Consider the following 55,878-nt stretch of genomic DNA (forward strand, 5'->3'; position numbering starts at 1 on the left):
CACCCATCGACCGAATCAACAACGGTCGAGGTCAGTACAACTAGGCGGCCGCGCCCGCCGCTGGGGGAGGAGTGGAGAACCGGGACCTCCTCGTGGGCGCGAACAGTCACTGCTGCATCCTCGGGTCCTCGGAGGGGTCGCCATACGTCGCAGGGCAGCCGCGCCCGATGGCCTCGGGGCGCAGCTCGTAGTGCCAGGGCTCGTTGTCGTAGATCTGGCACAGCCCGTACTCGGCGCCGTGCTCGGACAGCCACGCCGTGGCATCCAGTTCCCCGATGTCGACCGCAGCTCCCGACACGTGCGAAGACGTCGCGGCGGTGGCGACCCATCGGCCCGCCTCCTCGGGCGAGCCGTACTCGGCGATGGCCTCCTGGAACAGCTGATCCTGGTACTCGGGGGAGCGCCAACCGCCATTGACGACGAACGCGACTCCGTCGTCCGCGGCATCCGTCGCAGCTTGACGAAGGGCCTCCAGCAGAGCGGGGTCGAGGTTGGCGACCGCTGGCACCCCGTCATCGAAGACCGTGACGCCATCCGCCACCCGGCCGCTCTCGTCGAGCGCGCCGCGATGCTCGCCGGGAGGAGCCGCTGGCGGGGCATCCGATGACGACACCGACGGTGATGCCGACGACGAGCTCGCCAGCGCAGAGTAGCCGGCGGCGGTGATCGCCGCGATGATGATCACCAGGCCGACGACGAAGAGGCGACGCATCCAGTACGTCGACGTTCGTGCTGGTCGGTTTCGGTTCATGCCGCCAGTCAAGGTGGCGAGGTGTTGCCAGCGCGTATGCGGGTTTCCATATGCCGGCGATATGCGGCGGTTCGTAGCATGGCAGCATGCGGGTGCTGATCGTCGAGGACGAGCCCTACATGGCTGAGGCCATCCGCGATGGGCTGCGCCTCGAGGCGATCGCGGCCGACATCGCCGGTGACGGGCACGCCGCGCTGGAGCTGCTGGGCATCAACGCGTATGACATCGCGGTGCTCGACCGCGACATCCCGGGGCCGTCGGGTGACGAGATCGCGGAGCAGATCGTCGCGTCGGGCAGCGGGATGCCGATCCTCATGCTCACCGCTGCCGACCGCCTCGACGACAAGGTCTCGGGGTTCGAGCTCGGAGCCGACGACTACCTCACCAAGCCGTTCGAACTGCGCGAGCTCGTGCTCAGGCTGCGGGCGCTCGACCGCCGGCGTGCGCACAGTCGGCCGCCGGTGCGCGAGCTGGCCGGTCTGCGGCTGGATCCGTTTCGCCGCGAGGTCTACCGAGACGGCCGCTACGTCGCGCTGACCCGGAAGCAGTTCGCCGTGCTCGAAGTGCTCGTCGCCGCCGAAGGCGGGGTCATCGGCGCGGAAGAGCTGCTGGAACGGGCGTGGGATGAGAACGCCGACCCGTTCACGAACGCCGTACGCATCACGGTGTCGGCGCTGCGCAAGCGGCTCGGCGAACCCTGGGTGATCGCCACGGTGCCCGGGGTGGGCTACCGCATCGACGGGGGACCTCGGGCCGGCGACGGCGCTGGCGCGGCCGCTGGCGGCGAGCATGCATAGGATGCCCGGACTGAGCGTTCGGCTCAGGCTCACCCTCAGCTACGCGGGGTTCCTCATGGTCGCGGGCGTGCTGCTGCTCGCGGTCGTGTGGCTGTTCCTCCTGCGCTACGTGCCCGATGAGCAGATCACCCGGCCAGGTCCGGCCGTGCCCAACCGTGGGGACCTCGTGCGCGCCTTCGTGCCGCCGGCGATGTGGGCGTTGTTCTTCCTGCTGCTGTTCGGCCTGCTCGGCGGGTGGATCCTCGCCGGCCGCATGCTCGCTCCACTGACTCGAATCACGGATGCCACCCGCCGGGCTGCGAACGGATCGCTCTCGTATCGCATCGAACTGGAGGGCCGCAACGACGAGTTCCGCGAGCTGGCCGACAGCTTCGACGCGATGCTGGCCCGGCTCGAAGCGATGGTCGCCGAACAGCAGCGATTCGCGGCCAACGCGTCGCATGAACTCCGCACTCCGCTGGCGATCACGCAGACCCTGCTCGAGGTCGCTCGCAATGACCCGAACAGCGTCACCCCCGAGCTCATCGAACGCCTCCACGCCGTCAACGCGCGGGCGATCGGCCTCACCGAGGCGCTGCTGCTCCTCAGTCGCGCCGATCAACGGTCGTTCACCCGGGAACCCGTCGATCTGTCGCTGCTCGCGGACGAAGCCACCGAGACGCTCCTGCTCATCGCCGAGCAGCGCGGCGTGACCCTCGAGAACGCGGGCGACGTCACGCCGACCATCGGCTCGCGCGCGCTCCTGCTGCAGCTGACCACGAACCTCGTGCACAACGCGATCGTGCACAATCTGACTGAACGCGGCAGCGTGTGGATCAACACCGGCGTGCGCGACGGGAGGGCGGTGCTCACCGTCGAGAACACCGGGGAGAAGCTCACCTCTGGGCTGGTCGCGACCCTCACCGAGCCGTTCCAGCGCGGCACCGAGCGCATCCACACCGACGGCGCGGGCGTCGGCCTCGGCCTGGCGATCGTGAAGAGCATCGCGGATGCGCACGACGGAACACTGGCGCTCGAGCCACGCGCTGATGGAGGCATCCGAGTCACCGTGGAACTGCCCAGCGTGGCTTGAGGCACGTCCTCTTCGGAGCCTGGCGGAATCTGGCGCGCTCGGACAGCCCCATATATAAGATTCGACGCCCGTTCTCGATATAAGTTATGCTGCGAATATCCCGATTAACTTATAGTAGAGGGGATTCAATGGAGCGAGTCACCGCTGACCGGGGCATCGACCTGCTCCTTGCATCAGGACTCCAAGTCGAAGTTCAGGGCGCGTCCCGGATCGACCTCCGCGGGCACCGACGCCCACCGGTCGAAATGAAGGTCCGCCAAGCACCCGCAACACCGTCACAGATCGCCCGCGACCTCCGTCAAACGGGTGGTGGCGATCATCTGCTCTACGTGGTCCCTCGCCTGACGCCTACGTTGAGACGCGTCGCTGCAGAGGTGGGTTTCGTCGTCGTCGCTGTCGACGACGGAGTCGTGCTGATCGACGGTCAGGAGTTCCGGCCGTTGGCGGCAGCCGCGACCACACCGACGCTCCCGAGGTCGTCTCGCCGTGTCCCGTGGGGGAGGTTCGCGCTCCTGCGGGCCCTGTGCCGCACTCGTGAACCGCGGACGCAGGCGCAGCTGGCAGATGAAGTCGGCATCACCCAGGCCGCCGTGTCCCAGTCCTTGTCGAAGCTGAACGGCCTCGTGACAAGAGAACCATCCGGATGGTCGGCTGCAGATGTGCAGACGCTCGCCGAGAGCTTCTTGGCTGAGTATCCCGGCGCGGGTGGCATCGGCGTCAACTGGTTCGCCTTGGACCCGGTGGCCGTGCAGGCGGACAAGGCGCTGAATGCGGGCCTCGAGGTGAACGCGATGCTCTCGGGTGATGTCGGTGCCGACCGGATCGCGCCGTGGCGTGTTCCGACGAAAGCGATCGTCTACGCTGCCGCTGGGCTCGACCTGGCCGACGCGGGCTTCGCGCAGGCGACAGTCGAACGGTCGACACTCGAACTGCGGGTGCCAGTTGATCCAACGTTATGGCGGACGGCGAACGCGTATGCCGGCGGGCAGCGCGCGTCGATCGCCGACCCGCTGATAGTGGCGCACGATGTTCTGCGCACCGGTGGCGCCGACGCCGAAGACGCCGTGGAGCACGTGCTGGAGCAGCTGACTCACGATTGGAGTGCCCAGTGATCCGTCGTGCCGCCATTACTGTTTCGACGTCGCGAGCCGACGATGCCGCGTACCGTGCGCTCAACGACGTGGCGACAGCGACAAAGCACGTCGACGACGCGCGAATCGTGGGCGGGCAGATGGTCGGCCTGCTGGTCACCGCATTCCCGACGGCCGCCCAGATCATCCGCAGGACTGCGGACGCTGACGCCGCGGTCTCCACTGAAGTTGCCGCGTCCGGTGCGCTCCACTTCGCATTCACTCGCGCTGGATACGAGCCGAGAAGCGGAAACCGCTACGAGCGCGACGACGGTCGTGCGATCGACGTCCTCGTGCCGACCGAGAGCCGGTTCCGTCACGTCGAGCTCGGAGGGCGCGGATTCGACGCGGTGCCCGGCCTCGGCCTGATCTTGGCAGCTGATCCGATCGTCCTCGATGTTGACGTGACGCTCACGGATGACAGCCGATTGCGGTTCGCCGTCAAGGTGCCGACCGTCGAACACGCCCTGGTCCTGAAAGCGCTGACGGTGCGATCGCGCAACGCTCCGAAAGACCTCGTGGACATCCACAACCTGCTGCAGATCGCGTACCTGAACGAAGCAGACGACATCGGTGGGTGGAGAATCGACGAGCCCGAACGGTCGGGCACGCGAGGCGACGCCCAGTACGTGCTGCATGAGCTCGCGGGCACGGCGCACCGGAGTCCGATGGTGGACAGGTCAGGCGTACGACCGGAGGTGCTGGTCGCGTTGATTCGAGCGAAGGTCGGGCAGCCGCGCAAGCGGCCAGCGCGGCCGACTTGAGGCCGAAGCTCGCAGTGCAGTTCTGGACCGGATGCGCCGAATCGTCCTCGACCTTCGGGTTCAGTCCGCGGCGGCTTCTCGCGGCGGGTTGTACATGAACTCGAAACGGATGCCGTTGTCGTCCTCGACGAAGGACGCGTAGTAGCGGTCGTTGAACCGCGGGAACAGCTTCGGCTCGCGCACGGCCGTCCAGCCGGCATCCATCGCGATCGCGTGCAGGCGATCGACCTCCGCACGCGAATCGACGGGGAAGGCGAGGTGCTGCCAACCGACCCGACCGTGTCGGTGCGGTCCGCTGCCCGGTTCGCGGGTGGGGAAGAGGATCAGCTCCTCCTCGCCCAAGGACCACGACACTGAGTCGTCGGCATCCTGCCGCGTGCAACCGAGCGCCTGCATCACCGGACCGAACTGTGCGATCGAGCGAGGCAGGTCTTCGACGGAGATTCCGAGGTGGTCGAACAGTGGCACCGGGACATCCTATTCAGAAGCGGATGCACCGGCGTCGGCGATCCCCAGCCGCGACAGTCATACCGCGGTACGGCGTCGGATGGGACCGTGGAGGGATGCCCCGGTGCGGGCCTCGTTCATAGCGTCGAGCGCATGGAGTTTCTCACCGACGTCATCCTCTCGCTCGTGCAGTCGCCGTGGGTCTACGTGGCCATCTTCGCCGTGTGCGTCATCGACGGGTTCTTCCCGCCCGTGCCCAGCGAGACGGTCGTCATCGCGGCGGCCGCCGCGGGGGCTGCGACCGGGGAGTGGTGGATGCTCGTCGGGGCGATCATCGCGGCGGCCGCCGGAGCGATTGCGGGCGACAACATCGCGTTCGCGATCGGCCGCAGGGTGGGTCTCGAACGGTGGCGGTGGATGCGGCGCGATTCCGCCCAGCGGGCCATCCGATGGGCACGCGAGGGGCTGCATCGACGGGCCACCGTGCTGATCCTCACCGCTCGCTACATCCCGGTGGGTCGGGTCGCCGTCAACGTCACCGCCGGGGCCACCGGACTCGCTCGTCGGCGCTTCTTCGGGCTCTCCGCCCTCGCGGGGCTGAGCTGGGCCGTGTACTCAGTGGGCATCGGCCTGTTCGCGGGACGCTGGTTGTCGGGCAATCCGTTGCTCGCGGCGCTGCTCGGCATCGCCATCGCCCTGACGATCGGCGTCGTGATCGACCGGGTCACGTCATCGCTTGCCACTCGCCGGGCTCGTCGTCAGGTCGATGTCGACGTCGACGAGACGCAGCACCCCGAGGGTGACGTGACCGATCCGGCGTACGCGGCGAACTGATCGAGTCGTTGATCATTTCGCCGCACCCGACTGACGTGAGCGCAGGTGCCTGACGAAGAACCGGTTCGCGTCCTCTGCCGCGTGTTGCGGGACCCCGGTGTGCCCGCCCAAGTTGGCGTTCAGGGTCTTTTCCAGGGAACCAAGGGCGTCGAACAACTCCAGAGCCATTTGCCGGTCGTTTCCCTCGTCGTCCCACTGCAATAGGACATGCAGCGGGATGGTGACACGGCGAGCGTCCTCCAGAATGGCTCGGGGTACGAAGCTGCCGGCGAACAGCCCCGCGGCGACGATGCGCGGTTCCGCCACGGCGAGCCGGAGGCCGATTGAGATGTTTCCTCCCGAGTACGCGACTGGGCCGCCGATCACGGGCAGCGCGAGGAGGGCGTCCAGGGTGGCCCGCCATTCCGGGACTGCCAACTCGACGAGCGGCAGAACGAGCCGGTCGATGATGTCCGCCTCAACTGGCTCGCCGGCCTCCAAGGCTCGGATCATGTCGGCGCGGGCATCCTCTGCGACGGCGAGCCTCGGTCGGCCAGGGCCTCCGGGGAGTTCGATGGTCGCCGTTGCGAAGCCGTCCGCTGCGGCATGTCGGGCTCGGGCGGCGAGCCGGGGGTACATCTGTCGAACTCCGCCGGGATGGCCCAGCAGGATCAGAGGGGCAGGGGTTGAGGCAGATCTGGGCACCCACAGGATGCCCGGGATCTCACCGACAGAGAAGTCGCGCTCAATGACGCTATCGCGAAGACGCGGTTCAGAAGTGAAGAGCATGGTCGTGCCTTTCGAGGATGCGCTGTGAATGGCGCTCCCGGACGACCTATCGCCCGACCGTGACCCCAAGGAGGAGCACCCACGTCGATTCGTTCACGGGTACCACCTCCTCGATCAATCAGTCGCACGGACTCGGGAAGAGTAGCAGGAGGCGCCGCGGCTCACCAGTGTGGCGATGGACGCGTCGCGTGGCTACCTCGAATAGAGGTAGTATGAGCGTATGCGGAAGCGTGCAGCAGAGGTCGGGCTCGGCGCCGTCGCAACCCTGGGCCTCGGCGCCCCGTTCGTGCTCATCTCGATCGCGCAGCAGGCCATGCCGACGACGATGATGGCCGCCGTGCGTGTCGCGCTCGCCGCCGCCGTGCTCGTCGCCGTGCTCATGGTCGCGCGGTCGCCCCGTGGGCCAGTCGGCGAGCTCAGCGGCCTTCTGCGCCGGCATCCGGCCGCACTGACGTTCGTGGCGGTCGGCTCCGCGATCGCACCGAACCTGTTCATCGGCGCGGCCGAGCACCACGTGTCGACGGGCACGATCGCCGTCATCCTCGCGACGACGCCGATCTGGGTCGCGCTCGGCTCGATCGCGCTCGGCTCGGCGGCGCGAGGCTCGGCGGCGGGCGGCGCCGGCGAACGCCTCCGCGCGCGGCAGTGGGTCGCGCTGCCGCTCGCGATCCTCGGCGTCGCACTCGCCGCCGGCGCCGGTGCACCGGCCGGATCCTGGCCGTGGTCCGCACTTGCGCTCGCCGCGTCGCTCAGTTACGCGGCGTCAGCGCTGGTGCTGCGACGGTGGTTGAACAGCGAGTCGGCGTTGACCGTGGTGGCGGCCGAGATGGTCATCGCGGCGGGCGTCCTCCTGCCGGTCGCCGCAGCGGCGGGCGGTGAGGTGCGGTGGGACCCCGCTGCGTGGGTGGCGGTCGCGGTCGCCGGCATCGGGTGCACGGGCGCAGGTTGGCTCGCGAACACCGCACTCATCCAGCGAGTCGGAGCCGCGGCATCCTCGGTCGTCTCGTACACGTCGGTCGTCGTCTCGATCGCGCTCGGCGTGCTCGTGCTCGCCGAACCGCTCACGCCGCGAGTCATCGCCGGAACGACGGTGCTCGTGGCATCCATCGCACTCTTCCTCACGCCGCGTCCGCGTCGGGCGCGCCCCACCCTGAAGGAGCCTGTCGTGCTCGAACTCTCCATCCTCGGCTTCCTCGCCGAGTCGCCGATGCACGCCTACGAGTTGCGGCGTCGGATCTCCGCGCTCACCGGGCATGTGCGACCCGTGAGCGACGGCGCGCTCACGCCCGCCCTGCGGCGGCTCGAGCGGCGCGGACTGCTCTCGCGGTCGGAGTCCGCCGAATCCGGCGGTCCGCCGAGGATCGTCTTCGGGCTCACGCCGGCCGGGAGAGGCGAGTTGCTGCGCCGCCTGCGAGATGCCGACGGCCCTGACATCTCCGACCGCAACCGCTGGTTCACCGTGCTCGCGTTCCTGCATCACCTCGACGATGCGGCCGAGCAGCGCGCGGTGCTCGAGCGTCGGCTCGCATTCCTGGAGGAGCCGTCGCGCGGCTTCTTCGCCGAGGGCACGCCCGGTGCGGATGCCTCGCCGTTCCGCCGGGGCATGAACGCGATGGCGGGCGACATCTGGCGGAGCGAGCACCGCTGGCTCTCCGGCGAGATCGCGGAGCTCGCGACCTGACGCGGCGGAGAGCACCGCGATGCGGGATGCCCCTACTCGACGAGCTTGCCGACCACCGAGACCTCGCGCATGAGTGCCGCGATCTCCTCGGGAATCGGCGGGATCTCCTCGCGGGTGACCCCGGTCGACGGCGACCACACGAGGTTCACCTGCAGAGCAGCATCCGTCTCGGGATAATCGCTGCGGTTATGGCATCCGCGGGTCTCGCGTCGTTCGAGCGCAGCCTCGAGGGTCGCGCGAGCGGCCAAGGCGGCCGACTTGAGGTCGAAGGCGTGCGCGAGGTCCTGGTAGCCGGCGATGTCGGGGTGCACGCCGATGTCGGCCATGCGAGCCTCGATCGCGTCGAGCTCGGCGAGCCCGGCGAGGAGGCCGGCTTCGTCGCGCACCACGCCGGCGTGCTCGGTCATGGTGTTGCGGATGTCGCGCTGCAGGGCGCGAACGTTCTCGAATCCATCCGACGCGAGCAGCGAGGCGATCTCGTCGCGCGCAGCCCGTACCGCGGCCGCCGACCGCTTCTGCGCCGGCAGCGACGCCGAGTACGCGGCTGCGGCCTGCCCAACGATGCGTCCGAAGACGAGCAACTCGATGAGCGAGTTACCGCCCAGGCGGTTGGCGCCGTGCAGGCCGGAGGATGCCTCGCCGATGGCGTAGAGGCCCGGGACATCCGTGCCGTGGTCGTCGGGTCGCACCCACACGCCGCCCATCGAGTAGTGCGCGGTGGGCGCGATCTCGATCGGCGACTTCGTGATGTCGAGCATCTGCAGCTCGAGCATGGTCTGGTAGACGCGGGGGAGACGCTGCATGATCGTCTCGCGGGGCAGGTGCGAGACATCCAGCCAGACACCGCCATTGGGGGTGCCGCGCCCCTCCTTGATCTCGGTGTACGCCGCGAGGGCGACGCGGTCGCGCGTCGACAGCTCCATGCGCTCGGGGTCGTACTTCGCCATGAAGCGCTCGCCGAGCCCGTTGGTGAGGATGCCGCCCTCGCCACGCGCCGCTTCGCTGATGAGCGTGCCGGCCGCGTTCTCGGGCTCGATGATGCCCGACGGGTGGAACTGCACGAGTTCGGGATCGCGCACCCGCCCGCCCGCCTCGACGGCGAGGCGCCACGAGTCGCCCGTGTTCTCGTCGCGGCGCGACGAGGTGCGCCGCCAGATGCGGTTGTGGCCGCCGGCGGCCAGGATGACGGCGTCGGCGTGGATGAGGTAGCGCGTGCCGTCCTCGAGGTCGAAGCCGTAGGCACCGAAGACCGCACCGTCATCGTTGACGAGGATGCGCGTGACGTACACCGTGTCGAGGATCGGCACGTTCAGCTGCGCGGCCCGGTTCACCAGCGTGCGCTGGATCTCGAGGCCGGTGTAGTCACCGGCGAACGCGGTGCGACGGTACGTGTGGGCGCCGAAGAAGCGCTGCGAGATGCGGCCGTCGTGCTCGCGGGCGAACGGCATGCCGTAGCGCTCGAGGTCGTCGATGCCGCGTGCCGCGTTCTTGGTGACGAGCTCGACGGTGCGCGGATCGGCGAGGAGGTAACTCTCCTTGAGGGTGTCGGCGGCGTGCTGCTGCCAGGAGTCGTCGGGATCCATCGTGGCGAGGGCCGCGTTGATGCCGCCCGCCGCGAGCGACGTGTGGGCATCGGACTTCGGCCGCTTGCCGAGCGCGAGCACGTCGACGCCCGCCTCGGCGAGCTCGATGGCGGCGCGCAGGCCTGATCCGCCCGTGCCGATCACGAGGACGGTCGTGGAGATCTGCCGCTCGGAAGCGGTGCTGCCTGAAGCACTCATGGAACCGACGCTACGTTGGGTGGTTACATGAGTCCAATGCATCTTCAGCTTGACGACGATGCGCGTACGCTATTGATGTGAACCTCGAGCAACTGCGCAGCTTCGTGGAGGTGGCCCGGTTCGGCAACTTCACCCGCGCCGCTGAAGAGCTCTACCTCGCCCAGCCGTCGTTGAGCCGCCAGATCGCGGCGCTCGAGCAGAGCCTCGGCGCCGAGCTGTTCCACCGCGCCCGCGGCGGCTCGACGCTCACGGCCGCCGGCGAGTCGCTGCTGCCGCTCGCCCGCCGCATGCTCGCCGACGCCGAGTCGGTGCGCCGCGAGCTCGCCGAGCTCGCCGGCCTCGAGCGCGGCCGGGTGCGGCTCGGCGCCACGCCCACGCTCTGCATCAGCCTGGTCGCCGAGGTGCTCAGCATGTTCCACGCGGAGCATCCGGCCATCGAGCTGCACCTCTCGGAACAGGGGTCGCGACGCCTCCTCGACGAGCTCGCCGGCGGTGAGCTCGACCTCGCGCTGATCACGACGTCGGATGCCACGACCGCCGAGCGATTCTTGGTGACACCACTGCTCGTCGAAGAGCTCGTCGTCGTGTCATCCGCCGCCGGACCGCCCGTCACGGATCGCGACACCATGAGCCTCGCGGATGTCGCGGGCCTGCCGCAGATCGTCTTCAGCTCGACGTACGACCTGCGCAGTGCGACGGATGCCGCATTCCGGGCTGCGGACCTCGAGCCCGACGTCGTGCTCGAGGGTGCGGAGATGGATGCAGTGCTGCGGTTCGTCGAGCGCGGCCTTGGAGTCGCGATCGTACCGGCGATGGTGCTGATCGATCGCCCCGGGCTGCGGTCGGTGCGGATCGAGGCGCCGACGCTCACCCGCATGATCAGCCTCGCTCGCCCCGCGGATGTCGCGCCGACCGCGGCGGTCGAGGTCATGCGGCACACGATCACCGCCAGCGCCACGGCGTTCGCGGCCAGGGCGGGGGAGACGATGCAGCTCGCCCAGGGGATCGAGTAAAGTGCTACATTGTAGAACATGGGCGAAGTCGGAATCAGGGCGCTGAAGCAGAACGCGTCGGAGGTGGTCGCGGCGGCGGCGGCCGGCGAGTCGGTGACCATCACCGACCGCGGGCGCCCGGTTGCCAGGCTCGTTCCGCTGCGCGGCGGGCGATTGTCGGAGCTCGTCGAGTCGGGCCGCGCTCGTGCACCGCGACGTGGCATCGGCGACCTCCCGCCGCGACGACTCGCCGAGGTCGATGTCAGCGCAGAGCTACGGCGAGCCCGAGCCGACGAGCGGTACTGATCTCCGTGGCTCACTACCTCGACACCTCCGCCCTGGTGAAGCTCGTCATCGAGGAGGCCGAGTCGGTTGCGTTGGCCGACTGGCTCGCCGCGGCCGAACGCGGGCCCGTGACATCCGATCTCGCACGAACCGAGCTGTTGCGCTCGGTTCGCCGCTGGGCGCCCGAGCAAGCCGTCGCGGCCACGCAGTTGCTCGAAGCGATGACCGTCCTCACCCTCGCCACGTCGACGTTCGAGACCGCCGCGCGACTCGACCCCGCCGAGCTGCGCTCGCTGGATGCGCTGCATATCGCCGAGGCGCTCGAACTCGGGGACGAGCTCGACGGTTTCGTCACCTATGACGACCGGCAGGCCGATGCCGTGCGGGCGTACGGGATCGAGGTCGTCGCTCCCGCGTAGCGGGCGTGGCTCGGTGCGCCAGGTGCACACTTCCTCCTCACCTCCAAGCGCGTACCTCCTCACCTCCAAGTGCGTACCTCCTCACCTGGAAGTGCGTACTTCCGAACGCGACTCGGCTGTCGTACGGTGACTCGGTTACTGAAAGCGACGAAGAGGAGCACTTCCGACATGGCACGCATCACGGTTCTGGGCGGCACTGGCTACGCGGGCGCGGCGATCGTCACCGAGGCGCAGAAGCGCGGGCACGAGGTCACCGCGGTCAGCCGCACGGCGCACACCGAGCCCGTGCCAGGAGTGCAGTACGTCACCGGCTCAGTGCTCGACGCGAGCGTGCTCGACGAGGTCACCGACGGACGGGATGCGGTCATCGTCGCCCTGTCGCCGCGCGGCGACATGGCCGGGAAGGTGGAGGGCGTCGTCGAGGACCTCATCGCTCGGCTCGCCGACACCTCGACGCGGCTCGGCTACATCGGCGGGGCGTCGTCGCTGCAGGCCGAGGCGGGTGGGCCCACCCTGTGGGAACTCACGCACGAGCAGTTGCCGGCCGACGTGAAGCCCGAGATCGAGACCGGTCTCACGGCGTTCGAGCTGCTCAAGGCGAGCCCCGAATCGCTCGACTGGTTCTTCGTCAGCCCGCCGCAGGAATTCGGATCATGGCTCGGCACGACCCCGAAGGGGAGCTACGTCCTCGGCGGCGACGTGCTGCTCAAGGACGACGAAGGGAAATCGACGATCGCCGCTGCCGACCTCGCGCTCGCGATCGTCGACGAGCTCGAAGCGCCGACCCACCACCGTCGCCGATTCACCGCCAGGCATTGACGCCCCGTCGTCGCCGACCGGACGTCAATGCGAGACTGCCGGGGTGACCGACATCGAGTTGGCCCGCATCGGCGGCGGCACCGTCCGCCTGCACGACGCGCGGCGCAAGGTGCGGTGGAGCGTCGAGCTCGAGCCGTTCGAGATCGGGGTGTACCCGGTGACGCAGGCACAGCTCGGCGAGTTGCTGGGTGAGACGGCGTCGCATCCGCGCCGGCCGGCGACCGACGTGAGCTGGCTGCGGGCCATCCGGTTCTGCAACGCGGCCTCGGAATGGGAGGGGCTCGACCCGGCGTACACGTTCGACGGTGAGGATGTCACGTGGCACGTCGACGCTGACGGGTACCGCCTGCCGACCGAGGCGGAGTGGGAGTTCGCGTGCCGCGCCGGGTCGACCGGACCTAACTACGGTCCGCTCGCCGAGATCGCCTGGACGAGCGCCGACGGCGTGACGGCGCCGCAGCCGGTCGGCGGGAAGCATCCGAACCTCAACGGCCTCTTCGACACGCTCGGCAACGTGTGGGAGTGGTGCTGGGACCTGCTCGACCCTGCCCGCTACGACGACTACCGCGTGTTCCGCGGCGGCGGGTTCGCGGATGACGCGTGGAGCGTGCGAGCGTCGACGCGGCGTGGGGGAGCGCCGCGCATGCACCACGAGGACGTCGGGTTCCGGGTCGCGCGGGGCGGGTTCGAGGCGACGGATGCCGCGCAGGGATGGTCGGCTCAGGCCGACGTCGAGCGGGCCGCCGTGAACGGGCCGCTGCCGCCCGGCTGGACCCCGCGGCGCTGAGTCAGGATGAGATCGACTGGGCGGGGATGCCTCGAAGCCGCGGCCACCAGCACCGCACCGCTTCCCGATAGCGCCGATACGGTTCGCCGAACCGCGCCTCGAGGTCGGCCTCCTCGAGCGGTCGCACGACGAAGTTCCACACCAGAGATCCGGCGATCGCGTAGACGATCACGAGCCACGACGACAGCATCAGCCCCACGCCGACGCCCTGGAAGATCCCGGCGATCGCCATCGGATTGCGGACGACGCGATACGGGCCGGCGACGACGAGCCGATTCGGCATCGCCGCCGGCAGCGGGGTGCCGCCGCCCCTCGCCGACATCGCGGCAGCCGACCAGAGCCCGAGCGCGCTCGCGAGGAGGAGCACCGCAAGACCCGCGGCCCAGGTCAGCGGAGGAAGCGGCATCCTCAGTCCCCAGCGCTGCTCGATCGCGGCCAGCGCGAGCGGGATGACGGCGAGGAAGAGCCCCCAGAAGACCACGATCTCGAGCCCGGTGGCCGCCACATGCGTTGCGGTCGTCGCCCGCGCCGCCGGGCGGAACGCGAACGGGCCGCGGGAGACGAGCCACTCGGTCGGGATCCGCCCGAGCAGCACGAGGCAGAGCGCGACCACCGATCCGCCCGCGGCCGCCGTCATGAGCAGCACGCCCCAGCCCGCCTCGGTGGTCACCGTCGCGTACGCCGCCAGGCCGATGGTGACCAAGATCGTCCAGCCGGTGGCGATGATGGCCGGGACCCTTCCGCCGACGGCCGCCGCCGCCGCCGACGCGACGACGAACAGGGGGATGTCGAACACGGCCACGATCACCGGATCGAGGCTTCCAAGGGTGGCCTCACGTACGACGGGCGATGCGAACACCGCGACCCACCAGGCGCCACCGGCGATCGCCTGCACGGCGAAGTACCGACGGCCCCACATGGCCGAACGATAACACCAGCCGTCAGAATCGAACGGTGAGGGGACCGAGAGCCTCGTCACCGCTCATGGTGCGATGAGCGACAGCTTCGGGAAGTACGTCTCGTAGCGTCGGTGGTCTCGCGTGAGCAACGCATGTCCAGCGACGAGCGCGTGACCGCCGATGTAGAAGTCAGGCAGCGGGGTCGGCCGCTGACCACCATTGCGACGGTAGGCGAGGAAGGCTTTCCCGGCAACGAACCCGGCCGAGAACGGGAGTGGCTCGCGAACGAACAGGTTCGCGGGGAGCAGGTCGTCGAGCACCTCGATCTCGGCGAATCCGACCGAGACCTCGGCGTAGACGATCGGATCGATGACGACCGGCCCGGCGTCGAGTGCTCGCGCGAGCTGCTCCCCCGACCAGGAACCCCAAGCCGGGTCGTCGGTGAACACATCGAGCAGGACGTTCGAATCGACGAGAACACCCATCGTCACTCGTCGCGCAGAAGGCGCATGAGTTCATCGGTCGAGCGGGTCGTGCTGGCGCGGCCGCGCATCCGGGCGACGGCCCTTCGGCCCCTGCTGCCGACCGGATCTGCGTGAACGATGCGCAAGGTGTTGCCGTCTTCGACGACCTCGACCTCGTCGCCTTCGAAGAAGCCCAGGCGATGTCGGAGTTCGGCGGGGATCGTCACCTGTCCCTTGCTGTTGAGACGCATGTGTAAGACCTCCTCGTAATACATACTACGCGGGAAACGTAGGAAATGGTGGTGGTCCGTCAGGCCGCAGAATCGAACGGTGACGTCCGCCGCCGCCGAGTTCATCGACCGCACGCTGCAGGCCGAGGCATCCGACGAGCGGGCGGCCGCGGATGCGGAGCGAGTGGGCGGCGGGTTGCGCTTCTACGGGGCATCCGTCGGAGCGGTTCGTGGCACGATCCGCGACGCCCGCCGGCGACATCCGCGTCTGACGCACGACGACATCACGGCGCTCGCGTCGGAACTGTGGTCGACGCCGGTCTACGAGCGACGGCTCGCGGCGATCGTCCTCCTGCAGGGAAGTGTCAGCGAGCTGGGGGCGTCCGATCTCACGCGGCTGGAGCATTCCTCCGCGATGCGCGCGCGCCCGAGCTCGTCACCCCGCTCGCCGTCGACGTGGTGCGGCCGCTGGTCGAACGGCTCGAGGGCGCCGAGGCGGCGCGGGCCCGGCGGATCCTCGCTCGCTGGGCGAGCGAGGACGACCGGCTCCTGCGCCGGGCGGCGTCGCTCATCTGACCATCCGGGCCCCAGTCGCCCGAATCCTCGGGGTGCCGATTCCGGGGACGGCGCGTACCCTGAAGAGACGGGTTCACGGAGTGCATCGCTCGCCGGAGCGGTGACCTCGGACCCTGCGGGCTACCTGTACCACCACGCTCGAACGGAGCGGCTCACCGATGTCTTGGGATGATTTCGACGGCGACGAGTTCGGTGAGCAGCGACGCCCGAACCGGGCCACCGGGGCCGCCGGCGCGTGGCAAGCCGCACGGAAGGTGCTCGGCTACGTCGGCGTCGTGACCGGGGTGGTCGCCCTGGCGGCCGGGTCCGTGTTCGCCGTGAGCACGCTGGGCATCGCGGCCAAGCCCGGCGGGTTCGAGGCGCCGCCCGCCAAGGGGGCGAGCGTCGCCCTGCCGCCGGTCGTCCTGGTTCCCGAGTCCGGCGAGCAGGTGGCCGGCGGGCCCGAGGCGAACGAAGCGGCGGCCGGATCGCCGGAGTCGGGACTGTCGGGCTCGGCGGGTTCGGATGTCCCGGTGCAGCTCGTGCCGCAGATCTCGCCCGAGTGGATGTCGCGGATCGCCGCAGCCACCGGCATCCCCGAACGCGCCCTGTCGGCCTACGCGTCGGCCCACGTCTCGATCGCCGAGGAGCAGCCCGAGTGCGGGCTCGACTGGACCACGATCGCGGCGATCGGCTCGATCGAGTCGGATCACGGCAGCCACGGCGATTCGGTGCTGGACGCGGACGGATACTCGTCGCCGACCATCATCGGCCGAGCGCTCGACGGCAACGGGGTGGCGAAGATCGCCGACACCGACGGTGGGCTCTTCGACGGCGACACCACGTGGGACCGGGCGGTCGGGCCCATGCAGTTCATCCCCTCGACGTGGATCGAGTGGGCGAGCGACGGGAACGGCGACGACGTGACCGACCCGAACCAGATCGACGATGCCGCGCTGGCCACGGCGCGATACCTCTGCGCGTCGGGGTCGATGACCAGCGCCGACGGGTGGCGGGCCGCGGTGTACTCGTACAACCACGACAACGACTACGTCGACAAGGTCGCGCGGGTCGCGATCGGGTTCGCGGAGGCGGTCGAGTAGCGCAGTGCCGCAGAATCGGGCCGAATGTCGCGCCCGCGGCATCCTTCGATTCGTCGTCGCCATTCCGATGGCGGGCCCGCACCCGACGACGCGCTAGCCTGAACTCGTCCCGGCCCCCGACGGAGAGCGCGCAATGGATGCCACCACCTACGACTTCATCGTCGTCGGGGCGGGATCGGCCGGATGCGCCGTGGCCGCTCGCCTCTCCGAGAACTCCGCGCACTCGGTGCTGCTGCTCGAGGCCGGCCCGCGTGACGACCGGCTCGAGATCCGGATCCCGGCCGCGTTCTCGAAGCTGTTCCACTCGGAGCTGGACTGGGACTACGACACGGAGCCCCAGCCGCAGTTGAACGGCCGGCGCATCTACTGGCCGCGCGGCAAGGTGCTCGGCGGCTCGTCGTCGATCAACGCGATGATGTGGATCCGCGGGTTCCCCGAGGACTACGACGCGTGGACCGATGCCGCCGGCGAATCGTGGTCGTGGAACGCGCTGCGTCCGTACTTCCGCAGGGTCGAACGGGTGCGCGGGGCATCCGACGCCGAGACCGGCACCGCGGGCGCGATCAGCATCGAGGCGCAGCGCTCGCCGCGTTCGGCGACCGCCGCCTTCCTCGACGCGGCTCGCGAGCTCGGGCTCGACGAGGTCGCGGCGAACGGACCCGCCCGCGAGGGTGTCACGCAGACGATGGTCAACCAGCGCCGGGGTGCACGGTTCAGCGCCGCCGACGGGTACCTGAAGCCGGCACGCCGGCGCCGCAACCTCACCGTGCAGACCGGGTCGCATGCCACGCGCGTGCTGTTCGACGGGACGCGCGCGGTCGGCGTCGAGGTCGTGCGCGACGGCGTCACCGCCACCGTTTGCGCGTCGCGCGAGGTGATCCTCAGCGGCGGCAGCGTCAACACGCCCCACCTGCTGATGCTCTCGGGCATCGGCGATCGTGACGAACTGGCCGAGCACGGCATCCCGCTCGTCGTGCACTCGCCAGAGGTCGGCAAGAACCTCAAGGACCACCTCGTCTCGGGGCTCATCATCGACGCCGACGACGACACCCTGTTCGCCGCCGAGCGGCTCGGCGAACTCGCGAAGTATCTGATCTCGCGCACGGGGATGCTCACCTCCAACGTCGCCGAGGCCTACGGGTACCTGAAGAGCGAGCCCGGCCTGGACCTGCCCGACCTCGAGCTCATCTTCGCGCCCGTCGCGTTCATCGATCAGGGGCAGACCACGCACCAGGGGCACGGCCTGACGATCGGCGCGATCCTCTCGCAGCCGCGCAGCAGCGGCACGGTGAGCCTTGCCAGCGCGAATCCGCTCGACCCGCCGCGCATCGACCCGCGGTACCTCACCGACCCCGACGGCAGGGACCGCGCGGCACTGCTCCACGGGCTCGGCGTCTGCGAAGACCTCATCGCGTCCGACGCGATCGGCCGGGTCTCGCGTCGCCGGTTCATCCGCCCTGAGAACGCCGATGGGATGCCGCGTGCCGAGCGTGATGCGCTTGCCATCGACGAGTACGCCCACACGCTCTACCACCCCGTGGGCACCGCTCGCATGGGAACGGATGCCGCGTCCGTCGTCGACGAGCACCTGCGCGTGCGTGGTGTCGAGGGCCTCCGGGTCGCGGATGCCTCGGTCATGCCCTCGATCATCCGCGGCCACACGAACGCCGCCGCCATGGTCATCGGCGAGCGCGCGGCCGACCTCATCGGCGGTGCCCGATCGTGATCTGCGGGTAGAGCTCGGCGTTGAAGTCGCTGAGCTCTTCGAGGCAGTCCGCGATGAGGGCGCTGGCGTAGTGCATCCGGTCCCACACGCCGAAGAGCGTGATGATGAGGTCTGCTCCGCCCGCGGAGATCGGCACCGCGGCGAGATCGAAATGCGGATCGTCGGAGAGCACGCAGATGCCGCGGCCGGCGGCGGCGAGGGCCTGCGCGAGCACCGGTGAGGTGGTCTCCACCGAGGCGGTGAATGCGAGTCCGGCGCGTGCGGCGGCGGAGTCCAGCATCTGTCGAACGCCGTGGGCCCGGCTCATGACGATGAGCGGCTCCTTCATGAGTTCCGCCATGGGGATGCTCTGACGCGTGGCGAGCGGGTGGTCTTTCGGCATCTGCGCCCAGAGGTAGGCGTGCCCGAGCACCATCGACTGCAGTTCGGCGGGCGGGATGCGCGTGCCGACGGCGAAGTCGGCGTCGCCGCGTTCGATGGCCGCGTACACGTGCTCGGGCATGGCCTCGATGACGTTGCCGATGACACCGGACGCCCCGGCCCGCACGATGAACGGGGAGATGACGTCGGTCACGGTCGTGGGTGCGGCGACGACGGTGAGGTCGGACACCGTGCCGCGCGCGATGGAACGGGCGGTCGACGCAGCCTGGCTGGCCCTCGCGAGGAGGTCCTCGGCGACCGGGAGGAATCGTCGTCCCGCCGCGGTCAGCGACAGCCCTCGCGCCGAACGCTCGAACAGCTCGAACCCGAGGTCCTGCTCCAGTCGCCTGATCTGGCGGCTCAGCGAGGGTTGCGCGACGCGCACGGCGGCGGCCGCCCCGTGCGACGTGCCGGTCTCGCAGACCGCGATGAAGTAGCGCAACAGCCGAAGATCCATCGATACCTCCAGAGCATCACTTTGACGGAAACCAAGTATTGGAGAGTTATTGCTCGATGTACATAGACTGGCCGCACTTCGCAGCCCGAATCTCCCGATACCCGGTGGCGAACACATTCCTTGGAGGCAGACATGGCAGTCACTCGTGCGCGAACCCGTCGCGCCCTCACCCTCATGGCCGTCGGGGCCGCCGGCGTCGTCGGCCTCGCCGGTTGCACCGCAGGCGGCACCACCGCGAACGCGGATTCATCGGTGCTCCGCGTCGCGGCGTCGGCAGCGGTCACCACCTGGGACCCGGTCCGTTCGTTCTCCACCGAGGCCCTCTACCTCGCGAACGTCTACGAGCCCCTGCTCTGGAAGAACGCCGAAGGCTCGGCCGAGGAGTTCGCTCCCGGTATCGCCGAGTCCTGGGACGTCAGCGACGACGGGCTCACCTGGACCTTCGACATCCGCGAGGGCGCCACCTTCCACGATGGCGAGCCGGTCGACGCGGACGCCGTCAAGGCGAGCATCGACGCCGCGAAGGACCACGCCGGCGCCTCATTCATCTGGGCGCCGCTCGAATCGATCGAGGCGAGCGACGACTCGACCGTCGTCATGCACCTCTCCTACTCGGCACCGATGGATCTCGTCGCCGCGTCGACCTACGGTGCCTGGATCGTGTCGCCGAAGGCGCTCGCCGCATCGACCGACGACGAACAGTACTTCGAGGCCGGCATCGACGCCGGCACCGGGCCCTACACGGTGAAGTCGTACACGCCGGGCGAGAAGGTCGTGCTGGAGGCCTACGACGACCACTGGAACGACGACGCAGCACCGCACTACGACATCGTCGACATCGCCATCACGCCCGACGCGGTCACGGCCCAGCAGATGCTGACCTCCGGCGAGGTCGACCTGGCGACCAGCCTGCCGCTCGAGAACATCGACACCGTGGCATCCGATCTCGGCTCCGAGGTCCGCACGGCGAACTCGCCGTTCAACTTCGTCGCGTTCTTCAACACGACGCGGCCCCCGCTCGACGACCCGAAGGTGCGACAGGCGCTCAGCTACGCGGTGCCCTACGAGGACATCATCGAGGTCGGCGGTGCGGGCTACGGCACCCAGGCGCACGGGCCCGTGCCCAAGGGCATCTTCCCGTACTCGGAGGACGTGCCGCAGTACAGCCAGGATCTCGAGAAGGCGAAGGCGCTGCTGGCCGAGGCGGGGCAGGCCGATGGCTTCACGCTGAACCTCACCTACGCGTCGGAGAACTCCGCCGAGGCGCGCTTCGTGCCGCTCATCAAGGACGCGTTCGCCAAGGTCGGCGTCACCGTAGAGGTGCGTGCCGAACTCTTCAACCAGCAGTGGGAGAACGCGAAGGCCGACCCGGCGACCGCGCAGGACATCTTCGTCGTGTACTACTGGCCGACGTACAGCGATGCCGGTTCCGACAACCTCTACTCGCTGTTCCACTCCAGCGAAACGCCCTTCTTCAACCTCAGCTACTGGAACAACGCCGAGTACGACGCGCTCATCGACGAGGCCGGCACCCTCACAGGCAGCGACCGTGCGGCCGCGCAGGCGAAGTACGAGGAGGCCATGAACATGCTCGTCGACCAGGCACCGGGCGTGTTCCTCTACGACGCGCAGGCCGTGAGCGTCGTGCCCCAGGGGCTCGAGGTGGCGGACTTCAACGAGAACTACCCGTTCACCACCTTCTTCGCCCCGGTCCGCCCCGCGAACTGAGTTCGCGGGGAGCGGTCGGCCGGGTCTCCCCGAAACCCGGCCGACCGACCCCCATCCCGATCCAGGAGTGATCATGTTGCGCTTCCTCGCAAGCCGGCTCGGAACGGCGGTGCTCGTGCTGTTCGTGCTCACGCTCGTCGTGTTCGTGATGTCGCGAGTGATCCCGGGCGATCCGGCAGTCGTCTACGCCGGCCCCAAGGCACCGCCGGAGGAACTCGCCCGCATCCGCGAGAAGCTCGGTTTCGACCAGCCCCTCATCGTGCAGTACGTCAACTACCTCGGCGGGCTCTTCACCGGTGACTGGGGCAACTCCCTCGCGACGAAGCGGCCGGTGCTCGACGAACTCGCCATCCGCCTGCCGGCCACCCTCGAACTGCTGTTCGCGGCGATGCTCCTCGCGGTCGTCTTCGGCGTCGTGCTCGGCGTCGTCGCGGCGAAGCGGCCGGGCAGGGCGATCGATGGCGTCATCCGGTTCCTCGCCATCGGCGGGGTCTCGATGCCCGCCTTCTGGCTCGGTCTCCTCTTGCAGGTGCTCTTCGTGGGTCGGCTCGGCTGGCTGCCCGCGACCGGCCAGTTCAGCACCGAGGTCGAGTACGTCTCGCCCGTCGCTCACGTCACCGGCTTCCCCCTCCTCGACAGCCTGCTCACCGGCAACTGGATCGCCTACAGCGACGGGCTGGCGCACCTCGTGCTGCCCGCCGTGACCCTCGCGGCCTACCCGCTCGGGCTCATCGCGCGGATGACCCGCGCCTCGATGCTCGAAGTGCTCGGCCAGGACTACGTCTTCACGGCGAGCGCCTTCGGCCTGCGCGACGGGCTCATCCGCTGGAAGCTCGCCCTCAAGAACGCCCTGCCCCCGACGATGACCATCGTCGGCCTCGCCGCCGCGTACACGCTGACCGGCACCTTCTTCGTGGAGGTCGTCTTCAACTGGCCCGGCATCGGACAGTTCGCCGTCGGCGCGATGCTCGCCGTGGACTACCCGGCCATCATGGCGATCACCCTCCTCGGCGCGGCCGGCTACCTGATCGCGAACCTCGTCGTCGACCTGATCCAAGCCCGACTCGACCCGAGGGTGAGGCTCTCATGACCGCGACCACCGCGCTGCCCGCGTTCGTGCCCATGGGTGGCAGCACCCTGGGCCGCATCGGCCGGGTGCTGCGGACCGACCGGCTCGCCGCCATCGGCCTCGCCCTCATCGTGCTCGTGGTCGTGCTGGCCGTGTTCGGACCATGGCTCGCCCCGTTCCCGGCACAGGGATACGGCGAGACCAACGTCGCCGATCGCAACCTCGCACCGAGCGCGCTGCACTGGTTCGGCACCGACCAGCTCGGCCGCGACATCCTCAGCCGCGTCATCATCGGTACCGGTCCCGCGCTCACCATCTCGCTGCTCGTCGTGGCGATCGCCGCCGCCATCGGGATCCCGCTCGGCGCCATCGCGGGCTATCGGGGCGGATGGCTCGACGAGGTCCTGATGCGCATCACCGAGGTGTTCCAGGCGTTCCCGCCGCTGCTGCTCGCGATGGTCACCGTGGCCATCCTCGGGCCGAGCCTCACCAATGCGGGCCTCGCGCTCGCCATCAGCTGGTGGCCCTGGTACGCCAGGCTCGTGCGCGCCGAGGCCCGGTCGCTCCGCGACCGCCCGTTCGTCGAGGCCGCACGTTCGGCAGGTGTCCCCGCCTGGCGGATCCTGCCGCGCCACATCCTGCGCAACTGCATGACGCCCGTGCTCGTGCAGGCCACCGTCGACATCGGCGCCGTCGTGCTCGCCGCCGGCTCGCTCGCCTTCATCGGCCTCGGCGCACAGCCACCCGCTCCCGACTGGGGCCTCATGGTCGCCGAGGGCCGCGGACAGATCTTCACCGCCTGGTGGATCTCGACCTTCCCCGGTCTCGCCATCTTCGTCACGGTGCTCGGCTTCAACCTGCTCGGCGACTCGCTGCGCGACTTCTTCGACCCACGGCAGGTGAAGCGATGACCGACCTCCTCCACATCGACGATCTCGAGGTCGCGTTCCAGGAGCGCGGCATGCTCACCAACCGCCCGGTGCGCGGCATCACCCTCTCCGTCGCGCCGGGGGAGGTCGTGGGCATCGTCGGCGAGACGGGCTGCGGCAAGAGCCTCACCGCACTCGCGGTGCTCGGACTGCTGCCGAAGGGTGCCGTACCGAGTGGGCGGATCCTGCTCGACGGCGTCGTGCAGCCGCTCGACGGCAGCGGCTCCGCCCGCGGCGACGTGATCTCCATCGTGTTCCAGAACCCCGGCACCGCGTTCAACCCCGTCTTCACGCTCGGCCGGCAGATGCGCGACGTCGTCGCACGGCACCGCCGGATGGGCCGCGCCGCGGCGACGGCGCACATCCTCCACTACTTCGAGCAGGTCGGACTGCCCGAGCCCGAGCGCATCTTCCGCAGCTACCCCCACGAACTGTCGGGCGGCATGCTGCAACGGGCGATGATCGCGATGGCGCTGCTCTGCGAGCCGCGCCTGCTCATCCTCGACGAGCCGACCACGGCGCTCGACGTGACCATCGCCAAGCAGATCCTCGAGCTCATCCTGTCGTTGCGCGACCGGTTCGGCTTCGGTGTGCTGCTCATCACCCACAACCTCGGTGTCGTGCGCGAGGTGTGCGACCGCATCGCTGTGCTCTACGCCGGCCGGGTCGTCGAGACCGGGCCCGCCGACGCGGTGCTGAAGGCGCCGGCCCATCCGTACACCCGAGGACTGCTCGGGGCGTTGCCCGCCCGGCACGTTCCCGGCCAGCCGCTCGATGCGATCCGCGGCGCCGTACCGGGCAACCTGCTCGGCCTGACCGGCTGCTCGTTCCGGGAACGCTGCCCGCTCGCGATCGACCGCTGCGGCGAGATCGACCCGGGTCTCGCACCCGTCGCCCCGCTTCACGAGGCAGCCTGCATCCGGGCAGGTGCACGATGAGCGCGATGCTGACCGTCGAGAAGATGGTGAAGGTCTACACCGCGCACGGGAGCCGAGTCCGCGCCGTCGACGGGGTCTCGTTCGAGGTCGAGGCCGGCACGACCTTCGGCCTCGTCGGCGAGTCCGGATCGGGTAAGAGCACCGTGGCGCGCTGTGCGCTCAGGCTCGTCGAACCCACGTCCGGTGAGTCCCGCATCGACGGTCAAGCTCTCGGCCCCCTGCGCGGCCGCGCCCTGCGAGCGCTCCGCGCCCGCACCGGCATGGTGTTCCAGAATCCCGTCGCCGCACTCAACCCGCGGCTCACCATCGAGCAGTCGATCGCCGAGCCGCTGCGAACCCACACCGAGCTGCGCGGCCAGGCGCTCGCGCAGCGCACCCGTGAACTGCTCGACGAGGTCGGTCTCGCCGGCGCGCACGCCGAGCGCCTGCCGCACCAACTCTCGGGAGGCCAGTGCCAGCGCGTCGGCATCGCACGCGCGCTCGCCACGCGGCCGAAGCTGCTGGTGCTCGACGAGCCGACGAGCGCGCTCGACGTCTCGGTCCAGGCGCAGGTGCTCAACCTGCTGCAGGAACTGCGTCGAGAGCACTCGCTGAGCTACCTGCTCATCTCGCACGACCTCGACGTCGTGCGTTACATGAGCGACACCGCCGGGGTCATGCGCAACGGCGTGCTCGTCGAGGTCGGACCCGCCTCCGACGTACTCGTGAATCCCACGCACGAGTACACGCAGCGGCTCCTCGCCGCGATGCCCGAGACCCCGGGCGCCGTGCCGCTCCACGAGCTCCGCCCCGATTCCACCGTCCCCAGCGAGAACAGGATCCTGTCGTGACCCCGCCGCTCCCAACGGGCCTCGCCCGCTCAGCCCATCCGCCGCGCTTCCCCGGCGGCGAACCCGGTGAGCCGAGTCTCGAGACCTGGCAGGACGCGCCCTACAACCGCTGGGCGTTCGCGCACGTGGCGGAGTTCGTGCCGACCGCGCCGATCTCGCATCGGTCCGCCGTGACGACCATCGACACCGGGGTCGGCCTGAAGCCGCTGCTCGGCGCTCTCGCCGACCTCGAGCGCCGCCTCGAGGAGAGTTACACCGACGCGCTGGTCGTCGTGCGCGAGGGCCGCGTGGTCGCCGACTATTACCGAGACGACTTCACGCCGCACACCCCTCATGTGCTCATGAGCGTCTCGAAGTCGATCTGCGGGCTCACCGTCGGCACCCTCGTCGACGAGGGCCTCCTCGATCCGTCGCAGCGCGTGGACCACTATGTGCCTGCCCTCGACGGCAGCGCATACGGTGACGCGACGGTGCAGCAGGTGCTCGACATGACCGTCGACGTCGACTACGACGAGGACTACCGCAATCCCGACTCGCACGTGCAATCCCAGGATCGGGTCGCCGGGTGGCGGCCCCGTCTCGCCGGAGACCCGGCCGACACCTACGCTTTCCTCGCCACCCTGCGCGGCGGCGGACGGCACGGCGAACGGTTCAGGTACTGCTCGGCCGGCACCGACGTGCTCGCCTGGATCGTCGAGAACGTCACGGGCCTCCGCTACGCCGACGCCGTATCGCAGCGCCTGTGGTCGCGGCTCGGATGCGAGCACGACGCGAGCATCACCGTCGACCCGGGCGGATTCGGGTTCGCGAACGGCGGGATCTCGTGCACCGTGCGCGACCTCGCCCGGGTGGGTGAGCTCATGCTCGGGGAGGGCGTCATCGGGGGCGAACGGGTGGTCTCGGCCGATTGGGTGCGTCGCACACGCGCCGGCGGCGACCCGGCGGCTGCGGCAGGCACGGTGTTCCAGCGCGTTCATGCCGCCGGGTCGTACGCGAACCAGTGGTGGATCACGGGCAGCGACCGCGGCGACTACTACGCCGTCGGCATCTACGGCCAGTTCATCTGGGTCGACCCCGCGAGCAAGACGGTCGTCGCGAAGTTCTCGTCACTGCCGGAACCGGTCACCGAACAATGGAACCGGCTGCACGCCGAACTCTTCCGGGACATCTGCTCTACGGCGGGCTGACCGGCGGACCTGCGGCAGGCCGCGCCGGTCTGAGCTCAGCCGCACTGCGGGCCCGGGTGCGAAGCGGATGCCACAGCGGCGGGAGCATGCGTGCGGGCCTCCGGGGGTGTTCTCGTCGTGCCGAAGCAACACCCGACCCGGGTGGGGAAAGTGAGGTGGTGCGGGCCGTCGGTCCGCACCCCACCACGAAACCACGGGTGGTTCGGCCGGGCCGCCCGAGATTGGATGATCCGCATGCCGATCGATCGAGACGTGCCTGTCATCGAGGCGCAGTTCGTGAGCCTGGATGACCGATTCAACGGGCTCGACGGCGATTTCGTCGTCGAACGCATCCACACCGGGGCACGCAAGAGCGAAGGCCCGGTGTGGTTTCCGGCGGGGTGTTACCTCGTCTGGAGCGACATCCCGAACTCGCGCCTGCTGCGGTGGGACGAGACGACCGACGCCGTCGGGGTGTTCCGTGAGGACTCCGGCTACGCCAACGGCAACACCATCGACCGCCAGGGCCGTCTCCTCACGTGCGAGCAGGGAAACCGCCGAGTGACCCGCACCGAGCACGACGGGTCGATCACCGTGCTCGCCGATGCCTACAAGGGCCGACGGCTCAACAGTCCCAACGACGTCGCGGTCCGTCACGACGGGACGATCTGGTTCACGGATCCGCCCTACGGCATTGCCGGCGACTACGAGGGCAACGCCGGCGAACAGGAGCAGGACGGTCAGTACGTCTTCCGGCTCGACCCGTCGACGGGTGACCTGACCGTCGTCGCCGACGACTTCGTCCGCCCCAACGGACTGGCCTTCTCGCCCGATGAACAACGGCTCTACATCGCCGACACGCGTCAGGAGCCGAGCCACATCCGGGCCTTCGACGTGCTGGCGGATGGCTCGCTCGCGGGTGGCGCGATCCACGCCACCTGCGACCACGGCCGGTTCGACGGGTTGCGCGTCGACACCGAGGGCCGGATCTGGGCCGCCGCGTGGGACGGAGTGCACTGCTTCGCCCCCGACGGCGACCTCATCGGCAAGCTGCTCCTGCCGGAGTCCGTGGCCAACCTCGCGTTCGGCGGACCGAAGCGCAACCTGCTCTTCATCACCGCCGGCCGATCCGTCTACTGCCTGCGGGTCACCTTCAACGGCGCCCTGTACCCTCCGGCTGCGCCTTCCGTGTGATCGGGAGGCCAGGGATGCCGCTCCCAGCCGATGCCGCCGACGTGTCATCGGCTGACGGACACCGTTTCGTACTGCTGCAGGTACTCACGCCACGACCGCGTGCCACGCTGCACCCCGGCACCCGCAAGGTTCTCTCCCGCGCGATAGGCGCGCCCGACCGCACCCGGCAGGCGGATCGGCAGCCGCGGCCGTCGTCGGCCACCCGCGACGTCGAGGTACGTCGACACGAGCCGCGTCACGTCGAGCACCTCGGGTCCGGCCAGGTCGCTGACGAGCCCGGAGGGCGCACCAAGTGCGAGTTCGGCGAGCCTCGCCGCCACCTCGTCGCCGTGCACCGGCTCGAAGCGGAGCCCGCCGGGTACCGGCAGCAGCGGCATCCGGGCCATGCTCCGCGCGACCGGGAGCACGAAGTCGTGGAGCTGTGCGGCCCGGAGCACGGTCCACGGGATGCCGGAGCCGGCGATCACCCGCTCGGCCTCGGCCTTCGCACGGAAGTAGCCGATGGGCATGCGGTCGGCGCCGATCACGGAGATGAGCACGAGGTGGCGCACGCCGGCGTCGCGTGCCGCGGCCACGAGGTTGCGTGCGGCGACGTCGTCACCCTTGGCCCCGCCCGCCAGGTGGAGCACGACGTCGACGCCGTCGAGCGCCGCGGCGAGCCCGTGCCCGGCGACGGTGTCGCCTGCGACATGCTGGATGCCGGGCCCGGCCGGTCGCGGATGCCGGGTGAGGATGCGCAGGTCGCGGCCGGCGTCGCGCAGCAGCGGCACCACGCGGCTGCCGATGTTGCCGGTGCCGCCGGTCACGAGCAGAGGTGCGGTCATGATGGAGTTCCTCTCATGTCACGTTCGAGGCTCCTGCCTCGTCGACATCCCGACGAACGAACTCGAGGAGATGTGACATGACCGATCGACGAATCCTGGCTCGGCGGTTCGAGACCGAACGCCCCCGGCTGCGGGCCATCGCCACGCAACTGCTCGGCTCGGCTGGCGACGCCGACGACGCCGTGCAGGAGACCTGGCTTCGCCTCGAGCGAGCGGATGCCGCGAGCATCGACAATCTCGCGGCCTGGCTGACGACCGTGGTGTCACGGGTCAGCCTCGACCTGCTGCGCGCGCCGCGCCGCAAGCGGGAGCACTCGTGGCAGGTCGAGCCCTGGCGCGACGAGCCCATCGCCGAGGATGCCGACCCCGCTGACCTCGTCGCCCGGAGCGACCGCGTGAGCGTCGCGCTGCTCGTGCTCCTCGAGACGCTCAGCCCCGCCGAACGGATCGCGCTCGTGCTGCACGACGTGTTCGGCCAATCGTTCGACGAGATCGCCGTCGTGCTCGACCGCTCGCCCGAGGCCGCGCGTCAGCTCGCGTCCCGGGCGCGACGGCGCGTGCGTGGTGCCGATGAGCCGGCGAGACCCGACCGGGAACGGGGTCGGCGGATCGTGGACGCGTGGCTCGCCGCAGCCCAGGACGGCGACCTCGGAGCGCTCCTCGCGCTGCTCGACGACGGTGCCGTGCTTCGCGCCGACTTCGGCACGTCGACCCAGCTCCTCGAGGGTGCCCGAACCATCGCCGAGCAGGCGGTGCTCTCGGGTCGACTGGCCGCGCACTCGACGCCGATCCTCATCGACGGTCGACCGGGTGTGGCCGCGGTGATGGGCGGTCGGGTCGTGTCGATCATGGCCTTCGAGATCGAGGGCGACCGGATCGTCGCGCTCGACGTGCTCGCGGATCCGGCGCGTCTCGAGGTGCTCGGGGTGCAGCGGGTGGTCGGGTAGCCGAACTCGCTACTCGGCCGCCGCGGCGGAGGCCGCCCGCGCCGCCTCGGCGGCCCGCTCCACCCACTTCGGGGTCTCGCCGTAGCGCTGGAACGACACGACGCGACCGGCCGCGCTGTCGTCGATCAGCTGCACGAGTCGCCGTTCGCGCGTGGCCTCCTGCTTGGCGGAGACCACCCAGTGGCTGGCCTGGCGGCGGTAGGTGGGGGTCGCGACCTCCCAGAAGGCGGATGCCGCGGCATCCGCTGCCAATCGTGCAGCAGCCTCGGGTGGCAACTCGCTGTCGCGGTTCTCGTGCGAGTACACGCGCGACCGGTCGTCGCGTCGACGCTCGAACGCGGCGATGCCGGCCGGGTGCATGCGCCCCTCGGCGGTGAGCCGCTCGACGAGGGCGATGTTCACGGCCGACCAGATGCTCGAGGGCTTGCGCGGGCTCCAGCGCTGCCGGCGGGAGTCGTCGTCGATGGGCTGCGACACCGAGTCGATCCACCCGAAGCACAGCGCCTCGGGCACGGCCTGCGCCCACGTCAGGCCGCGGTCGGGCACGTGCTTCTTGTACAGGCCCATCCACAGTTCGGTCTCGGAGTCGTGGTTGGCTTCGAGCCAGGCGCGGAACTCCTCTGGGCCCGAAAAGAAGACGGCCGGGCGCTCGGAAGTGCCGCCGGGTCGGCCGATCGTCGTGGTCATGGCACGAGTCTGCCAGTCGCCACCGACGCGACGTCGCGCCGCGATGCACGCGGGTGGTCGCATCGGATCGTGCGGACTAGCGTAGAGACGTGTCCGTTCCCAGGACTGACGCACGCACCGCTCACGACGCCGGCGTGGAGCGCCTTCTGGAGAGCTATCTGGCGGTTCCGCCGACGGCCACGGTTCGGCTGGCCAAGCCGACCTCGAACCTGTTCCGCTCGCGCACCGCGGCCGACGGCGCGGGCCTCGACACCTCGGGTCTGACGAACGTCATCGCGGTCGACCCCGCGGCCCGCACGGCCGACGTCGCCGGCATGTGCACCTACGAAGACCTCGTCGCCGCAACGCTGCCCCACGGGTTGGCGCCGCTCGTCGTGCCGCAGCTGAAGACCATCACGCTCGGCGGAGCCGTGACCGGACTCGGCATCGAGTCGACGTCGTTCCGCAACGGCCTGCCGCACGAGTCGGTGCTGGAGCTGGACATCCTCACCGGCGCGGGCGAGCTCGTCACCGCCTCACCGAGCGAGCATGCCGACCTCTACCGTGCCTTCCCGAACTCGTACGGCACGCTCGGATACGCCGTGCGCCTGCGCATCGAGCTCGAACCCGTCGAGCCGTTCGTCGCGCTCACGCACCTGCGATTCCACGCCCTCGACGACCTGGTCGCCGCCATGGACGACATCGTCGAGACCGGCCAGCTCGACGGGGTGCCCGTGGACTATCTCGACGGGGTCGTCTTCAGCGCCGACGAGAGCTACCTGTGCGTGGGCATGCAGACCGCGGCATCCGGACCCGTCAGCGACTACACCGGCCGACAGATCTTCTATCGCTCTATCCAGCACGACGACGGCGCGACGCATGATCGGCTCACCATCCACGACTACCTCTGGCGCTGGGACACGGACTGGTTCTGGTGCTCGAAGGCGTTCGGCGCGCAGCATCCGCTGGTCCGCCGGCTCTGGCCGGGCCGGCTTCGGCGCAGCAGCACCTACTGGAAGCTCATGAAGCTCGAACGGCGCTTCGACCTCGGCGATCGCCTCGAGAAGCTCAGGGGCCGGCCGCCGCGCGAACGCGTGATCCAGGACGTCGAGGTGCCGGTCGAGCGATGCGTCGAGTTCCTCGACTGGTTCCTCGCGAACGTGCCGATCGAGCCGATCTGGCTGTGCCCGCTGCGCCTGCGCGACGACGGGGGCAGCGGCTGGCCGCTGTACCCGCTCCGGCCGGGGCAGACCTACGTCAACGTCGGATTCTGGTCGACTGTGCCGGTCGGACAGGCCGAGGGGGAGACGAACCGGCAGATCGAGCGCAAGGTCGGCGAGCTCGACGGGCACAAGTCGCTCTACTCCGACTCCTATTACCCACCCGAGGAGTTCGACCGGCTCTACGGCGGCGACGCCTACCGCGCGGCGAAGGCGACGTACGACCCCGATTCACGGCTCCTCGACCTCTACGAGAAGGCGGTGCAACGACGATGACGACCTCGAAGGAACGACCGACGGGCACGACGGCGACGGATGCGACGGGCACGGCGACGGCCGCGAAGGCGCCCGGGCACGATGGCAGGCTCACGCTCGCCGAGATCCTCGGGCTGCTCGCCGGCGGTCGCCTGCCGCTGCGGTTCACGGCCTACGACGGGAGCTCGGCAGGCCCGCCAGACGCCCCGTTCGGCATCGAGTTGAAGACGCCGCGGGGCACCACGTACCTCGCGACCGCCCGCGGCGATCTCGGTCTGGCCCGCGCCTACATCGCCGGCGACCTCGAGATCCACGGCGTGCATCCCGGTGACCCGTACCGGCTGCTCGCGGCGCTCGCCGACGAGCTGGTATTCCGGATGCCACCACCGCGCGACCTAGCCAGGATCGTCCGCTCGATCGGGGTCGAGCATCTGCGCCCGATCGCGCCGCCGTCGCTGGAGGCGCCGCCACGTTGGCGTCGCGTCGCCGAGGGACTCCGTCACAGCAAGGCCCGGGACGCCGAGGCGATCCATCACCACTACGACGTCTCGAACACCTTCTACGAGTGGGTGCTCGGGCCGTCGATGACCTACACCTGTGCGTGCTACCCCCGCGTGGACGCCTCGCTCGACGAGGCGCAGGAGAACAAGTACCGGCTCGTGTTCGAGAAGCTTCGACTGAAGCCCGGCGACCGGCTGCTCGACGTCGGGTGCGGATGGGGCGGCATGGTGCGGTACGCGGCCCGCCGCGGCATCCGAGCCACCGGCGTGACGCTGTCGACCGAGCAGGCGTCGTGGGCGCGGCGGGCCATCGCCGAGGAGGGCCTGACCGAGCTGGCCGACGTGCGTCACGGCGACTACCGCGACATCCGGGAGCGGGGCTTCGACGCGGTGTCGTCGATCGGGCTGCTCGAGCACATCGGCGTGCACAACTACCGGTCGTACTTCCGGTTCCTGCGCTCCCGGCTGCGCCCCGGGGGCCTGCTGCTCAACCACTGCATCACCCGCGCCGACAACCGGTCGCGAGCGTCGACCCGCGGGTTCATCGACCGGTACGTCTTCCCCGACGGCGAGCTCACCGGTTCGGGCCGCATCATCACCGAAGCGCAGGATGCCGGCCTCGAGGTGCTGCACGAGGAGAACCTGCGCCCCCACTACGCGATGACCCTGCGGGACTGGTGCGCCAACCTCGTCGAGCACTGGGACGAGGCGGTCGCCGAGGTCGGGCTTCCGACCGCCAAGGTGTGGGGCCTCTACATGGCGGGGTCGCGCCTCGCCTTCGAAGCGGGTGGCATCCAGTTGCATCAGGTGCTGGCGGTCGAGCCCGACGAGCGCGGTGGCGTCGGCGACCTCCCGCTGCGGCCGTGGTGGACGCCGTAGGCTCATCCGCACCGCTCACGGCGGGCGGACTTCCCAAATCGAAACGTCGCAGATGCAGGGTGGCGCCCTGCATTCGCGACTTCTCGATGTGCGGGGTCCGGGAGCGGACGCCGAGCGGTCGCGATTCGGCCCGACTTGCCGGGCGCGCGGCATCCGCTTACTATCGAGTGCGCGATATGTGAATTCCGAGTTCGATTATAGAACACGGACACGCACCCAGGGCGCCACGACACAGCGAGGTGAGGAGTTCCCGTGCAGTTCCACCATCACGGTTATGTTTCCGAGGAGCCGCGGCTGAAGCCCGCCGCCGGCGTCGGGCTCGATCGTCCCGACGATCTTCCCGACGAGATCGACGTGCTGATCGTGGGCACGGGCCCCGCGGGCATGATCGCGGCGGCGCAGCTGTCGCAGTTCCCGAACGTCACGACCCGCATCGTCGAGCGTCGCCCCGGTCGCCTCGTGATCGGCCAGGCCGACGGCATCCAGGCGCGCAGCGTGGAGACGTTCCAGGCGTTCGGCTTCGCCGAGCGCATCATCGCCGAGGCGTACCGGATCACGGAGATGGCGTTCTGGAAGCCCGATCCCGCCGACCCGTCGCGCATCGTGCGGGCTGCCGTGACGCAGGACGACCCGACCGGGGTCAGCGAGTTCCCGCACCTGATCGTGAACCAGGCACGCGTACTCGACTACTTCGCCGAGGTCATGGCGCTGTCGCCGACGCGGTCGAAGCCCGACTACGGGGTGGAGTTCCTCGGCCTGCAGATCGCCGACGAGGGCGAGTACCCGGTCACGGTGAACCTGATGCACACCAGCGGCGAGCGTTCGGGCGAGCGACGCACGGTGCGGGCGAAGTACGTGCTCGGCGCCGACGGCGCGCGCAGCCGGGTGCGCGACGCGATCGGATGCCACATGGCCGGCGACAAGGCCAACCACGCGTGGGGCGTGATGGACGTGCTCGCGGTGACCGACTTCCCCGACATCCGCACGAAGTGCTCGATCCAGTCGGAGGCGGGCAACATCCTGCTGATCCCGCGCGAGGGCGGGTTCCTGTTCCGCATGTACGTCGACCTCGGGGTCGTGCCCGAGGACGACAACGGCAGGATCCGGGAGACGCCGATCGAGGAGATCATCCGCCGCGCGAACGCGATCATCCACCCGTACACCCTCGAGGTGCGCAACGTCGCCTGGCACAGCGTGTACGAGGTGGGGCACCGCCTCACCGACCGGTTCGACGACCTCACCGGCGACCAGATCGGCACCCGCACGCCGCGCGTCTTCATCGCGGGCGACGCCTGCCACACGCACAGCGCGAAGGCCGGGCAGGGCATGAACGTGTCGATGCAGGACGGCTGGAACCTCGGCTGGAAGCTCGGGCACGTGCTCGAGGGCCGCAGCCCCGAGAGCCTGCTCGGCACCTACTCGGCCGAGCGGCAGGTCGTCGCGAAGAACCTCATCGACTTCGACCGCGAGTGGTCGACGATGATGGCGAAGAAGCCCGAGGAGTTCGCGAGCCCGTCGGAGCTCGAGGACTTCTACGTACGCACCGCGGAGTTCCCGGCCGGCTTCATGACCGAGTACGCACCCTCGATGATCGTGGGCGAGGCGACCCACCAGCGGCTCGCGACCGGGTTCCCCATCGGCAAGCGCTTCAAGTCCGCCCCGGTCGTTCGGGTCGGCGACGCGAACCCGATCCACCTCGGCCACCACGCCACGGCCGACGGCCGGTGGCGGATCTACGTGTTCGCCGACGGGCCGCGCGCGGGCGAGGCATCCGCCACCGCCGACCTCGCCGAATGGCTCGCCACCGCACCGGGATCGCCCGTCACGGCCACGCCGGCCGGACTCGACCGCGACGCGTGGTTCGACGTGAAGGTCGTCTACCAGCAGAACCACTCGAACGTCGACCTCGGCGGCGTTCCCGGCGTGTTCAAGCCCACCGTCGGGCCGTTCCAGCTCATCGACTACGAGAAGGTCTACGCCGCCGACCCCGCCGCGGACATCTTCGAGCAGCGCGGCATCGACCGCGCCGGCGCCGTGGTCGTGGTGCGTCCCGACGGGTACGTCGCGAACATCCTCCCGCTCACCGCGACCGAGGAGCTCGCTGCGTTCTTCCGGCCCATCCTGAGCTCGAGCGTGCCCGCCACGGCGTGACGCCGACGGTGACGGATGCCGCGGGGCATCCGTCACCGTCGCACGCGGCGTGATCGGGGTGCGAGCGCGCCTACTCGATCGCGTGCACCGGCAGCTCGAGCGGCAGGAACTCCGCCGGCACGTCGAAGAAGCGCGGGTCGCGCTGGTGGGCGCGGAAGAACGTGAGGATGAAGCCCATGCGGTCGTCGAGGTCCTCCCACGCGAGGGTGTTCGAGGCCGAGACATCCGCCCCGGTCGACTGGCCGAACCGCTCGCACAGCGAGCACAGCTCGGGCTGCGACAGCACCTCGAGCGGGGCCGGGTACATCGCGCCGCCGAGGTACGGCGGGGCGACGACGTCGCGGCACACGTCGACCCGGCCGTCGGGCGTGCGGAGGTACACGAAGCGCGTCGTGACGAGGCCGAAGACGCCGCCGAGCGGCATCGCCGCGTCGATGAAGCGGTCGACCAGCCCCTGCTCGTGGGCGCCCACGAGGGTGTTGGCGAGCAGCACGAGCTCGGCGGCGGACTTGTCGCCCGCGGCATCCGTCACCGGATCGGCGACTGCGGAGAGGTCGCGCGCGGCCTGATAGCAGCGGATCGCCTCGGCGAGCCGGGGCGACGACGCGAACACGGGGTCGGCGAGTGCCCGTTCGAGCGCGGCCTGGTTCGCGGCGCCCTCGGCCTCGACCTCCCGGAGCCAGCGGATGAACGGGGGTGCGACGTTCTCGATGATCGCGAGATTGCCCGCGGCGACGTGCCGTGAGGTGCCGAGGTCGATCGGCAGGCCGTCGCCGCGGATCGCCGCACCCGCCGTGCCGCTCGCCCAGGCGCCGAACGCGAACCAGTTGACGTCGCGGCGGCCGATGACGTCGGCGACCCGTTCCGCCAGGTCGCGATAGCAGAGCGTGATGAGCGCGTTGCGATCGACCGGCTCGTCGAGCTCGAGGATGCGGTCGAGGAGCGCCGCCGTGCGCGCGATCATGGTGCCGTCCTCCGCGGGGGTGAGGGGAGCGGATGCTCCGACCGTACCCCGCCCGGAGGTCACGTGTCATCACGACCGTTCGTGGGCCGGACGTCCTGCGGCAGCCGTGGCCGGGCACCTAGGGTGGGGGACAGGCGGCCGCGGCAGGTTCGCCGAGCCTCATGCCGGCAGTCGAAGGGAAGCACGCCATGAAGATCGTCGTCGTCGGGGGAGTCGCAGGCGGGGCATCCGTCGCCGCACGGGCACGTCGACTCGATGAGTTCGCCGAGATCATCGTGTTCGAGAAGGGCGACTACGTCTCGTTCGCGAACTGCGGCCTGCCGTACCACATCGGCGAGGTCATCACCGATCGCAGCCGGCTGCTGCTGCAGACCCCCGAAAGCCTGCGCGAGTCGCTCGACATCGACGTGCGCGTGGGCACCGAGGTGCTCGCGATCGACCGCGAGGCGAAGACGGTCACCGTGCGCGAGATCGCGAGCGGCCGCGAGTACGTCGAGTCCTACGACAAGCTCGCGCTCTGCCCGGGCGCCGACCCCCTCCGGCCGCCGCTGCCGGGCGTCGACCTGCCGGGCGTGCACGTGCTGCGCAACATCCAGGACATGGACGAGATCAAGGCGCACCTCGACGCGGCGCTCGAGGCCGCGGCATCCGCTCGGGGTCGCACCGTGCACGCCGTGGTCATCGGCGCCGGCTACATCGGCGTCGAGATGGCCGAGAACCTGCGCCACCGCGGCGCGGCCGTGACCATCGTCGAGCTGAGCGACCAGATCCTGCCGCCGCTCGACAAGGAGGTGTCGATCCCCGTCGAGCAGCACCTGCGCAGTCGCGGCGTCGACCTGAACCTGTCGACGGCCGCCGCGGCGTTCGCCGAGCGCCCCGGCGGCGGCATCACGGTGGAGCTGCAGAACAACCGGTTCCTCGAGGCCGACCTCGTGATCCTCTCCGCGGGCGTGCGGCCGGCGGTCGGGCTCGCGCGCGACGCCGGGCTCGAGATCGGGCCGCGTGGCGGCATCGTCGTCGACACGCACATGCGCACCTCCGACCCGAACATCTGGGCGGCGGGCGACGCCGTCGAGACCGCGCACACCGTGCTGCCGGGGTCGGTGCTCACTCCGCTCGCCAGCCCGGCCAACCGCGAGGCGCGCGTCGCCGCCGAGAACATCTGCGGGCGCGACACCGAGTACGTGTCGTCGCAGGGCACCTCGATCGTGAAGGTGTTCGACATGGTCGCGGGCGGCACCGGCGCGACCGAGCGGCAGCTCGCCGCCGACGGCATCGACTACCGCACGGTGCACATCCACCCGTCGGGGCACGCCGGCTACTACCCGGGCTCGGCGATGATGCACCTGAAGCTGCTGTTCGCCCCCGGCAGCGGCAAGATCCTCGGCGCGCAGGTCGCCGGGTTCGACGGCGTCGACAAACGGCTCGACGTGCTCGCCACCGTGCTCCGGCTCGGCGGCACGGTGCACGACCTCGAGCAGCTCGAGCTCGCCTACGCGCCGCCCTTCGGGTCGGCGAAGGACCCGGTGAACATGGCCGGATTCGTCGCGAGCAACGTGCTGAAGGGCGACCTCACGCTCTGGTACGCCAAGGACTTCCCGGCCGCCACCGAGGGCGCGCGGCTCGTCGACGTGCGCACCCCCGAGGAGTACGGCATCTGGCACATCCCCGGTGCCGAGAACGTGCCGCTCGCGACTCTGCGCACCGCGAGCGAGGGCTGGGACCGGGAGACGCCGGTGCGGCTGTACTGCGCGGTCGGCTTCCGCAGCTACCTCGCCCACCGGGCCCTCGTGCAGCGGGGATTCACGGATGTCGCGACGCTCTCGGGCGGCTCGAACACGTTCCGCTACTGGCACGACGTGGAGCCCGCGTCGCCCGCGGCACCCGCACCCGAGACCCACTACGCCGAAGCGGTCGATCTCATCGCGGCGATGAAGGGCACCGGCAAGTCGGTCGACCTCGACTGCACGGGCCTCGCGTGCCCCGGCCCGATCATGCGGCTGTCGAGCACGATGAGCGAGCTCGCGGCGGGCGACGAGGTCGTCGTGCGCGTCTCCGATCCGGGCTTCGCGAGCGACGGCCCCGCGTGGGCCGCGAGCCACGGCCACGAGCTGCTGTCGATGCAGCCCGAGGGGCCGGGCTACGTCGCCGCGTTCCGCAAGGGCGGGGCCGCGGCATCCGCTTCGGGCGCGCCGGGACTCGCGGTCGCGCAGAAGCTGAACCAGACCTCGTTCGTGGTGTTCTCGGGCGATCTCGACAAGATGCTCGCCGCGTTCATCATCGCGAACGGCGCCCTGGCCATGGGCCAGAAGGTGTCGATGTTCTTCACCTTCTGGGGCCTCAACGCCCTGCGTCGGGAGGACCCGCCCAAGCGCGACCATTCGGCGCTCGAGCGGATGTTCGGCATGATGATGCCCTCCGGCCCCGACAAGCTGCCCCTGTCGCAATTGAACATGGCCGGCGCAGGTCCGGCGATGATCAAGCGCGTGATGAAGGAGCACGACGTGCAGTCGGTGCCCGAGCTGATCAGCGCGGCGCACGAGAGCGGCGCGCGCCTCATCGCGTGCACGATGACGATGGACCTGCTCGGCATCGCCGAGTCCGACCTCATCGACGGCATCGAGCTCGGCGGCGTCGCGACGTTCCTCGGCGAGGCCGGGAAGTCGGGCACGACGTTGTTCATCTGACCGGGTGCTCGACCCGGGGTACCGTCGACATATGCCTCCCAACGTGAACGAGCGCGATGACGAGGTCGACCTGCTCATCGACGCGTGGTCCCGTCGGCTGCCCGACGTCGACCTCACGCCGCTCGACGTGATGTCGCGCCTGCGGCGCGTGTCGAACCGGCTCGGCCGCCTGCGCGCCGACGCCTTCAGCGGCGCCGGCCTTGCGGCGTGGGAGTTCGACGTGCTGGCGGCCCTCCGACGGGAGGAGGCGCCGCACGAGCTCAGCCCGGCCCAGCTGATCGAGGCCACCATGATCGGCAGCGGGGCGATGACGAACCGCCTCGACAACCTCACGCGTCGCGGGCTCGTCGAGCGGCGGCCCAACCCGCGCGACGGGCGCAGCGTGCTCGTTCGCCTGACCGTCGACGGGGCGACGCGCGTCGATGACGCCATGCGGCGGCTCGCCCACCGCGAGGCCGAGGCGCTGCGCGGCCTCACCCACGACGAGCAGGCCACGCTCGCCGAGCTCCTGCGCCGCCTCGCGCGGGATTCCGCCTAGGGCGTGTGGATCCAATCCGATGTGATTCAGATCAGCGATGAGCGGAGCGTTCTCAGTCTCGACGTCAGTGGCGACGCGTAACGTCGGCCCGGTGGCAGTGAACCGGACTCGAGTGTCCCGCGTCGTGATGATGTGCGGGCCAGGTGGTGCCGGAAAGACCACCTACGCCAAGCGCCTGGAGCGCGAGGGCTGGACGCGTTTGTCGTTCGAGGTGGAGTTCTGGGATCGCGGAATCACGACGATGCCCTCCGCCGACGTGGTCGCCGAGGTGGCAGCAGACCTGAAGGCGCGCTTGCTGCGCCACGTCGCGCGCGGAACGATGTCGTGCTCGACTTCGGATTCTGGTTCCGGCGACAACGCGATGAGTTCCGTGCACTGCTCGCACCGCAGGGCATCGTGCCGGAGACTGTCTACATCGCGACGGACCTCGAGACCATCCTGAGCCGCGTCGGTGACCGACACGGCAGGCAGGCGGACGATTGGCCGCTGACCGTGCAGACGGCGACGGAGTACTTCGAGCGGTTCGAGCCGCCCACGCCCGAGGAGGGGCCGCTCGAGATCATCCGCTGAGCGTGTGGATCGAGGGATTCGAGCTTATGGCGCCGCGATCACTCTCGCCGCCGCCCTGATCTGGATTGAGTCAGACGTGATCCACACGCCCTGGGCAGGCCGGTGCCGACGAGCGTGCGACATACGATGGCAGTGTCACACCCGATCGTTCGACGGGAGTCGCCATGGTCCAGGTCCGCGTGCTCGGTGTTGCGCTCGATGCGTCGGGGCAGCACATCATCCTGCTGAAGCCGCTCGGCGAGGAGGTGAGCGAGGGGCGCGTGCTGCCGATCTGGATCGGCTCGCAGGAGGCGACCTCGATCCTCATCGCCATCCAGGGCGAACAGGCGCCGCGGCCGCTGACGCACGACCTCATGAAGACGCTGCTCGACACGGTCGGTGCTCGAGTCGAGCGCATCGAGGTGACCCGCATCGAGGACGGCACCTTCTACGGGGAGATCACCCTCGACACCCCGGCGGGCCCGCTCGTGCTCGACGCGCGCCCGTCGGACTCCGTCGGGCTCGCCGTGCGGACCGAGGCGCCGCTGTTCGTCGCCGACGAGGTGCTCGAGGAGGCGGGGATCCCCGCCGAGATGGTCGAGCCGCACACCGACGAGGAGGAGGCGCTCGACGAGTTCAAGAAGTTCCTCGAGGACGTGGACCCCGAGGACTTCCAGGGCTGAGATGCGGGTGGGGCATCCGAAGGCAGCCAGGCGACGGCAGGCGACGGGGTCGACGGCGTGAGCTGGGTCTGGACGGTCGCCGGTCTCGCCGTCATCGCGTTCGGGCTCAATGAGGTCTTCCACACGGTGCTGCACCCGACGGGCCGGGGCAGGCTCACGCATCTCGTCGCCGGCACGACGTGGCGGCTCTCGTCTCGGCTCGGCCGACGCGGACGCACGCTGGCCGGCCCGCTCGCCGCGGTCGCCGTGGTCACGATGTGGGCGGCGCTGCAGATCGCGGGTTGGACCCTCGTCTACCTGCCGCACGTGCCCGACGGATTCGCCTACAACACGGGGATCCGGCCCGACGTCTATCCCGCCGTGGTCGAGGCGTTCAACTACTCGGCGGTGAGCATGTCGACCCTCGGGCTCGGCGACGCCTATCCGATCGACCCGTGGTTGCGCGTCTTCGCGCCGTTGCAGGGGCTGATCGGGTTCGCCCTCCTGACCGCGGCGGTGGCGTGGTTCCTGGAGCTCTACCCGGGACTCGGCCGGCGCCGCGCGCTCGCGCTGCGCATCGCGCTCATCCAGCGCGCCGACACCGCCGGGCACCTGCTCGACATGGAGGCCGGCACCTCCAGCAGCCTGCTGGACTCGCTCACCGCCGACCTCGCGCAGGTGCGGGTCGACCTGTGGCAGAACGCCGAGTCGCACTACTTCACCGAGGAGGTGCCGGAGGCCTCGCTCGCGGCGCAACTGCCGTACGGCATGCACCTGGCGAGGCTCGCGCGGAGCTCGCCCGACCGCACCGTGCGCAACAGCGGCCAGATGCTCGAGGAGGCGATCGACGACTTCGCCGACGTGCTGCGCCTCCGGTTCATCCCTCGACTCGGCGGCGGCACCGACAAGATCCTGCGGGAGTACGCTCGCCAGCACCGGCAGCAACCGATGCCGTCGGGCGACGCGCGCGAGCCCGAGGCCTGAGCGGGGCCCCGGGCATCGGCCGGTGGGGCAGAATGGCGGGCATGGATGCCGCGATCCCAGCCCTCACGGAGATGCCGTCGCCCCGTTACGTCATGTCTGCCGAGGGGCGACGCATCGCCACGTATCTCTGGGGCGCGGAGGATGCCCCGACGGTGCTGTGCGTTCACGGATTCGTGTCGAGCTGCCGTGACAACTGGGTGAACACGGGCTGGGTGCGCGACCTCACCCGTGCGGGGCTCCGCGTGCTCGGCCTCGACCAACGCGGCCACGGTGCGAGCGACAAGCCGCACGAGGCATCCGCCTACGGCATGGACGCACTCGTCGCCGACGTCGTCACGGTGCTCGACACCTACCTGATCGACACCGTGCACTATGTGGGGTACTCGCTCGGTGCGCGCGTCGGCTGGCAGGTCGCGGTGCAGGTGCCCGACCGCGTCGATCGTGCGGTGCTCGGCGGCATCCCCGACGGGCGCCCACTCGCGCGCATGCAGGTCGAGCAGGCGCGCGCCTACGCCGAGGGCGGCGCGCGGGTCGAGGAACCGGTGACCCGCAATTACGTGACCCTCGCCGAGCGGGTGCCCGGCAACGACCTGCTCGCGCTCGTCGCGCTCGCCGAGGGGATGCGGCACGGCGACGCCGACCCCGATCCGGCGCACCCGCCGCGGCAGCCCGTGCTGTTCGCGACGGGCAGCGACGACGCGATCCTGGCGCAGTCGCGGGCGCTGGCGGATGCCACGCCGCACGGCTCGTTCGTCGAGTTGCCCGATCGGCACCACTTCAATGCGCCCGCGTCGCGGGTGTTCCGGCGGGCGGCGGTGGAGTTCCTGACCGGAACTCGCGACTCCGAGACGGATCGGGCCGCCCCGCCGGGATTCCCCGTGATGCCGGCTTCGCCCGCCGACCACGTCATCACCGAAGAATCGGTGAAGGAACGCCGCGACGACGCCTGAGCGCGGCGCACGGGCTCAATGCCGGCCGTACAGGTCGTCGATCGACGCTACCGGCACGATGCCCCGCGCCGCCCGCTCCAGGCCCGGGTCGAGGGTGACGAACGCATCCGCCTGCAGCTTCGCGACCGCCAGGTACTCCGCCGGAGCGGTGTCGTCCCAGCCGAGTTGCGTCGCCAGCTTCCAGGCGACCGCGCGCGAGACCCGGTCGCCGAGCAGCCGGATGCGCATCGTCGTGATGCGGTCGAGGGCGAGGAGCGCCTCGGCCTCATCGAGTTCGCCGCTCCGGACGCTGCCGTACAGCAGCGACATCGCGTGCGAACGGAGGATGCTCGGCCCCACGAGTGCGTGCTCGTCGGGCATCGTCACGTCGTCTCGTGCGAGCCTGACGGCGGTGGGCGCGTCGATCGCGTATCTGGTCATGTCGGCATGATGCCACGCGGCATCCGCTCGCCGCCGATCAACGGCGCACGCGATAGCGCAGGTGAAGCACCCGGTTGCCCTGGACGACTACGTCTGGGTCTTCCAACAGGTGCTGCGCGTGGACCGACCCGAAGTAGCGCTTGCCGGACCCGAACACGACAGGGGCGACGTCCATGCGCACCTCGTCGACCAGGCCCGCGGCAAGCAGCTGGCCACCGACGTCGCCGGCGGCGACCTCGACGATGCGGTCGCCCGCAAGCTCCTGCGCCTCGGCCATGGCTGCCTCGACGCCGTCGACGAAGTGGAACGGCGCCTCGGGGTCCCAGCCCTCGGGCGCCGGCCGGTGCGTCACGACGACCACGTGGTCGATCCCGCTCGGAGGCGTCCCGTCCCAGCCGTCCGTCAGGTCGAAGACGTGGCGGCCGGCGATGGTCACCCCGACCTGGTCCCAGTACGGCCGGACATGGTCGTAGGACGCTTGCGACACGTTCAATACGCCGCTGTCGTCCAACGGCACGTCACCGCTGACCAACCATTCGAACAGTGGACCGGGATCGTCGTTCTCAGCCGCAATGAAGCCATCTACCGACACCGACGCATTCATGACCACTTTCCCCATGGGTTCCTCCTTGGTTTGGAGTCCCAAGTTTCGTATGTCGTGAATCGTCGCTCTTGTAAGAAATCAATCGGCTGGCAGCGGCCAGCCTTCCAGCGCGTGATCGGGATGTTCGCGTAGGAATCGTTGCCGGACTTCGACATACCGGGTCGGTGTGAGCCCGGTGAACTCCCGGAATTCGTGGACGAAGTGGGCCTGGTCGAAATAGCCTGCGCGAGCGGCGACGTCGCCCCAGTCGATAGGTGCGGCTACGTTGATGGCCAACACGGTCGCGGTGAATCGGTAGCTGCGCGCCAGCCGCTTCGGCGTGACGCCGATGACCTCCTTGAACCGCTTCGCCACGTATGTGCTGCTGGCGTGGGCTGCCACGCCGATGTCGCTGATCGGCACCGCTCCGCCCGTCTCCGCGATGGCGCTGGCCATGTGGCGGACGATGTCCAAGCCGTTGATCGCGCGCAGCCGTCGCACCAGTTCCTCCTCGAGCAACATCAGCATTTCGTGCGGTGCGTCCGCCAAGGTCAGTCGATGTCGCAGGTCAGCGATAGCGGGCCGGCCCCAGATCTGCTCCACCGTCGTCGGTCGGTCGCACAGCTCGGCCGCGGGCATCGGAAGGAACGGTGCCAGTCCCCACGGTCGAAAGTGGACCCCCACAGACCGGGTCGGGGTTGGGTAGCCGAACTCCCACGCACGGGTGGGCGTGGTGACCGCGCAGCCGTCCGCGTACTCCACGGCGTCAACGTCGGTGCCTGCGCGGATGAGAAACGGCGCCCCGAGATTGACGATGAGCAAGGGCGCGGGCGCCGCCGGCAGCATCAGCCGGGCGTACGGCGGCGCACCTTCCAGGTAGTAGATGTCGTCGATCAGCCCGTCCAGCGGCGGTCGCGGCACTCTGGACACGTACTCCACGCCCACAGTATCGACGACGCCCCGCCCCGCGTACACCCTGCTTCGCGAAGAGCCCGGAGACGGCGGCGGATGGTGCGCGGCGTCGGGGAGTCCGCCGGCATCACCCGCCGCCTGGCGGGGGTTCGATCAGTGCGTGTGCGCCGCTTCGCTGCGCCGGTACTGGTAGGGATTGGTGAGGATCTCGACCTCGGGTACCTCGGGGTTCATGCCCGACTTCCAGGTCTCGTCACCGAGCTCGCTGCGCAGGTACTCGACGGTGTTCTCGAGCTTCTGGCGCACCGAGGGAAGGTCGCCGGCCACGAGCTTGCCGTCGAACTTGACGGGCTCGCCGCCGACCAGCACCGTGTGCACGTCGCCGCGTCCGGCCTGGTAGACCACGTGCCCGTACGGGTTCACGATCGGCGTCATGGTGGGGGAGTCGTCGTTCTTGATGAGCACCACGTCGGCGAGCTTGCCGGGCTCGAGGCTGCCGATCTCGTCATACCTGCCGAGCGCCTTGGCGCCGCCGCGGGTCGCCCAGTCGACGACGTCCTCGACGCGGATCATCGCGTGCGTGACCGTCTCGCCCCTCTCGTGCGCCTGGAAGTGCTCGAATGAGCGGTCGGCGCCGACGGTGGCCCGCATGGCCGCGAACATGTCGGCGCTGAACCACACGCTCGTGTCCACCGAGAGCGAGGCCTGGATACCGTGCTTGCGCAACGCGTGGGCGGGCGGATATCCCTGACCGCAGGTCTGCTCGCTCTCGGTGGAGAGCGAGACCGTGCCGCCGGTCGCGGCGATCATCTGATACGACTCCTCGCTCAGCGTCGCGGCGTGCACGTAGATGTTGCCCGGCTGCATGACGCCGTTCTCGTACATGATGCGGATGCCGTTGTCGTTCGTCGCGCCCCACACGCCCGCGTGCGTGGTGACCTTGAGGCCGAGCTCCTTCGCCGCCTCGAATGCCGGGCGCTCGGGGAAGCTCTCGTCGCCCGGAACGTCGAACGCGATCTGCGCGCCGAAGAGCCGCGAGTCGTCGCGCGCGCGCTCGATGATGCGCCGCACCGCCGGGTCCTGCGTCCACTCCCACGGGGCGTTCGCGAGGTTGCCGTAGGCGAGCACGAAGCGTCCGGGCGAGGTCGCGAGCGCCTCGAGCGCCGCCTCGCCGTGGTCGGGCGTGCGGAGCCCGTGCGACCAGTCCACGCTGGTGGTGACGCCCGACTCGACGGCGTCGAGCGCCGAGACGAGGTCGCCCGCCGCGACATCCTCGGGGCGGAACTTCATGCCGTGCTCGAGGTAGTACCAGACGAAGTACTGCGTGAGGGTCCAGTCGGCGCCGTAGGCGCGCATCGCGGTCTGCCACATGTGGCGGTGGGTGTCGACCATGCCGGGCATCAGGATGCCGCGTGCGGCGTCGATCTCGAACGCGTCGTCGGGCGCGGCGAGGTCGACGCCGACCTCGGCGATCTTCCCGTCGATGACGAGCACGTCGCCCTCGGGAAGCACGGTGTGGGCATCGTCCATCGTCAGGACGATTCCATTGCGGAACACGATCGGCTGGCCGGGGCGTGGACTGGGGGTACCGGACATTCTGACGCTCATCCTCCTTGATTCGCGGTCGCCTGGCGGGGTGCGCCACCGATCGGGGGCCGTTGCGGCGGCTCACGCCACTTGACTTCGCCGAATCGGTCGACTTGACTCAGGTTAAGCACTGCTGTACACGGATGTCCAGTGCCACTTGGCGAGAGGCGCCGCCCCCGAAGGAGAGACCTTGAGCGAACGAACGATCGTCGTCGTCGGCGGCACGTCCGGCATCGGACTGGAACTGGCGAAGGACTGCATCGCACGCGGCGATCGCGTGGTGATCACCGGACGCGATCAGGCCCGCACCGAGGAGATCGCGGCATCGCTCGGCCCCGGGGCATCCGGTGTGGCTCTCGACATCTCGGAGCCGAAGTCCATCGGCGGCCGGCTCGCGTCGATCGGCCGGGTGCACGGCCTCGTGCTCTGCGCGATCGAGCGCGACCAGAACACCATCCGCGACTACGACATCGACCGAGCCGTTCGGCTGGTGACCCTGAAGCTGGTCGGATACACCGAGGTGGTGCACGCGCTGCTCGACCGGCTCGACCCGTCGGTCGACACGGGCATCGTGCTCTTCGGGGGCCGAGCGAAGGACCTGCCCTACCCGGGTTCCACGACGGTGTCGACGATCAACGGCGGGGTCGCGGGCCTCGTCAACACGCTCGCCCTCGAACTCGCGCCCATCCGCGTGAACGCGCTGCACCCGGGCATCATCGGCGACAGCCCGTTCTGGGCGGGCAAGCCCGAGGGCGTGCTCGACCAGTACGAGCGGCGCACGCCGGGCGGCAAGCTCGCGACGATGGCCGACGTCGTCGACGCCACGCAGTTCCTCCTCCGCAATCGCGGCGTCTCGGCGGCGAGCCTCTACGTCGACCGCGGTTGGGCCATCACCTGAGCGGATGCCGCGGCCGGCGGTGCGACCGATGATCCGCGATCCCGCCGGGGCGACCGGCCCGGCCGCGTGCCCGCGCCTACAATTGCGGCAACGACGGCCGGGGCTGCGACATCGGCCGCCCGGAACGAACGCGATGGGGGAGTGAGCATGCCGGAGAACCTCGGCGCACGCCTGCGAGAGGCTCGGATGAAGCGCGGACTGAGCCTGCGCAGCGTCGCCCAGGCGCTCGGCGTCTCGGCGAGCCTCATCTCGCAGGTCGAGATCGGCAAGACGCAGCCGTCGGTCTCGACGTTGTACGCGCTGGCGAGCCATCTCGGTGTCTCGCTCGACGAGCTGCTCGGCATCTCCGCACCCACGGCCGCACCGACCGTGTCGGCTGCACCCCTGTTCGGTCACAGCGGTCCGCCGCTGCCCGACGTGCAGCGCGCGGCCGACAACCCGGTCATCGAGATGGAGAACGGCGTGCGCTGGGAGCGGCTGGCCGTCGGCGCGGGCGGCCCGGCCGACGGGCTCCTCGTGACGTACGAGCCCGGTGCGTCGAGTTCCATCGAGGGCAAGCTCATGCGGCACGCGGGCGTCGAGTACGCGTACCTCCTCGAGGGCGAGCTCACCCTGCAGCTCGAGTTCGACACCTACGTGCTCCACCCGGGCGACTCGTTGCAGTTCGACTCGACGAGGCCCCACCTGTACACGAACCGGGGCACGGTGCCGGCGAAGGGTGTCTGGTTCGCGGTCGGGCGCCGGCAGCCGTACTCCGGCGCGACGGATGCCTCGGCCGGTGGGTCGGCCCAGGCCTCCGGGCCGACGCAATCAGGCGCGCCCATCAGCTCCGCAGTCGACGCGATGCGCGCCATGGACGACTTCCGGCCCTGATGCCGGCTCGCCCGGCCCTATCCGGTGTGCACCGCCGGGCGGGGTTCGGTGGCCCACGGATCGACGAGGGTCTTGATCTGCAGCGATCGCCCCTCGACCAGGGGCTGCAGCGCCTGCTCCGCGACGAGGTCGAGCGGGATCACCTCGCGGGCGAGGTCGGACCAGTCGGGGCGGGTGCCGAGCAGGCGCACGGCCTCGGGGAAGTCGTCGGCGAACACGTGGGCGACGGTGCCGACGATGGTGTACTCGTTGAGCGTCCACCGGCCGAGGGGCAGTGCGGGCTCGCCGCGCTGGATGCCCACCGGAACGATCGTCGAGCCCGGTTCGGCCGCCTCGAGCACCGAGGCGAGCCCGGGCGCCGACCCGCTGACCTCGAAGAACACGTCGGCGTCCATGCCGAGTTCCGCGAGCCGATCGCGCAGCGGGGCTGCTCCTGCCAGGAGGGTGGATGTCGCGCCCAGGCGCAGGCCGAGTTCGAGGCGTTCCTCGTCGCGGTCGACCACCAGCACGCGTGCGCCGGTCGCGGCCGCGGCGAACGTGATGAAGGCGCCGATGCCGCCCACGCCGACGATGACGGCGTCCTGGCCGGCCCGGAGTCCACTGCGACGCACCGCGTGCACCGCGATCGCCATGGGCTGGGTGAGGCCGAGGGTGTCCATCGGCAGCCCCGAGTCCGACACGTCGAGCACGATGCTCGCCGGGGCGGTCACGTAGCCCGCCAGCCCACCGTCGTGATGGAAGCCGATCGTCGAGTAGTTGCGGCAGAGGTTCGTGCGGCCCCGGCGGCACGGCGTGCACTCCCCGCACGACACGCCCGCCCCGCAGACCACCGTCGCGCCGACGGGCGGCGAGCCCACGCCGGGGCCGACGGCCTCGACGACGCCCGCGAACTCGTGGCCGAGGGTGACCGGCGGCTGCGCGAGCACGAGCCCGCGGCCGAACTCGGTCGCGTCGCTCCCGCACACGCCGCAGACGCCGACGCGGATGAGCACCTCGCCCGCCCCGGGTTCGGGCACGGGCCTCTGCTCGGTGCGGAGGTCGCCGACCGCGTGCAGCACGGCGGCACGCATGTCGCTCACGCGATCGATCCCTCCGAGAGCGGCAGCTGCACGGCCGAGCGTTCGGCGATCATGCGCCCGAGGGCCTGGTCGTAGACCGCCTTGTGCGCGGGGTGGTCGAGGTAGGCGTCGAGCGCGGCCGCGTCGTCGAGGACGGCCGCGACCCCGTAGTCGGCGCCGCCCGGTCGCAGGTGCAGGTTGGGCCCCACGACGTAGGAGCGGAGCTCGGGGATCTCGGCCCGCATGCGCAGGAGCGATGCCGTGAGCTCCGTGACCTCCGCCTCCGTGACGTCGTCCTTCCAGCGGAATGTTGCGATGTGGAGGATCATGGGTTCCTGCTCTCCTCGTCGAGGTGTGTCCAGTGATGATTCACACGTCCATGCGCTTCTGCCCAAAATATCAGGCTTCCTCCCGAACTGTGTACATCGTTGCTGTACTCTCGTGGGTGCCGACGGAGGAGAGGGGACGCGCATGGCCGACCGGAGGATCGCGGTGCTCGGAGCCGGAGCGAACGGGGCGTCCGTGGGGGCCGATCTCACCGCCGCCGGGCTCGACGTGGTGCTCATCGAGCAGTGGCCGGCGCACGTCGAGAAGATGCGTGCCGACGGCGTGCGCATCCTCTCGCCCGAGGGCGAGTTGCACGTGCGCCCGCGCACGCTGCACCTGTGCGAGGTGGCCGAGCTGAAGCACGGGTTCGACGTCGTGCTCATGCTCATGAAGGCCTACGACTCGCGCTGGGCGGTGCAGCTGATCGAGCCGTATCTCGCCGCCGATGGACTGATGGTCGGTGTCCAGAACGGCATGACCGCCCGCATCGTCGAGGAGGTCGTGGGCGCGCACCGCACGATGGGTTCGGTGATCGAGTGCTCGGCGACCATGGAGGAGCCCGGCATCGTGCACCGGCACACGGGGGTCTCGCGGTCGTGGTACGCGGTCGGGGCGCTGCCGGGCGGTCCCGCGGACCGCGAGGAGGAGATCGCGTCGCTCCTTCGGCACTCCGGCACCGTGGCGGTCGTCGACGACATCGAGGCGGCGAAGTGGATGAAGCTCGTGAGCAACTGCACGCTGCTCGTCACGAGCGCGATCCTCGGCCTGCCGATGCTCGACGCGTTGCACACGTCCGGCTACCGCGACGTGATGATCGCCGCGGGCAACGAGGCGCTCGCCGTCGGCGTCGCGCTGGGGCATCCGGTGCTCCCGATCTTCGGGCTCACGCCCCAGGAGATCGCCGACCCCGACGAGGTCGTCGACATCATGACCGACAAGCTCTTCGCGGGCTTCGTGGTGCCCGGGGCGACGACGACCGTGCTGCAGGACTGGCGCAAGGGTCGGCACAGCGAGGTCGACGACCTCAACGGGCACGTGGTCGCGCGCGGTACCGAGGTCGGCATCCCGACCCCGGTCAACCGGGTCGTGACCGAGCTCGCGCACCGCATCGAGCGCGGCGAGCTCACTCCCGATCGGGGCCATCTCGAGAGCATGCTCGCCGCGCTGCGCTGAGCGGCCGGCCGGCCGCTCGGCCAGCCGGCCGGCCGGTCAGCTCATCAGCCGCGACCCTGCACCGCGTAGGGGTTGATGAGCGCCTCCTCGGTGCCGGGCACGATGCCCTCCTCGGTAGCGGTGGGCTTGTCGGGGTCGGGCGGGAACGACTCGGTCATCGACATCGGCATGGAGCCGTTGCGGTAGAGGTTGTTCGAGCCCTGCGAGGGCGTCCAGTCGTACGGCTCCCAATCGGGAACGTAGTTGCGGTAGCCGCCGGTGTTCACCTCGACGCGCATGCCGCTCGGCTCCCGGAAGTAGAGGAAGCTCTGCTCGCCGATGCCGTGGATCGACGGGCCGTACTCGATGTGGGTTCCGTTCTCCATGAGCACGTCGGCACCCTGCAGCAGCTCCTCGCGCGAGTCGACCCAGAACGCGTAGTGGTTCACCCGGCCGGGGCGGCTCGAGCTGTCGAGCACGACGCCGAGGTCGTGCGACTTCTCGTTCGTGGTGAGCACCGAGAACACCGTGAGGGGTGCCTCGTCGAGCACGGTGTAGGCCATGATGCGGAAGCCGAGCACGTCGCTGTACCACTTCGCGAACCCGCGGACGTCGGATGCCGCGACCGTGACGTGGTCGAGCTGACGCGGGCCCACGGCGTGCTTGCTGCGCTTCTCGGGGCGATCGGGGAACACCGACGCGAGCTCGTCGGCCGCGCGGTACTTCTCGACCTCCCAGAACAGCTCCATGGTGTGGCCGTAGGGGCCGGTGAAGCGGTACGAGCGACCGTGGCCGTGGCCCTCGGCGATCCACTCGCCGGTGACGCCGGCGTCCTCGATGCGCTTGGCAGCCTCGTCGAGCGCCTCGGCGCTCGTGGTGCGCCAGGCCATGACGTTGAGCGCCGGTTCGGCGCCCTCGGCGATCACGAGCGAGTAGTTGTAGTAGTCGCCCCACGAGCGCAGGTAGACCTTGCCGTTCGCGCGCGACTGCACCCGAAGCCCGACCTGCTCCTCGTAGAAGCGGACGGAGGCCTCGACGTCGGGCGTCGCGAGCTCGAGGTACGAGAGGTGGGAGAGGAGGTTGATCATCGTCGATCCTTCAGTCGGGGTGCGGTGATGACGACCGCTGGTTCTGAGGCCGGCGAACCGGCACCCTTCCACTGTCGACGCGTCCCGGGTATCAGGGAACCCGAATCTGTTGATGCCGGGCATCGTTCTGATCGATGACCCAGTCAGGTCCGACAGTGACGGGATCGGGGCATCCATGAGACTGATGCCGTTCATCATCAATCCGGCCTTCACTGATAGCGAGAGTCGGATGTTGACTGGGGCCACGCCGCTCACCGGTGCGCGCGTGATTGGAGATCGACCCTGTGACATCGTCGTCCGACGGACTGACCGCCCCCTTCGCCCTCGTGCGCTTCCGCACGGGCGACGGCGCCCGCGGAGGCGGAGCGCCGTGCCTCGGCCTCGTCGCCGGTGACCGGGTGCGCGAGATCGGGCCCGACGAGCTCGGAGCGCCCGACCTCAACGCGTTCCTCGCCGAGGCGCCCGGGTCGTGGGAGCGGCTCCGCGCGGCCGCCGAGCAGGCCGACGCCACGTGGCATCCACTCGCCGACGTCACCCTCACCGCACCCGTGACGCCCCGCCAGGTGCTGCAGACCGGCGCGAACTACCGCACGCACGTCATCGACCTCGTGGCCGCGGGCCGCGCGAAGAACGACCCGCGCCCCATCGAGGAGTTGCGCGAGTGGGCCGCCGACATGATGGATCGCCGGGCGCGCGAGGGCACCCCGTACTTCTTCATCGGCCTGCCCGCCGCGGTCGTCGGCGACGACGTCGACCTCGTGCTGCCGAGCTACAGCGAGCAGCACGACTGGGAGCTCGAGCTCGCCGTGGTGATCGGCCGGGAGGCGTTCCGGGTCGACCGCGAGCACGCCATGGAGCATGTCGCCGGGTACACGATCGTCAACGACATCACCACGCGCGACCTCGTGTTCCGCGAGGACATGAAGGAGATCGGCACCGACTGGTATCGCGGCAAGAACGCGCCGGGGTTCCTGCCGACCGGCCCGTTCCTGGTGCCGGCGCCGTTCGTCGCGAACCCGGGCGCCCTGCACCTCGAGCTCACCCTCAATGGCGAGACGATGCAGGATGCCACGACCGACGACCTCCTCTTCGACCTGCCCGCCCTCATCGCCGGTGCCTCCGAGAACATGCCGCTGCTGCCCGGCGACCTGCTGCTCACGGGCAGTCCCGCCGGCAACGGCATCGTGCACGGGCGGATGCTCCGCGACGGCGACGTGATGGTCGGCGCGATCGAGGGGCTCGGCGCCCAGACCGTGCGTGCCGTCGCCGAGGGGAGTGCCGCATGACGACCACCCCGACCGAGGTCCCCGCCGCCCTCGACCGCACCGACCCCGAGCGCCACATCGCCGAGGCCGCCGAGGCGTACCGCAACTGGGGCCGCTGGGGCGACGACGACCGCCTGGGCACGCTGAACTTCATCGGCGACGCCGAGCGCGCCCGTGCCGCCGGGCTCGTGCGACGCGGCGCGAGCTTCTCGCTCTCGCAATCCTTCGACATGGACGGCCCGCAGCTCGGCTGGCGACGTCGCACCAATCCCATCCACACCATGCTCGGCACGGGCACGGATGCCGCGGCCGGCACGCAGGGATTCCCCCACGGCATCACCGGGGCCGACGACATGATCACCATGCCGCTGCAGTGCTCGACGCAGTGGGACGGCCTCGGCCACATCTTCGACCGGGGCATCGCGTGGAACGGCCGGCCCGCGGAGGAGGTGGTCACGAGCGAGGGCGACCTCGTCACGGGCATCGAGCACGCGGCATCCGTCATCTCGGGTCGCGGCGTTCTGCTCGACGTCGGCCGCCACCTGCGGCCGGAGACCGGTGAGCTGGAGGACGGCTACGCCATCACCGTCGCCGACCTCGAGGCGTGCATCGCCGCGCAGGGCGCGACGAGCGCCGTCGGCCGCGGCGACCTCCTGCTCGTGCGCACCGGCCGCTATGCCCGGGCGCTGCGCGAGGGCTGGAACGGCTACGCGGGCGGCCCGAGCGCGGGCCTCTCGTTCACGACGGCCGGATGGCTGCACCGCACCGAGATCGCCGCCGTCGCGACCGACACCTGGGGCTTCGAGGTGCGCCCCAACGAGTTCGACGACGCGTTCCAGCCGCTGCACCAGATCGTGATCCCCAACATGGGGCTCACCATCGGCGAGATGTGGAACCTCGAGGCGCTCGCCGCCGACTGCGCGGCCGACGGCGTGTACGAGTTCCTGCTCGTCGCGCCGCCGCTGCCCATCACCGGGGCGGTCGGCTCGCCCGTGAATCCGATCGCCCTCAAGTAGCCCGAGACCCGAACCCGAACCATGACCCGAACCCGCATCCCGAAGGAGGGATCCTGATGACCGCAGTCTCCCGAGTCGCCATCGTCGGCTCCGGCGTGGCCGGCACCGCCGCCGCCATCCTGCTCGCCGAGGGCGGCGTCGACGTCGACGTCGTCGAGATCAAGCCCGACCTCACCGCCCTCGGCTCGGGCATCACGCTGCAGGGCAACGCCCTGCGCGTGTTCGACCGGCTCGGCGTGTGGGACGAGGTCAGGGAGGCGGGCTACACGTTCGACGTGGTCGGACTGCGCACCCCGGGCCCCGACGCCAAGGTCATCGCCGAGGTTCCGGATGCGCCGACCGGCGGCCCCGAGTACCCGGCGACGGCGGGCATGTACCGTCCCGACCTCGCCCGCATCCTCGCCGACCGCGCCACCGAGCTCGGCGCGCGCATCCACTACGGCACGACCGTGGCGAGCTTCACCCAGGACGCCGACGGCGTCGACGTCACGCTCAGCGACGGGACCACCGGCCGCTACGACCTCCTCATCGGCGCCGACGGCCTGCACTCCGCCATCCGTGCGCAGCTCGGCATCGAGACCGAGCCCCAGCGCACCGGTATGGGCATCTGGCGCGCGTTCGTGCCCCGCCCGAAGGACGTCACGCACACCGACCTCTACTACGGCGGGCCCATCTACATCGCCGGCTACTGCCCGACGAGCGAGGAGATGATGTACGCCTACCTCGTCGAGCCCGCTCAGGACCGGCATCTGCTCACGCCCGAACAGGGCGTCGAGGTCATGAAGGAACTCTCCCGGGCGTACGGCGGGCCGTGGAACGAGATCCGCGAGTCCCTCGGCGCCGACTCGCGCGTCAACTACACGTGGTTCACCACGCACATCGTGCCCGACGCGTGGAACCGCGGCCGGGTCGTGCTCATCGGCGAAGCCGCGCACAGCTGCCCGCCCACCATCGCGCAGGGCGCCGCGCAGGCCGCCGAGGACGCGCTCGTGCTCTCGCAGCTGCTGCTCGGGCGCGACGCCGTCGACCAGGCCCTGTGGGACGAGTTCCACGCCCGCCGCCTGCCGCGCGCGACCGAGGTCGTCGAGGCATCCGTGCAGCTCGGCCGGTGGCAGATCGACCACGTGCAGGACGCCGACGTGCCCGGCATGATGCGGCGCATCGCCACGCTCGTGAGCCGGCCCGCATGAGCGACCGCCACGCCCAGGCCACGTCTCCGTCGGCGGATGTCGCGGCCGCACCGGTCGTCGACGTGCACGCGCACCTGCTGCTGACCGAGTTGCAGGACGAGGTCGCGGCGCGCGACCCCGAGGGCTTCGCCGCCGCCCAGGCGCTCGACGCCCGGCGCAACGGGACCGAGAGCATGGCGGCATCCGGTCGCATGATCGGCGAGCGGATGCCGCTGCTCATCTCGCTCGACGCGCGCCTCGCCGAGATGGATCGGCAGCGCGTCGACGTGCAACTCGTCTCGCCGTCGCCGTCGCACTACTATCCGTGGGCCGGCGAGGAGCTCGCCGCGTGGGCCGCACGTGAGACGAATCGCGCGGTGGCCGCGCACGTCGCGGGCGCGCCCGATCGGCTGCTCGGCCTCGGACTCGTGCCGCTGCAGCATCCGCACCTCGTGGTCGCAGCGCTCGAGGACGCCGTGATCGCGAACGGCCTCGCGGGCGTCGAGATCTCGTCGTTCGCCGGCGACGTCGAACTCTCCGACGAGCGGCTCGCGCCGTTCTGGGCGCGCGCCGAGGAGCTCGACGCGGTCGTGTTCCTGCACCCCTTCGGCTGCAGCCTCGACGAGCGGCTCGACCGCTTCTACCTCTCGAACACGGTCGGCCAGCCCGTCGAGAACGCGGTCGCGCTGTCGCACCTCATCTTCTCGGGCGTGCTCGACCGGCACCCGCGCCTGAAGCTCGTCGCCGCGCACGGCGGCGGCTACCTGCCGACGTTCCTCGGCCGTTCCGACCATGCCTGGCAGGTGCGGCCCGAGGCCCACGGATGCCGCGAGCTGCCGTCGTCATACCTGCGCCGCCTGCGCTTCGACTCGCTCGTGCACACGCCGAGCGCGCTGCGCGCACTCGTGGACGCCGCGGGCGCCGACCGGGTGCTGCTCGGCTCGGACTACCCGTTCGACATGGGCGTCGACGACCCGGTCGAGCGCGTGCTCGAGGCCGGGCTCCCCGACGCCGAGACGCGCGCCATCCTCTCGGGGAACGCGGGCGAACTGCTCGGGGCGCGGTTGCCGCGGGCCGCAACGCGCGTCGGCGTCACGGCGCGCATCACCGAAGGAGGGGCGGCATGAGGATCGCCAGATGGATGCATCAGGGCAGCCTCGGCGAGGGGTTCGTCATCGGCGACGGCGTCGTGCCGTTCCCGCGCGGGCTCACGGTCGCCGACGTGCTCGCCGCCGGGCTCGCCGAGGTGCCCGCGCTCGCCGCGGAGCTCGAGGGCGACGGCGAGGCATCCGCCCCGCTCGTGCCGCTCGCCGAGGTGGAGCTGCTCGCGCCGCTCGTGCCCGCGAGCGTGCGCGACTTCGCGGCCTTCGAGGAGCACGTCGAGGGCGTCACCGCCTCGGTCGACGGGGTGAGCCACGTGGCGCCCGAGTGGTACGAGCTGCCCACCTTCTACTTCACGAACCCCCACTCGATCGTCGCGACCGGTGCCGTCGTGCGGCCGCCCGCCACCGAGCGGCTCGACTTCGAGCTCGAGGTCGGCGTCGTCATCGGCGGCGTCGCGGGTTCCGACGGCCGCGACCTCGCCCCCGCCGAGGCCGACGCGCACGTCTTCGGCTACACGATCTTCAACGACTGGTCGGCACGCGACATCCAGGCCCGGGAGATGCAGGTGCGGCTCGGCCCGGCCAAAGGCAAGGACTTCGCCACGACGCTCGGCCC

The 55,878-nt window shown here is 70.2% G+C and carries 55 protein-coding genes and 2 pseudogenes (1 of these 57 only partly in view); 39 read left to right on the top strand and 18 right to left on the bottom strand.

The features are described from left to right. Positions 1-106: 106 nt before the first annotated feature. The gene (locus EZM51_RS00005) at positions 107-751 is read right to left on the bottom strand and encodes a M15 family metallopeptidase (RefSeq protein WP_211195759.1); all 645 of its coding nucleotides are present in this window, start codon (positions 749-751) and stop codon (positions 107-109) included. An 86-nt stretch (positions 752-837) separates the two neighbouring features. Here EZM51_RS00005 and EZM51_RS00010 point away from each other — a divergent pair, with 86 nt between their 5' ends. From EZM51_RS00010 to EZM51_RS00025, 4 genes are all read left to right on the top strand, one after another. Then, positions 838-1,548 (top strand): response regulator transcription factor, encoded by a 711-nt coding sequence (locus EZM51_RS00010; protein WP_136706040.1) that lies wholly within the window; start codon positions 838-840, stop codon positions 1,546-1,548. Next, entirely contained in the window at positions 1,541-2,620 is a 1,080-nt protein-coding gene (locus EZM51_RS00015; RefSeq protein ID WP_136706041.1) for a HAMP domain-containing sensor histidine kinase, read from the top strand. The genes EZM51_RS00010 and EZM51_RS00015 overlap by 8 nt, the downstream gene beginning before the upstream one ends. A 128-nt stretch (positions 2,621-2,748) precedes the next feature. Next, positions 2,749-3,732 carry a winged helix-turn-helix domain-containing protein gene (locus EZM51_RS00020; RefSeq protein WP_169053725.1) on the top strand — a complete coding sequence of 328 codons (984 nt, stop codon included), beginning with the start codon at positions 2,749-2,751 and terminating at the stop codon, positions 3,730-3,732. 119 nt (positions 3,733-3,851) lie between these two features. After that, positions 3,852-4,514, top strand: a complete 663-nt coding sequence (locus EZM51_RS00025) for a hypothetical protein (RefSeq protein ID WP_136706043.1) — start codon at positions 3,852-3,854, stop codon at positions 4,512-4,514. A 60-nt stretch (positions 4,515-4,574) separates the two neighbouring features. Here the strand turns inward: EZM51_RS00025 and EZM51_RS00030 are convergent, their stop codons facing one another. Continuing rightward, positions 4,575-4,982 (bottom strand): VOC family protein, encoded by a 408-nt coding sequence (locus tag EZM51_RS00030; RefSeq protein WP_136706044.1) that lies wholly within the window; start codon positions 4,980-4,982, stop codon positions 4,575-4,577. A gap of 132 nt (positions 4,983-5,114) precedes the next feature. Here EZM51_RS00030 and EZM51_RS00035 point away from each other — a divergent pair, with 132 nt between their 5' ends. Beyond that, positions 5,115-5,795, top strand: coding sequence for a VTT domain-containing protein (locus tag EZM51_RS00035; protein WP_136706045.1), 681 nt, complete (start codon positions 5,115-5,117; stop codon positions 5,793-5,795). Between the two features lie 12 nt (positions 5,796-5,807). Here the strand turns inward: EZM51_RS00035 and EZM51_RS00040 are convergent, their stop codons facing one another. Continuing rightward, the gene (locus EZM51_RS00040) at positions 5,808-6,563 is read right to left on the bottom strand and encodes an alpha/beta hydrolase (RefSeq protein ID WP_136706046.1); all 756 of its coding nucleotides are present in this window, start codon (positions 6,561-6,563) and stop codon (positions 5,808-5,810) included. Positions 6,564-6,783: 220 nt separating this feature from the next. Here EZM51_RS00040 and EZM51_RS00045 point away from each other — a divergent pair, with 220 nt between their 5' ends. Then, positions 6,784-8,244, top strand: a complete 1,461-nt coding sequence (locus EZM51_RS00045; RefSeq protein ID WP_136706047.1) for an EamA family transporter — start codon at positions 6,784-6,786, stop codon at positions 8,242-8,244. Between the two features lie 32 nt (positions 8,245-8,276). Here the strand turns inward: EZM51_RS00045 and EZM51_RS00050 are convergent, their stop codons facing one another. Beyond that, on the bottom strand, positions 8,277-10,025 hold the full coding sequence (locus tag EZM51_RS00050; RefSeq protein WP_136706048.1) for an FAD-dependent oxidoreductase: 1,749 nt from the start codon (positions 10,023-10,025) through the stop codon (positions 8,277-8,279). Between the two features lie 71 nt (positions 10,026-10,096). On the opposite strand from EZM51_RS00050, the gene EZM51_RS00055 reads away from it, so the two are divergent. The 5 genes from EZM51_RS00055 to EZM51_RS00075 all read left to right on the top strand — a co-directional run bounded on the left by EZM51_RS00055 (position 10,097) and on the right by EZM51_RS00075 (position 13,327). After that, positions 10,097-11,038, top strand: coding sequence for a LysR substrate-binding domain-containing protein (locus tag EZM51_RS00055; RefSeq protein WP_169053776.1), 942 nt, complete (start codon positions 10,097-10,099; stop codon positions 11,036-11,038). 18 nt (positions 11,039-11,056) lie between these two features. Then, entirely contained in the window at positions 11,057-11,323 is a 267-nt protein-coding gene (locus EZM51_RS00060) for a type II toxin-antitoxin system prevent-host-death family antitoxin (protein ID WP_136706050.1), read from the top strand. Positions 11,324-11,328: 5 nt separating this feature from the next. Beyond that, on the top strand, positions 11,329-11,721 hold the full coding sequence (locus EZM51_RS00065) for a type II toxin-antitoxin system VapC family toxin (protein WP_136706051.1): 393 nt from the start codon (positions 11,329-11,331) through the stop codon (positions 11,719-11,721). Between the two features lie 168 nt (positions 11,722-11,889). Then, entirely contained in the window at positions 11,890-12,540 is a 651-nt protein-coding gene (locus tag EZM51_RS00070) for an NAD(P)H-binding protein (protein ID WP_136706052.1), read from the top strand. 43 nt (positions 12,541-12,583) lie between these two features. Then, positions 12,584-13,327 carry a formylglycine-generating enzyme family protein gene (locus EZM51_RS00075; protein ID WP_136706053.1) on the top strand — a complete coding sequence of 248 codons (744 nt, stop codon included), beginning with the start codon at positions 12,584-12,586 and terminating at the stop codon, positions 13,325-13,327. A 1-nt stretch (position 13,328) separates the two neighbouring features. On the opposite strand, the gene EZM51_RS00080 is transcribed toward EZM51_RS00075, so the two are convergent. The 3 genes from EZM51_RS00080 to EZM51_RS00090 form a co-directional block, all read right to left on the bottom strand. Further along, positions 13,329-14,246, bottom strand: coding sequence for an isoprenylcysteine carboxylmethyltransferase family protein (locus EZM51_RS00080; RefSeq protein ID WP_136706054.1), 918 nt, complete (start codon positions 14,244-14,246; stop codon positions 13,329-13,331). A 63-nt stretch (positions 14,247-14,309) separates the two neighbouring features. After that, entirely contained in the window at positions 14,310-14,711 is a 402-nt protein-coding gene (locus tag EZM51_RS00085) for a type II toxin-antitoxin system VapC family toxin (protein ID WP_136706055.1), read from the bottom strand. Between the two features lie 2 nt (positions 14,712-14,713). Further along, positions 14,714-14,941 (bottom strand): AbrB/MazE/SpoVT family DNA-binding domain-containing protein, encoded by a 228-nt coding sequence (locus EZM51_RS00090; protein WP_136706056.1) that lies wholly within the window; start codon positions 14,939-14,941, stop codon positions 14,714-14,716. A gap of 163 nt (positions 14,942-15,104) precedes the next feature. Between EZM51_RS00090 and EZM51_RS20930 the strand changes: the two are divergent. The 3 genes and pseudogenes from EZM51_RS20930 to EZM51_RS00105 form a co-directional block, all read left to right on the top strand. Then, a pseudogene (locus EZM51_RS20930) lies at positions 15,105-15,263 on the top strand (DNA alkylation repair protein); the annotation flags it as partial. A 391-nt stretch (positions 15,264-15,654) separates the two neighbouring features. Further along, the gene (locus tag EZM51_RS00100; RefSeq protein WP_136706057.1) at positions 15,655-16,578 is read left to right on the top strand and encodes a lytic murein transglycosylase; all 924 of its coding nucleotides are present in this window, start codon (positions 15,655-15,657) and stop codon (positions 16,576-16,578) included. Positions 16,579-16,711: 133 nt separating this feature from the next. Beyond that, entirely contained in the window at positions 16,712-18,304 is a 1,593-nt protein-coding gene (locus EZM51_RS00105; protein WP_136706058.1) for a GMC family oxidoreductase N-terminal domain-containing protein, read from the top strand. On the opposite strand, the gene EZM51_RS00110 is transcribed toward EZM51_RS00105, so the two are convergent. Then, positions 18,282-19,181, bottom strand: coding sequence for a LysR family transcriptional regulator (locus EZM51_RS00110; protein WP_169053726.1), 900 nt, complete (start codon positions 19,179-19,181; stop codon positions 18,282-18,284). The two genes, EZM51_RS00105 and EZM51_RS00110, sit on opposite strands and share 23 nt — an antisense overlap. Before the next feature lie 132 nt (positions 19,182-19,313). On the opposite strand from EZM51_RS00110, the gene EZM51_RS00115 reads away from it, so the two are divergent. The 7 genes from EZM51_RS00115 to EZM51_RS00145 all read left to right on the top strand — a co-directional run bounded on the left by EZM51_RS00115 (position 19,314) and on the right by EZM51_RS00145 (position 27,035). Further along, positions 19,314-20,909, top strand: a complete 1,596-nt coding sequence (locus EZM51_RS00115) for an ABC transporter substrate-binding protein (protein ID WP_136706060.1) — start codon at positions 19,314-19,316, stop codon at positions 20,907-20,909. Positions 20,910-20,982: 73 nt separating this feature from the next. Continuing rightward, positions 20,983-21,999, top strand: coding sequence for an ABC transporter permease (locus EZM51_RS00120; RefSeq protein ID WP_136706061.1), 1,017 nt, complete (start codon positions 20,983-20,985; stop codon positions 21,997-21,999). Continuing rightward, positions 21,996-22,889, top strand: a complete 894-nt coding sequence (locus EZM51_RS00125) for an ABC transporter permease (RefSeq protein WP_136706062.1) — start codon at positions 21,996-21,998, stop codon at positions 22,887-22,889. Before EZM51_RS00120 ends, EZM51_RS00125 begins: the two co-directional genes overlap by 4 nt. After that, complete coding sequence (locus EZM51_RS00130; RefSeq protein ID WP_136706063.1) at positions 22,886-23,845, top strand: ABC transporter ATP-binding protein; 960 nt, start codon at positions 22,886-22,888, stop codon at positions 23,843-23,845. Before EZM51_RS00125 ends, EZM51_RS00130 begins: the two co-directional genes overlap by 4 nt. Next, positions 23,842-24,675: an ATP-binding cassette domain-containing protein gene (locus EZM51_RS00135; protein ID WP_136706064.1), complete on the top strand. Its 834-nt coding sequence runs from the start codon at positions 23,842-23,844 to the stop codon at positions 24,673-24,675. Before EZM51_RS00130 ends, EZM51_RS00135 begins: the two co-directional genes overlap by 4 nt. Then, positions 24,672-25,862 carry a serine hydrolase gene (locus EZM51_RS00140; RefSeq protein ID WP_136706065.1) on the top strand — a complete coding sequence of 397 codons (1,191 nt, stop codon included), beginning with the start codon at positions 24,672-24,674 and terminating at the stop codon, positions 25,860-25,862. The genes EZM51_RS00135 and EZM51_RS00140 overlap by 4 nt, the downstream gene beginning before the upstream one ends. Positions 25,863-26,096: 234 nt before the next feature. Continuing rightward, on the top strand, positions 26,097-27,035 hold the full coding sequence (locus EZM51_RS00145) for an SMP-30/gluconolactonase/LRE family protein (RefSeq protein WP_211195761.1): 939 nt from the start codon (positions 26,097-26,099) through the stop codon (positions 27,033-27,035). Between the two features lie 44 nt (positions 27,036-27,079). On the opposite strand, the gene EZM51_RS00150 is transcribed toward EZM51_RS00145, so the two are convergent. After that, entirely contained in the window at positions 27,080-27,859 is a 780-nt protein-coding gene (locus EZM51_RS00150) for an NAD(P)H-binding protein (RefSeq protein ID WP_136706066.1), read from the bottom strand. Positions 27,860-27,936: 77 nt separating this feature from the next. Here EZM51_RS00150 and EZM51_RS00155 point away from each other — a divergent pair, with 77 nt between their 5' ends. Further along, a complete protein-coding gene (locus tag EZM51_RS00155) occupies positions 27,937-28,806 on the top strand; it encodes a sigma-70 family RNA polymerase sigma factor (RefSeq protein WP_136706067.1) in 870 nt (289 codons plus the stop codon). 9 nt (positions 28,807-28,815) lie between these two features. Here the strand turns inward: EZM51_RS00155 and EZM51_RS00160 are convergent, their stop codons facing one another. Continuing rightward, a complete protein-coding gene (locus EZM51_RS00160) occupies positions 28,816-29,493 on the bottom strand; it encodes a YdeI/OmpD-associated family protein (protein ID WP_136706068.1) in 678 nt (225 codons plus the stop codon). 89 nt (positions 29,494-29,582) lie between these two features. Between EZM51_RS00160 and EZM51_RS00165 the strand changes: the two genes are divergently transcribed. From EZM51_RS00165 to EZM51_RS00175, 3 genes are all read left to right on the top strand, one after another. After that, a complete protein-coding gene (locus EZM51_RS00165) occupies positions 29,583-30,968 on the top strand; it encodes an FAD-binding oxidoreductase (RefSeq protein ID WP_136706069.1) in 1,386 nt (461 codons plus the stop codon). Next, a complete protein-coding gene (locus tag EZM51_RS00170) occupies positions 30,965-32,326 on the top strand; it encodes a class I SAM-dependent methyltransferase (protein WP_136706070.1) in 1,362 nt (453 codons plus the stop codon). The genes EZM51_RS00165 and EZM51_RS00170 overlap by 4 nt, the downstream gene beginning before the upstream one ends. Before the next feature lie 252 nt (positions 32,327-32,578). After that, positions 32,579-34,477 (top strand): FAD-binding monooxygenase, encoded by a 1,899-nt coding sequence (locus EZM51_RS00175; protein WP_136706071.1) that lies wholly within the window; start codon positions 32,579-32,581, stop codon positions 34,475-34,477. 70 nt (positions 34,478-34,547) lie between these two features. On the opposite strand, the gene EZM51_RS00180 is transcribed toward EZM51_RS00175, so the two are convergent. Beyond that, entirely contained in the window at positions 34,548-35,441 is an 894-nt protein-coding gene (locus EZM51_RS00180) for a hypothetical protein (RefSeq protein WP_136706072.1), read from the bottom strand. 188 nt (positions 35,442-35,629) lie between these two features. Between EZM51_RS00180 and EZM51_RS00185 the strand changes: the two genes are divergently transcribed. The 6 genes and pseudogenes from EZM51_RS00185 to EZM51_RS00210 all read left to right on the top strand — a co-directional run bounded on the left by EZM51_RS00185 (position 35,630) and on the right by EZM51_RS00210 (position 41,811). Then, positions 35,630-38,128 carry an FAD-dependent oxidoreductase gene (locus tag EZM51_RS00185; protein ID WP_136706073.1) on the top strand — a complete coding sequence of 833 codons (2,499 nt, stop codon included), beginning with the start codon at positions 35,630-35,632 and terminating at the stop codon, positions 38,126-38,128. 31 nt (positions 38,129-38,159) lie between these two features. Beyond that, positions 38,160-38,666: a MarR family transcriptional regulator gene (locus EZM51_RS00190; RefSeq protein ID WP_136706074.1), complete on the top strand. Its 507-nt coding sequence runs from the start codon at positions 38,160-38,162 to the stop codon at positions 38,664-38,666. A gap of 130 nt (positions 38,667-38,796) precedes the next feature. Further along, positions 38,797-39,236: pseudogene (locus EZM51_RS20935) on the top strand (ATP-binding protein). A gap of 164 nt (positions 39,237-39,400) precedes the next feature. After that, on the top strand, positions 39,401-39,898 hold the full coding sequence (locus tag EZM51_RS00200) for a bifunctional nuclease family protein (RefSeq protein ID WP_136706075.1): 498 nt from the start codon (positions 39,401-39,403) through the stop codon (positions 39,896-39,898). 57 nt (positions 39,899-39,955) lie between these two features. Continuing rightward, entirely contained in the window at positions 39,956-40,861 is a 906-nt protein-coding gene (locus tag EZM51_RS00205) for a potassium channel family protein (protein ID WP_136706076.1), read from the top strand. A gap of 41 nt (positions 40,862-40,902) precedes the next feature. After that, complete coding sequence (locus tag EZM51_RS00210; RefSeq protein WP_136706077.1) at positions 40,903-41,811, top strand: alpha/beta hydrolase; 909 nt, start codon at positions 40,903-40,905, stop codon at positions 41,809-41,811. Between the two features lie 15 nt (positions 41,812-41,826). Here the strand turns inward: EZM51_RS00210 and EZM51_RS00215 are convergent, their stop codons facing one another. The 4 genes from EZM51_RS00215 to EZM51_RS00230 all read right to left on the bottom strand — a co-directional run bounded on the left by EZM51_RS00215 (position 41,827) and on the right by EZM51_RS00230 (position 45,256). Beyond that, positions 41,827-42,231, bottom strand: a complete 405-nt coding sequence (locus tag EZM51_RS00215; protein ID WP_136706078.1) for a type II toxin-antitoxin system VapC family toxin — start codon at positions 42,229-42,231, stop codon at positions 41,827-41,829. Positions 42,232-42,268: 37 nt separating this feature from the next. Next, a complete protein-coding gene (locus EZM51_RS00220) occupies positions 42,269-42,850 on the bottom strand; it encodes a dihydrofolate reductase family protein (RefSeq protein ID WP_136706079.1) in 582 nt (193 codons plus the stop codon). 63 nt (positions 42,851-42,913) lie between these two features. Next, on the bottom strand, positions 42,914-43,753 hold the full coding sequence (locus EZM51_RS00225) for a helix-turn-helix domain-containing protein (RefSeq protein ID WP_211195764.1): 840 nt from the start codon (positions 43,751-43,753) through the stop codon (positions 42,914-42,916). Positions 43,754-43,879: 126 nt separating this feature from the next. Continuing rightward, entirely contained in the window at positions 43,880-45,256 is a 1,377-nt protein-coding gene (locus EZM51_RS00230; protein ID WP_211195765.1) for an amidohydrolase family protein, read from the bottom strand. 247 nt (positions 45,257-45,503) lie between these two features. Between EZM51_RS00230 and EZM51_RS00235 the strand changes: the two genes are divergently transcribed. Further along, a complete protein-coding gene (locus tag EZM51_RS00235) occupies positions 45,504-46,211 on the top strand; it encodes an SDR family oxidoreductase (protein WP_136706081.1) in 708 nt (235 codons plus the stop codon). 147 nt (positions 46,212-46,358) lie between these two features. Next, a complete protein-coding gene (locus EZM51_RS00240; protein ID WP_136706082.1) occupies positions 46,359-47,084 on the top strand; it encodes a helix-turn-helix domain-containing protein in 726 nt (241 codons plus the stop codon). Positions 47,085-47,101: 17 nt separating this feature from the next. On the opposite strand, the gene EZM51_RS00245 is transcribed toward EZM51_RS00240, so the two are convergent. Together EZM51_RS00245 and EZM51_RS20400 are read right to left on the bottom strand one after the other, a co-directional pair. After that, positions 47,102-48,154 (bottom strand): alcohol dehydrogenase catalytic domain-containing protein, encoded by a 1,053-nt coding sequence (locus tag EZM51_RS00245; RefSeq protein WP_248305433.1) that lies wholly within the window; start codon positions 48,152-48,154, stop codon positions 47,102-47,104. A 5-nt stretch (positions 48,155-48,159) separates the two neighbouring features. Next, positions 48,160-48,471, bottom strand: a complete 312-nt coding sequence (locus EZM51_RS20400) for a Dabb family protein (RefSeq protein WP_169053727.1) — start codon at positions 48,469-48,471, stop codon at positions 48,160-48,162. A gap of 142 nt (positions 48,472-48,613) precedes the next feature. On the opposite strand from EZM51_RS20400, the gene EZM51_RS00255 reads away from it, so the two are divergent. Then, positions 48,614-49,642 (top strand): 2-dehydropantoate 2-reductase, encoded by a 1,029-nt coding sequence (locus tag EZM51_RS00255; protein ID WP_136706085.1) that lies wholly within the window; start codon positions 48,614-48,616, stop codon positions 49,640-49,642. A gap of 44 nt (positions 49,643-49,686) precedes the next feature. Here the strand turns inward: EZM51_RS00255 and EZM51_RS00260 are convergent, their stop codons facing one another. Next, a complete protein-coding gene (locus tag EZM51_RS00260; protein WP_136706086.1) occupies positions 49,687-50,709 on the bottom strand; it encodes a VOC family protein in 1,023 nt (340 codons plus the stop codon). Between the two features lie 284 nt (positions 50,710-50,993). Between EZM51_RS00260 and EZM51_RS00265 the strand changes: the two genes are divergently transcribed. The 5 genes in view from EZM51_RS00265 to EZM51_RS00285 are tightly spaced (at most 56 nt apart) and all read left to right on the top strand, a layout consistent with a single transcriptional unit that may run on beyond the window. Continuing rightward, positions 50,994-51,995, top strand: a complete 1,002-nt coding sequence (locus EZM51_RS00265) for a fumarylacetoacetate hydrolase family protein (RefSeq protein ID WP_136706087.1) — start codon at positions 50,994-50,996, stop codon at positions 51,993-51,995. Beyond that, complete coding sequence (locus tag EZM51_RS00270) at positions 51,992-52,990, top strand: cyclase family protein (RefSeq protein WP_136706088.1); 999 nt, start codon at positions 51,992-51,994, stop codon at positions 52,988-52,990. Before EZM51_RS00265 ends, EZM51_RS00270 begins: the two co-directional genes overlap by 4 nt. A gap of 56 nt (positions 52,991-53,046) precedes the next feature. Next, complete coding sequence (locus tag EZM51_RS00275; RefSeq protein WP_136706089.1) at positions 53,047-54,180, top strand: FAD-dependent oxidoreductase; 1,134 nt, start codon at positions 53,047-53,049, stop codon at positions 54,178-54,180. Then, positions 54,177-55,286, top strand: coding sequence for an amidohydrolase family protein (locus tag EZM51_RS00280; protein WP_136706090.1), 1,110 nt, complete (start codon positions 54,177-54,179; stop codon positions 55,284-55,286). The genes EZM51_RS00275 and EZM51_RS00280 overlap by 4 nt, the downstream gene beginning before the upstream one ends. Then, on the top strand, positions 55,283-55,878 hold the 5' portion of the coding sequence (locus EZM51_RS00285) for a fumarylacetoacetate hydrolase family protein (RefSeq protein ID WP_136706091.1). The gene runs 394 nt beyond the window's last position; 596 of the gene's 990 nt are visible here — the first part of the coding sequence; it begins with the start codon at positions 55,283-55,285; the stop codon falls past the right edge of the window. Before EZM51_RS00280 ends, EZM51_RS00285 begins: the two co-directional genes overlap by 4 nt.

Source organism: Agromyces sp. H66 (genome assembly GCF_004959775.1).
GTDB lineage: Bacteria > Actinomycetota > Actinomycetes > Actinomycetales > Microbacteriaceae > Agromyces.

Bases quoted from the DNA above. Each gene is read 5' to 3' on its own strand.
- EZM51_RS00170 (WP_136706070.1), top strand. From the start codon at position 30,965: ATGACGACCTCGAAGGAACGACCGACGGGCACGACGGCGACGGATGCG.
- EZM51_RS00180 (WP_136706072.1), bottom strand. From the start codon at position 35,441: ATGATCGCGCGCACGGCGGCGCTCCTCGACCGCATCCTCGAGCTCGAC.
- EZM51_RS00035 (WP_136706045.1), top strand. From the start codon at position 5,115: ATGGAGTTTCTCACCGACGTCATCCTCTCGCTCGTGCAGTCGCCGTGG.
- EZM51_RS00260 (WP_136706086.1), bottom strand. From the start codon at position 50,709: ATGATCAACCTCCTCTCCCACCTCTCGTACCTCGAGCTCGCGACGCCC.
- EZM51_RS00060 (WP_136706050.1), top strand. From the start codon at position 11,057: ATGGGCGAAGTCGGAATCAGGGCGCTGAAGCAGAACGCGTCGGAGGTG.
- EZM51_RS00255 (WP_136706085.1), top strand. From the start codon at position 48,614: ATGGCCGACCGGAGGATCGCGGTGCTCGGAGCCGGAGCGAACGGGGCG.
- EZM51_RS00215 (WP_136706078.1), bottom strand. From the start codon at position 42,231: ATGACCAGATACGCGATCGACGCGCCCACCGCCGTCAGGCTCGCACGA.
- EZM51_RS00120 (WP_136706061.1), top strand. From the start codon at position 20,983: ATGTTGCGCTTCCTCGCAAGCCGGCTCGGAACGGCGGTGCTCGTGCTG.
- EZM51_RS00155 (WP_136706067.1), top strand. From the start codon at position 27,937: ATGACCGATCGACGAATCCTGGCTCGGCGGTTCGAGACCGAACGCCCC.
- EZM51_RS00125 (WP_136706062.1), top strand. From the start codon at position 21,996: ATGACCGCGACCACCGCGCTGCCCGCGTTCGTGCCCATGGGTGGCAGC.
- EZM51_RS00080 (WP_136706054.1), bottom strand. From the start codon at position 14,246: ATGTGGGGCCGTCGGTACTTCGCCGTGCAGGCGATCGCCGGTGGCGCC.
- EZM51_RS00275 (WP_136706089.1), top strand. From the start codon at position 53,047: ATGACCGCAGTCTCCCGAGTCGCCATCGTCGGCTCCGGCGTGGCCGGC.
- EZM51_RS00090 (WP_136706056.1), bottom strand. From the start codon at position 14,941: ATGCGTCTCAACAGCAAGGGACAGGTGACGATCCCCGCCGAACTCCGA.
- EZM51_RS00100 (WP_136706057.1), top strand. From the start codon at position 15,655: ATGTCTTGGGATGATTTCGACGGCGACGAGTTCGGTGAGCAGCGACGC.
- EZM51_RS00015 (WP_136706041.1), top strand. From the start codon at position 1,541: ATGCATAGGATGCCCGGACTGAGCGTTCGGCTCAGGCTCACCCTCAGC.
- EZM51_RS00105 (WP_136706058.1), top strand. From the start codon at position 16,712: ATGGATGCCACCACCTACGACTTCATCGTCGTCGGGGCGGGATCGGCC.
- EZM51_RS00010 (WP_136706040.1), top strand. From the start codon at position 838: ATGCGGGTGCTGATCGTCGAGGACGAGCCCTACATGGCTGAGGCCATC.
- EZM51_RS00115 (WP_136706060.1), top strand. From the start codon at position 19,314: ATGGCAGTCACTCGTGCGCGAACCCGTCGCGCCCTCACCCTCATGGCC.
- EZM51_RS00020 (WP_169053725.1), top strand. From the start codon at position 2,749: ATGGAGCGAGTCACCGCTGACCGGGGCATCGACCTGCTCCTTGCATCA.
- EZM51_RS00150 (WP_136706066.1), bottom strand. From the start codon at position 27,859: ATGACCGCACCTCTGCTCGTGACCGGCGGCACCGGCAACATCGGCAGC.
- EZM51_RS00240 (WP_136706082.1), top strand. From the start codon at position 46,359: ATGCCGGAGAACCTCGGCGCACGCCTGCGAGAGGCTCGGATGAAGCGC.
- EZM51_RS00070 (WP_136706052.1), top strand. From the start codon at position 11,890: ATGGCACGCATCACGGTTCTGGGCGGCACTGGCTACGCGGGCGCGGCG.
- EZM51_RS00245 (WP_248305433.1), bottom strand. From the start codon at position 48,154: ATGCGTGCCGCCGTGCTGCACGCGGTCGGCGACCTCCGCACCGAGCAG.
- EZM51_RS00280 (WP_136706090.1), top strand. From the start codon at position 54,177: ATGAGCGACCGCCACGCCCAGGCCACGTCTCCGTCGGCGGATGTCGCG.
- EZM51_RS00040 (WP_136706046.1), bottom strand. From the start codon at position 6,563: ATGCTCTTCACTTCTGAACCGCGTCTTCGCGATAGCGTCATTGAGCGC.
- EZM51_RS00045 (WP_136706047.1), top strand. From the start codon at position 6,784: ATGCGGAAGCGTGCAGCAGAGGTCGGGCTCGGCGCCGTCGCAACCCTG.
- EZM51_RS00160 (WP_136706068.1), bottom strand. From the start codon at position 29,493: ATGACCACGACGATCGGCCGACCCGGCGGCACTTCCGAGCGCCCGGCC.
- EZM51_RS00050 (WP_136706048.1), bottom strand. From the start codon at position 10,025: ATGAGTGCTTCAGGCAGCACCGCTTCCGAGCGGCAGATCTCCACGACC.
- EZM51_RS00230 (WP_211195765.1), bottom strand. From the start codon at position 45,256: ATGGACGATGCCCACACCGTGCTTCCCGAGGGCGACGTGCTCGTCATC.
- EZM51_RS00085 (WP_136706055.1), bottom strand. From the start codon at position 14,711: ATGGGTGTTCTCGTCGATTCGAACGTCCTGCTCGATGTGTTCACCGAC.
- EZM51_RS00185 (WP_136706073.1), top strand. From the start codon at position 35,630: ATGAAGATCGTCGTCGTCGGGGGAGTCGCAGGCGGGGCATCCGTCGCC.
- EZM51_RS00145 (WP_211195761.1), top strand. From the start codon at position 26,097: ATGCCGATCGATCGAGACGTGCCTGTCATCGAGGCGCAGTTCGTGAGC.
- EZM51_RS00220 (WP_136706079.1), bottom strand. From the start codon at position 42,850: ATGGGGAAAGTGGTCATGAATGCGTCGGTGTCGGTAGATGGCTTCATT.
- EZM51_RS00210 (WP_136706077.1), top strand. From the start codon at position 40,903: ATGGATGCCGCGATCCCAGCCCTCACGGAGATGCCGTCGCCCCGTTAC.
- EZM51_RS00135 (WP_136706064.1), top strand. From the start codon at position 23,842: ATGAGCGCGATGCTGACCGTCGAGAAGATGGTGAAGGTCTACACCGCG.
- EZM51_RS00110 (WP_169053726.1), bottom strand. From the start codon at position 19,181: ATGGATCTTCGGCTGTTGCGCTACTTCATCGCGGTCTGCGAGACCGGC.
- EZM51_RS00005 (WP_211195759.1), bottom strand. From the start codon at position 751: ATGAACCGAAACCGACCAGCACGAACGTCGACGTACTGGATGCGTCGC.
- EZM51_RS20400 (WP_169053727.1), bottom strand. From the start codon at position 48,471: ATGATCCTCCACATCGCAACATTCCGCTGGAAGGACGACGTCACGGAG.
- EZM51_RS00025 (WP_136706043.1), top strand. From the start codon at position 3,852: ATGGTCGGCCTGCTGGTCACCGCATTCCCGACGGCCGCCCAGATCATC.
- EZM51_RS00270 (WP_136706088.1), top strand. From the start codon at position 51,992: ATGACGACCACCCCGACCGAGGTCCCCGCCGCCCTCGACCGCACCGAC.
- EZM51_RS00200 (WP_136706075.1), top strand. From the start codon at position 39,401: ATGGTCCAGGTCCGCGTGCTCGGTGTTGCGCTCGATGCGTCGGGGCAG.
- EZM51_RS00190 (WP_136706074.1), top strand. From the start codon at position 38,160: ATGCCTCCCAACGTGAACGAGCGCGATGACGAGGTCGACCTGCTCATC.
- EZM51_RS00130 (WP_136706063.1), top strand. From the start codon at position 22,886: ATGACCGACCTCCTCCACATCGACGATCTCGAGGTCGCGTTCCAGGAG.